The sequence below is a fragment of the Halomonas sp. ND22Bw genome (assembly GCF_003011945.1).
In the GTDB taxonomy this organism is placed as follows: Bacteria; Pseudomonadota; Gammaproteobacteria; order Pseudomonadales; family Halomonadaceae; genus Halomonas; species Halomonas halophila.
Genome location: NZ_PXWD01000003.1, coordinates 283,250 through 337,976, shown reverse-complemented (window position 1 = coordinate 337,976; position 54,727 = coordinate 283,250). Strand labels below are relative to the sequence as shown.

At 69.0% G+C, this 54,727-nt stretch carries 54 protein-coding genes and 1 tRNA gene (2 of these 55 cut by a window edge); 23 read left to right on the top strand and 32 right to left on the bottom strand.

All coding sequences use genetic code 11. From position 1 onward, the window contains the following. From flgE to flgB, 4 genes are all read right to left on the bottom strand, one after another. Nucleotides 1-980, bottom strand: partial view of a flagellar hook protein FlgE gene (gene flgE / locus CVH10_RS06630; RefSeq protein WP_106488164.1) — the 5' portion only. Its footprint begins 292 nt before the window's first position; the window shows 980 of its 1,272 coding nt (coding positions 1-980); it begins with the start codon at nt 978-980; the stop codon falls past the left edge of the window. Between the two features lie 73 nt (nt 981-1,053). Next, on the bottom strand, nt 1,054-1,767 hold the full coding sequence (flgD, locus tag CVH10_RS06625; RefSeq protein WP_035594314.1) for a flagellar hook assembly protein FlgD: 714 nt from the start codon (nt 1,765-1,767) through the stop codon (nt 1,054-1,056). A 4-nt stretch (nt 1,768-1,771) separates the two neighbouring features. After that, nucleotides 1,772-2,179 (bottom strand): flagellar basal body rod protein FlgC, encoded by a 408-nt coding sequence (gene flgC / locus CVH10_RS06620; RefSeq protein ID WP_035594316.1) that lies wholly within the window; start codon nt 2,177-2,179, stop codon nt 1,772-1,774. An 11-nt stretch (nt 2,180-2,190) separates the two neighbouring features. Continuing rightward, entirely contained in the window at nt 2,191-2,607 is a 417-nt protein-coding gene (gene flgB / locus CVH10_RS06615; protein WP_035594319.1) for a flagellar basal body rod protein FlgB, read from the bottom strand. Nucleotides 2,608-2,766: 159 nt separating this feature from the next. On the opposite strand from flgB, the gene flgA reads away from it, so the two are divergent. The 3 genes from flgA to CVH10_RS06600 all read left to right on the top strand — a co-directional run bounded on the left by flgA (nt 2,767) and on the right by CVH10_RS06600 (nt 4,276). After that, a complete protein-coding gene (flgA, locus tag CVH10_RS06610) occupies nt 2,767-3,447 on the top strand; it encodes a flagellar basal body P-ring formation chaperone FlgA (RefSeq protein WP_035594321.1) in 681 nt (226 codons plus the stop codon). Between the two features lie 92 nt (nt 3,448-3,539). Then, nucleotides 3,540-3,830 (top strand): flagellar biosynthesis anti-sigma factor FlgM, encoded by a 291-nt coding sequence (flgM, locus tag CVH10_RS06605; protein WP_106488163.1) that lies wholly within the window; start codon nt 3,540-3,542, stop codon nt 3,828-3,830. Next, nucleotides 3,827-4,276 carry a flagella synthesis protein FlgN gene (locus tag CVH10_RS06600; protein ID WP_106488162.1) on the top strand — a complete coding sequence of 150 codons (450 nt, stop codon included), beginning with the start codon at nt 3,827-3,829 and terminating at the stop codon, nt 4,274-4,276. The genes flgM and CVH10_RS06600 overlap by 4 nt, the downstream gene beginning before the upstream one ends. A 15-nt stretch (nt 4,277-4,291) precedes the next feature. On the opposite strand, the gene CVH10_RS06595 is transcribed toward CVH10_RS06600, so the two are convergent. Beyond that, a complete protein-coding gene (locus CVH10_RS06595) occupies nt 4,292-6,007 on the bottom strand; it encodes an EAL domain-containing protein (protein ID WP_181244362.1) in 1,716 nt (571 codons plus the stop codon). 363 nt (nt 6,008-6,370) lie between these two features. Between CVH10_RS06595 and CVH10_RS06590 the strand changes: the two genes are divergently transcribed. Next, entirely contained in the window at nt 6,371-8,464 is a 2,094-nt protein-coding gene (locus tag CVH10_RS06590; RefSeq protein ID WP_106488160.1) for a bifunctional diguanylate cyclase/phosphodiesterase, read from the top strand. A 9-nt stretch (nt 8,465-8,473) separates the two neighbouring features. On the opposite strand, the gene CVH10_RS06585 is transcribed toward CVH10_RS06590, so the two are convergent. Together CVH10_RS06585 and CVH10_RS06580 are read right to left on the bottom strand one after the other, a co-directional pair. Beyond that, complete coding sequence (locus CVH10_RS06585) at nt 8,474-9,220, bottom strand: sulfite exporter TauE/SafE family protein (protein ID WP_106488159.1); 747 nt, start codon at nt 9,218-9,220, stop codon at nt 8,474-8,476. Between the two features lie 203 nt (nt 9,221-9,423). Beyond that, nucleotides 9,424-9,500, bottom strand: a tRNA-Arg gene (locus CVH10_RS06580). A 209-nt stretch (nt 9,501-9,709) separates the two neighbouring features. Here CVH10_RS06580 and CVH10_RS06575 point away from each other — a divergent pair. Further along, on the top strand, nt 9,710-10,525 hold the full coding sequence (locus tag CVH10_RS06575) for a cytochrome c5 family protein (protein ID WP_106488158.1): 816 nt from the start codon (nt 9,710-9,712) through the stop codon (nt 10,523-10,525). A 95-nt stretch (nt 10,526-10,620) separates the two neighbouring features. On the opposite strand, the gene rep is transcribed toward CVH10_RS06575, so the two are convergent. From rep to pyrE, 4 genes are all read right to left on the bottom strand, one after another. Next, the gene (gene rep / locus CVH10_RS06570; RefSeq protein ID WP_035594333.1) at nt 10,621-12,678 is read right to left on the bottom strand and encodes a DNA helicase Rep; all 2,058 of its coding nucleotides are present in this window, start codon (nt 12,676-12,678) and stop codon (nt 10,621-10,623) included. After that, nucleotides 12,675-13,211 (bottom strand): tRNA (uridine(34)/cytosine(34)/5-carboxymethylaminomethyluridine(34)-2'-O)-methyltransferase TrmL, encoded by a 537-nt coding sequence (gene trmL, locus CVH10_RS06565; RefSeq protein ID WP_106488157.1) that lies wholly within the window; start codon nt 13,209-13,211, stop codon nt 12,675-12,677. Before trmL ends, rep begins: the two co-directional genes overlap by 4 nt. Nucleotides 13,212-13,311: 100 nt before the next feature. Continuing rightward, complete coding sequence (locus CVH10_RS06560) at nt 13,312-13,866, bottom strand: YfaZ family outer membrane protein (RefSeq protein WP_106488211.1); 555 nt, start codon at nt 13,864-13,866, stop codon at nt 13,312-13,314. A 17-nt stretch (nt 13,867-13,883) separates the two neighbouring features. After that, entirely contained in the window at nt 13,884-14,567 is a 684-nt protein-coding gene (gene pyrE / locus CVH10_RS06555; RefSeq protein WP_106488156.1) for an orotate phosphoribosyltransferase, read from the bottom strand. Nucleotides 14,568-14,658: 91 nt separating this feature from the next. On the opposite strand from pyrE, the gene CVH10_RS06550 reads away from it, so the two are divergent. Further along, a complete protein-coding gene (locus CVH10_RS06550; protein WP_106488155.1) occupies nt 14,659-15,426 on the top strand; it encodes an exodeoxyribonuclease III in 768 nt (255 codons plus the stop codon). A 118-nt stretch (nt 15,427-15,544) separates the two neighbouring features. Here CVH10_RS06550 and rph read toward each other — a convergent pair whose 3' ends face one another. Next, nucleotides 15,545-16,282 carry a ribonuclease PH gene (gene rph / locus CVH10_RS06545; RefSeq protein ID WP_035594347.1) on the bottom strand — a complete coding sequence of 246 codons (738 nt, stop codon included), beginning with the start codon at nt 16,280-16,282 and terminating at the stop codon, nt 15,545-15,547. A 111-nt stretch (nt 16,283-16,393) separates the two neighbouring features. Between rph and CVH10_RS06540 the strand changes: the two genes are divergently transcribed. The 7 genes from CVH10_RS06540 (at nt 16,394) to thpR (ending at nt 23,044) form a co-directional block, all read left to right on the top strand. After that, nucleotides 16,394-17,257 carry a YicC/YloC family endoribonuclease gene (locus tag CVH10_RS06540; RefSeq protein WP_106488154.1) on the top strand — a complete coding sequence of 288 codons (864 nt, stop codon included), beginning with the start codon at nt 16,394-16,396 and terminating at the stop codon, nt 17,255-17,257. A gap of 116 nt (nt 17,258-17,373) precedes the next feature. Next, nucleotides 17,374-18,570, top strand: coding sequence for an MFS transporter (locus tag CVH10_RS06535; RefSeq protein WP_106488153.1), 1,197 nt, complete (start codon nt 17,374-17,376; stop codon nt 18,568-18,570). Nucleotides 18,571-18,643: 73 nt separating this feature from the next. After that, the gene (gmk, locus tag CVH10_RS06530) at nt 18,644-19,258 is read left to right on the top strand and encodes a guanylate kinase (protein ID WP_035594417.1); all 615 of its coding nucleotides are present in this window, start codon (nt 18,644-18,646) and stop codon (nt 19,256-19,258) included. Nucleotides 19,259-19,384: 126 nt separating this feature from the next. Then, the gene (gene rpoZ, locus CVH10_RS06525; RefSeq protein ID WP_035594420.1) at nt 19,385-19,648 is read left to right on the top strand and encodes a DNA-directed RNA polymerase subunit omega; all 264 of its coding nucleotides are present in this window, start codon (nt 19,385-19,387) and stop codon (nt 19,646-19,648) included. A gap of 54 nt (nt 19,649-19,702) precedes the next feature. Next, a complete protein-coding gene (locus tag CVH10_RS06520) occupies nt 19,703-21,835 on the top strand; it encodes a bifunctional (p)ppGpp synthetase/guanosine-3',5'-bis(diphosphate) 3'-pyrophosphohydrolase (protein ID WP_106488152.1) in 2,133 nt (710 codons plus the stop codon). A gap of 92 nt (nt 21,836-21,927) precedes the next feature. Beyond that, nucleotides 21,928-22,317: a RidA family protein gene (locus tag CVH10_RS06515; RefSeq protein ID WP_016855923.1), complete on the top strand. Its 390-nt coding sequence runs from the start codon at nt 21,928-21,930 to the stop codon at nt 22,315-22,317. 169 nt (nt 22,318-22,486) lie between these two features. Continuing rightward, on the top strand, nt 22,487-23,044 hold the full coding sequence (gene thpR, locus CVH10_RS06510) for an RNA 2',3'-cyclic phosphodiesterase (RefSeq protein ID WP_106488151.1): 558 nt from the start codon (nt 22,487-22,489) through the stop codon (nt 23,042-23,044). On the opposite strand, the gene CVH10_RS06505 is transcribed toward thpR, so the two are convergent. Continuing rightward, a complete protein-coding gene (locus CVH10_RS06505; protein ID WP_106488150.1) occupies nt 23,041-23,916 on the bottom strand; it encodes an SDR family oxidoreductase in 876 nt (291 codons plus the stop codon). The genes thpR and CVH10_RS06505 overlap by 4 nt on opposite strands. 99 nt (nt 23,917-24,015) lie before the next feature. Here CVH10_RS06505 and CVH10_RS06500 point away from each other — a divergent pair, with 99 nt between their 5' ends. Together CVH10_RS06500 and recG are read left to right on the top strand one after the other, a co-directional pair. Further along, on the top strand, nt 24,016-24,936 hold the full coding sequence (locus CVH10_RS06500) for a hydrogen peroxide-inducible genes activator (RefSeq protein WP_106488149.1): 921 nt from the start codon (nt 24,016-24,018) through the stop codon (nt 24,934-24,936). Beyond that, complete coding sequence (gene recG / locus CVH10_RS06495; RefSeq protein ID WP_106488148.1) at nt 24,933-27,014, top strand: ATP-dependent DNA helicase RecG; 2,082 nt, start codon at nt 24,933-24,935, stop codon at nt 27,012-27,014. Before CVH10_RS06500 ends, recG begins: the two co-directional genes overlap by 4 nt. A gap of 156 nt (nt 27,015-27,170) precedes the next feature. Here the strand turns inward: recG and CVH10_RS06490 are convergent, their stop codons facing one another. The 3 genes from CVH10_RS06490 to CVH10_RS06480 all read right to left on the bottom strand — a co-directional run bounded on the left by CVH10_RS06490 (nt 27,171) and on the right by CVH10_RS06480 (nt 29,202). Continuing rightward, nucleotides 27,171-27,527, bottom strand: a complete 357-nt coding sequence (locus tag CVH10_RS06490; protein WP_035594659.1) for a hypothetical protein — start codon at nt 27,525-27,527, stop codon at nt 27,171-27,173. 72 nt (nt 27,528-27,599) lie between these two features. After that, nucleotides 27,600-27,875 (bottom strand): HU family DNA-binding protein, encoded by a 276-nt coding sequence (locus CVH10_RS06485; protein WP_016855929.1) that lies wholly within the window; start codon nt 27,873-27,875, stop codon nt 27,600-27,602. Nucleotides 27,876-28,041: 166 nt separating this feature from the next. Further along, on the bottom strand, nt 28,042-29,202 hold the full coding sequence (locus tag CVH10_RS06480) for an FAD-dependent oxidoreductase (protein ID WP_106488147.1): 1,161 nt from the start codon (nt 29,200-29,202) through the stop codon (nt 28,042-28,044). 137 nt (nt 29,203-29,339) lie between these two features. Between CVH10_RS06480 and CVH10_RS06475 the strand changes: the two genes are divergently transcribed. From CVH10_RS06475 to phoR, 4 genes are all read left to right on the top strand, one after another. Beyond that, nucleotides 29,340-29,816, top strand: coding sequence for a chorismate lyase (locus CVH10_RS06475; RefSeq protein WP_081945801.1), 477 nt, complete (start codon nt 29,340-29,342; stop codon nt 29,814-29,816). A 53-nt stretch (nt 29,817-29,869) separates the two neighbouring features. Then, nucleotides 29,870-30,763: a 4-hydroxybenzoate octaprenyltransferase gene (gene ubiA / locus CVH10_RS06470; RefSeq protein ID WP_106488146.1), complete on the top strand. Its 894-nt coding sequence runs from the start codon at nt 29,870-29,872 to the stop codon at nt 30,761-30,763. A 124-nt stretch (nt 30,764-30,887) separates the two neighbouring features. Beyond that, on the top strand, nt 30,888-31,577 hold the full coding sequence (gene phoB / locus CVH10_RS06465) for a phosphate regulon transcriptional regulator PhoB (protein WP_106488145.1): 690 nt from the start codon (nt 30,888-30,890) through the stop codon (nt 31,575-31,577). 1 nt (nt 31,578) lies between these two features. Further along, nucleotides 31,579-32,892 (top strand): phosphate regulon sensor histidine kinase PhoR, encoded by a 1,314-nt coding sequence (gene phoR, locus CVH10_RS06460; protein WP_106488144.1) that lies wholly within the window; start codon nt 31,579-31,581, stop codon nt 32,890-32,892. An 84-nt stretch (nt 32,893-32,976) separates the two neighbouring features. On the opposite strand, the gene cysZ is transcribed toward phoR, so the two are convergent. The 6 genes from cysZ to CVH10_RS06430 all read right to left on the bottom strand — a co-directional run bounded on the left by cysZ (nt 32,977) and on the right by CVH10_RS06430 (nt 39,190). Continuing rightward, a complete protein-coding gene (gene cysZ, locus CVH10_RS06455) occupies nt 32,977-33,717 on the bottom strand; it encodes a sulfate transporter CysZ (RefSeq protein WP_035594451.1) in 741 nt (246 codons plus the stop codon). 83 nt (nt 33,718-33,800) lie between these two features. After that, entirely contained in the window at nt 33,801-34,529 is a 729-nt protein-coding gene (gene phoU, locus CVH10_RS06450; RefSeq protein ID WP_035594454.1) for a phosphate signaling complex protein PhoU, read from the bottom strand. Between the two features lie 24 nt (nt 34,530-34,553). After that, nucleotides 34,554-35,366 (bottom strand): phosphate ABC transporter ATP-binding protein PstB, encoded by an 813-nt coding sequence (gene pstB / locus CVH10_RS06445; protein WP_106488143.1) that lies wholly within the window; start codon nt 35,364-35,366, stop codon nt 34,554-34,556. Between the two features lie 28 nt (nt 35,367-35,394). Beyond that, the gene (pstA, locus tag CVH10_RS06440; RefSeq protein WP_106488142.1) at nt 35,395-36,954 is read right to left on the bottom strand and encodes a phosphate ABC transporter permease PstA; all 1,560 of its coding nucleotides are present in this window, start codon (nt 36,952-36,954) and stop codon (nt 35,395-35,397) included. Continuing rightward, entirely contained in the window at nt 36,951-38,177 is a 1,227-nt protein-coding gene (locus CVH10_RS06435) for an ABC transporter permease subunit (RefSeq protein WP_035594457.1), read from the bottom strand. The genes pstA and CVH10_RS06435 overlap by 4 nt, the downstream gene beginning before the upstream one ends. 65 nt (nt 38,178-38,242) lie before the next feature. Then, nucleotides 38,243-39,190, bottom strand: coding sequence for a PstS family phosphate ABC transporter substrate-binding protein (locus tag CVH10_RS06430; RefSeq protein ID WP_035594459.1), 948 nt, complete (start codon nt 39,188-39,190; stop codon nt 38,243-38,245). Between the two features lie 167 nt (nt 39,191-39,357). On the opposite strand from CVH10_RS06430, the gene CVH10_RS06425 reads away from it, so the two are divergent. Then, the gene (locus tag CVH10_RS06425) at nt 39,358-39,765 is read left to right on the top strand and encodes an acyl-CoA thioesterase (RefSeq protein WP_106488141.1); all 408 of its coding nucleotides are present in this window, start codon (nt 39,358-39,360) and stop codon (nt 39,763-39,765) included. A 16-nt stretch (nt 39,766-39,781) separates the two neighbouring features. Here CVH10_RS06425 and CVH10_RS06420 read toward each other — a convergent pair whose 3' ends face one another. The 3 genes from CVH10_RS06420 to hexR all read right to left on the bottom strand — a co-directional run bounded on the left by CVH10_RS06420 (nt 39,782) and on the right by hexR (nt 44,199). Continuing rightward, nucleotides 39,782-40,882, bottom strand: coding sequence for a TRAP transporter substrate-binding protein (locus CVH10_RS06420; protein WP_046078859.1), 1,101 nt, complete (start codon nt 40,880-40,882; stop codon nt 39,782-39,784). A gap of 190 nt (nt 40,883-41,072) precedes the next feature. Next, nucleotides 41,073-43,271 carry a DNA helicase II gene (uvrD, locus tag CVH10_RS06415; protein ID WP_035594466.1) on the bottom strand — a complete coding sequence of 733 codons (2,199 nt, stop codon included), beginning with the start codon at nt 43,269-43,271 and terminating at the stop codon, nt 41,073-41,075. Between the two features lie 67 nt (nt 43,272-43,338). Then, the gene (hexR, locus tag CVH10_RS06410) at nt 43,339-44,199 is read right to left on the bottom strand and encodes a transcriptional regulator HexR (RefSeq protein WP_035594469.1); all 861 of its coding nucleotides are present in this window, start codon (nt 44,197-44,199) and stop codon (nt 43,339-43,341) included. A gap of 203 nt (nt 44,200-44,402) precedes the next feature. On the opposite strand from hexR, the gene CVH10_RS06405 reads away from it, so the two are divergent. After that, nucleotides 44,403-44,612, top strand: coding sequence for a PA3496 family putative envelope integrity protein (locus CVH10_RS06405; protein WP_016854228.1), 210 nt, complete (start codon nt 44,403-44,405; stop codon nt 44,610-44,612). Nucleotides 44,613-44,711: 99 nt separating this feature from the next. On the opposite strand, the gene CVH10_RS06400 is transcribed toward CVH10_RS06405, so the two are convergent. From CVH10_RS06400 to mgtE, 7 genes are all read right to left on the bottom strand, one after another. Further along, the gene (locus tag CVH10_RS06400) at nt 44,712-46,058 is read right to left on the bottom strand and encodes a sodium-dependent transporter (RefSeq protein WP_035594471.1); all 1,347 of its coding nucleotides are present in this window, start codon (nt 46,056-46,058) and stop codon (nt 44,712-44,714) included. Nucleotides 46,059-46,400: 342 nt separating this feature from the next. Continuing rightward, nucleotides 46,401-47,231 carry a DUF72 domain-containing protein gene (locus CVH10_RS06395; RefSeq protein WP_369335744.1) on the bottom strand — a complete coding sequence of 277 codons (831 nt, stop codon included), beginning with the start codon at nt 47,229-47,231 and terminating at the stop codon, nt 46,401-46,403. Between the two features lie 56 nt (nt 47,232-47,287). Further along, nucleotides 47,288-49,120 (bottom strand): glutamine--fructose-6-phosphate transaminase (isomerizing), encoded by a 1,833-nt coding sequence (gene glmS, locus CVH10_RS06390; protein WP_106488139.1) that lies wholly within the window; start codon nt 49,118-49,120, stop codon nt 47,288-47,290. Between the two features lie 10 nt (nt 49,121-49,130). Continuing rightward, nucleotides 49,131-50,498 carry a bifunctional UDP-N-acetylglucosamine diphosphorylase/glucosamine-1-phosphate N-acetyltransferase GlmU gene (gene glmU / locus CVH10_RS06385; RefSeq protein WP_106488138.1) on the bottom strand — a complete coding sequence of 456 codons (1,368 nt, stop codon included), beginning with the start codon at nt 50,496-50,498 and terminating at the stop codon, nt 49,131-49,133. A gap of 45 nt (nt 50,499-50,543) precedes the next feature. Next, nucleotides 50,544-51,650, bottom strand: coding sequence for an FAD:protein FMN transferase (locus tag CVH10_RS06380; RefSeq protein WP_035594482.1), 1,107 nt, complete (start codon nt 51,648-51,650; stop codon nt 50,544-50,546). A 30-nt stretch (nt 51,651-51,680) separates the two neighbouring features. Beyond that, on the bottom strand, nt 51,681-52,478 hold the full coding sequence (locus tag CVH10_RS06375; RefSeq protein ID WP_035594484.1) for an undecaprenyl-diphosphate phosphatase: 798 nt from the start codon (nt 52,476-52,478) through the stop codon (nt 51,681-51,683). 96 nt (nt 52,479-52,574) lie between these two features. Then, nucleotides 52,575-53,945 (bottom strand): magnesium transporter, encoded by a 1,371-nt coding sequence (mgtE, locus tag CVH10_RS06370; RefSeq protein WP_035594486.1) that lies wholly within the window; start codon nt 53,943-53,945, stop codon nt 52,575-52,577. Nucleotides 53,946-54,133: 188 nt separating this feature from the next. On the opposite strand from mgtE, the gene CVH10_RS06365 reads away from it, so the two are divergent. Further along, complete coding sequence (locus tag CVH10_RS06365) at nt 54,134-54,565, top strand: MarR family winged helix-turn-helix transcriptional regulator (RefSeq protein ID WP_052052412.1); 432 nt, start codon at nt 54,134-54,136, stop codon at nt 54,563-54,565. Between the two features lie 137 nt (nt 54,566-54,702). Next, a protein-coding gene (locus CVH10_RS06360; protein WP_106488137.1) for an MFS transporter crosses the window boundary here: on the top strand, nt 54,703-54,727 show its 5' end (the start). The gene runs 1,523 nt beyond the window's last position; 25 of the gene's 1,548 nt are visible here — the first part of the coding sequence; its start codon is at nt 54,703-54,705; the stop codon falls past the right edge of the window.

The window sequence follows — 54,727 nt, the reverse complement described above, 5'->3', positions numbered from 1 at the left end:
TGCTCGTTGGCGTAGTTGCGCATCACGGTGCCGTCGTCCTGGATGGAGATGCCCACCAGGGCCCCGGAGGTGTAGCCATCCTGGGTCAGGGAGTTGGTCGCGGAGGTATTGCCGAACTGGGTGGAGCCGGCGATGTTGAGCCCGAACGCCATCGCGCCAGGACCGGCACCGAGCGGTGTGGTGTCATCGTTGGCCACGTCGATGGTCGGCATGTTGTCCAGGGTCGCCGGATTGCCATCGATGGTCGCCAGCTGACCGTTGGTGTCGAAGGTCACCGTGAAGTCATTGGCGGCATTGTAATGCCCTTCCATCGCCACCTTGGCGTTCCAGGTATTGGCCGTCGCGGGGTCCTTCTCGTAGTACACGGTGACGTTGCGTGCATTGCCCAGCGAGTCGTAGACCGAAAAGTTGTTCGAGAAGTGGTAGTCGAGGGTCTGCTCGGTGCCCGCCGGGTCCGTCATGTCGGTCGAGACCGTGGCCTGGCTGAGCCCTTCACCGGCCACCTCTCGCGCATCCAGGTTGAAGGAGGTCGCGACATTGGCCGTCGCACTGGCCGGCATGTCGTCGGCAGGTACCTGCAGCACCTGTGGCTGGCCGCCGGCCTGGACCTCATTCGCGGCATTGAGCCCGTAGCCCATGATCCGTGCGCCCTGGGCATTTTCCAGGTAGCCGTCGGCGGTCATGGACAGCTGACCGTTGCGCGAGTACACCACTTCGCCTTCCTGCTGGAAGCGATAGAAGCCGTCGCCGCTGATCGCCAGATCCAGGTTGCGGCCGGTATTCTCGATATTGCCGTCGCTGAAGTCCTGCAGCACGGCCGAGACCTGGGTACCCAGGCCGGTGGAGCCGGCATAGATATCGGCGAACTGGGCGCCGGAGCTCTTGTAGCCCACGGTCTGGGAGTTGGCGATGTTGTTGCCCAGCACGTCGAGGCTGGAGGAGGCGGCGTTCAGGCCGCTGAGCGCTTGTGAGAAGCCCATGTCGTGTTATCCCTGCGTTATCGAATCATGAAAGGTGCTGAGCCGACCCGCCCCTCGAACCGGCCCCGACGCATCACAGAATCTGCTTGATGTCCCCAAGCCCCACCTGGCCGTAGACGGCGCCGAGGTCGAGCCGGACGTCACCGTCCGGGGACGGCGTGACGCTGTTGACCATGGCGTAGTTGAGCGACTCGACCGACACCGGGCTGTCGCCCTGGCTGGCTTCGACGCGGAACTGGTAGGCACCATCGGCGGCGACCTGGCCGTCGCTGGTCTTGCCGTCCCAGCTGAAGGACTGCACGCCGGCGTCCATGGCCCCCAGGTCATAGGCATTGACCACCTGACCGGCGCCGTTGGTGACGGTCACCTTGACCCGGTCGGCCGGGGCGGCCAGCTCGACGCCCATGGGCGTGGTGGTCACGTCACCCGCATCGTTCTGGTCGAGCAGCACCCGGTTGCCGGGCACCATCACGCCCTGCCCGATCAACGCCGTGGCCTGCAGCGTGCGCCCGGCGTCGATCTGGCTGGTGATCTCGGACAGCGAGTCGTTGAGCTTCTCGATGCCGCTGACGGTGTTGATCTGCGCCAGCTGGGAGGTCATCTCCTCGTTCTTCATCGGATCCATCGGATCCTGGTTCTGTAGCTGGGTCACCAGCATGGTCATGAAGTTGTTGCGCAGCTCGTCGGACTGGGCAGACGTCAGCCCCGAGCCGCCGCCGGCCCGGTTCGCCCCGGAGGCGCCGCCATTGAGGCCGTTGAGCACGCCGGAATCGATGGTGGATGCCATGGGATCAGCCCTCGCCCAGGGTCAGGGTCTTGAGCATCAACTGCTTGTTGGTGTTCATGACCTCGACGTTGGCCTGATAGGAACGGGAGGCGGAGATCATGTTGGCCATCTCCGCCACGGGATCGACGTTGGGCAGGCTCACGTAGCCCTGCTCGTCGGCCAGCGGGTGCTCGGGGCGATACTCCTGGCGCAGCGGCGCCGGATCCTCGACCACCTCGCGCACCCCGACGCCGCCCACGCCACGGCGTGAGGCGGCCTGGCTCTCGAACATCACCTGCTTGGCGCGGTAAGCCTCGCCGTCGGGGCCGGCCACGCTGTCGGCGTTCGCCAGGTTGCTGGCGGTGACGTTCATGCGCTGCGACTGGGCGCTCATCGCCGAGCCGGAGATATCGAACACGGAAAACATCGACATGCCACCGCTCCTTATTCGGGTTGCATGGCCTTCTTGAGGCCCTGGATACGACTGTTGAGGAGCGTCAGGGAGGCCTGATAGCGCACCGAGTTGTCCGCGAAGGCGGTGCGTTCGCGGTCCATGTCGACGGTGTTGCCGTCGAGGCTCGGCTGGTCCGGCACCCGATAGAGCAGCTCCCCGCGCGGCGACGGCATGCCCTGGCCGGCCAGATGGCCGCCGTCGGTGCGCGCGAGCGACAATCCGCCGCCCGCACCGGCACCGCCCTGGCGTGTCGCCCTGGCCAGTTCGGCACCGAAGTCCATGTCGCGGGCCTTGTAACCCGGGGTATCGGCGTTGGCGATGTTGCTGGCCAGCACCTTCTGTCGCTCATGGCGCAGGCTCAGCGCCTGCTGGGAGAAGTTGAGGGAGGCTTCGAGCTGATCGATCATCCGGCACGCTCCGGAAAAGGAAATTCGTCGACGATGGAGAATAGCCACGGTGCTGTCAGCCCAAAGGATCGAACAGCCCTCGATAGCCGGGCCATTTCACGGCATCCCCCATCGAGGCGAGCGCTAGACTGCCGTCAGGAACTTCCTCCGAGCGTGCCCATGTCCCGATTGATCCGCCGCTGCCTGCTACCGCTGTTGCTGCTGGCCGCCCTTCCGGCGTCGGCGGAGGACACGGCGATGCTCGATGCCGTGCGCGCCTTCCTGACCGCCGAGGCCGCCCCGCTGGGCGACGAAGTCAGCGTGACGCTCTACCCGCCCGCCGCGCACTTCCCGACCTGCCGCCAGCCGACGCCGTTTCTCTCCGACACCTCACGGCCGCCCTTGGGGCGCCTCTCGGTAGGAGTGCGCTGCGCCGGCGAGGATCGCCGGACGCGCTACCTGCAGGCCGAGGTCAGCGTGATCGGCCACTACCCGGTCACCGCCCGTGCCATCGAGGCCGGGACCCGGCTGACGCGGAACGATCTGGAGGAACGACGGGGAGAGCTCGAGCGGCTGCCACGCCGGGCGCTGCGCTCCATCGAGGCGATCGTCGGCCAGGAGGCTCGCCGTTCGCTGGCGGCGGGACGGGCGATCCAGTCCCACCAGGTGCGGGCACCGCGGCTGGTCGAGCGCGGCGCGAGCGTGATCCTGGAGGCCGGCGGCCAGGGCTTTCGCGTCACCCGCCAGGCCGAGGCGCTCGGTGCCGGCGGTCGCGGGGAGCGTATCCGAGTGCGGCTGGACGACCGCCGCATCCTCGAGGGGCGCATCATCGGTCGCAATCGCCTGGCCGTGGAGGGCTGACCCGGGCTGGCCGTTACCCCCGGCCGGGCATTAAAGTGTCGGCTTCGAGTGCCGATAGCTCGAATAACGCACCGCTCACGAGGCCTTTCACCGTGAAAGTCGACAATCACCATCCCCTGCGCCCCGGACAGGTCGAGTCACGCGACACGACGCGCCAGACCCGGGAAACACCCGCGGCGGGGCAGGACGCCCCGGAACCTGCCACCTCGACGCACCTGCGCCAGGGCGCCACCGACCCGAGCCGTGACATCGACGCCGCCCGGGTCAACGAGCTGCGCGAAGCCATTCGCGACGGCCAGCTGGAGATCAAGCCGGAACGCATCGCCGATGGTCTGCTCGCCAGCGTTCAGGATCTGCTGGCCGACGAGGGCGACGCTCAGTGAGCCTGCAGCGACTCCTCGACGGCCAGGCCGAGCGCCTGGCACGCCTGGGCCAGCTACTCGAGGAAGAGCAGGCGCTGCTGGTGGTCGGCGAGATCGACGGCCGGCGCCTCAATGCCCTGGCCGAGGAAAAGACCGCCGTCCAGCAGGACCTGGAGGACACCGAAGTCATCCGCGCCCGGGTTCAGCGCCAGCTGGGCTATGCCGAGGGCACCGAGGGCGCCCGCCAGGCCGCCGCCGACGCCGGCTGTCTCGACGGCTGGCAGGCCATGCTGAACCAGGCACGCCACATCGCCCGGCTCAACGAGCGCAACGGACGCCTGCTGGAACTGCGTATGCGCCACAACCAGCAGATGCTCGACTACATCCACCGCCTCGCCGACCCCGACACCTACTCCGCCGACGGCCGCACCGGCCTCCAGTCGCGCCGCCTCGACGCCCGGGCCTGAAACGAGCCGTTCGTCTCAGGCCGTCGTCGGGCGCGCCTCCCACCAACCCGCCAGGTCGGCCGGCGCCTGGGGCGTGCCCAGCAGGTTACCTTGCCCCAGCGATACCCCCAGCGCACGCGCGGCCTCCAGCTGGGCCGGTGTCTCGATGCCGATCAGCACGACCTCCACACCGAGTGCCTGAAAGCAGCGCAGCAAGGCCTCGAGCACGCCACCCCGCTCCAGCGAGTCGATCATCCTGGGATTCAGCTTGATCCGCGATATCGGCAGCGTCGACAGACGCGGTAGATCCAGCGGCGCGGCGCCGATATCGTTGGCCACCAGGCCGACGCCGAGACGTTCCAGACGCCGCAGCAGATGGGTCTGGCTGGCGGCATGCTCGATCAGCCCCTGCTGCCCCAACTCGAGGGACAGCCAGCCACGCTCCAGCCCCTGCTGCCTGAGGAAGAGATCCAGCGGACGACGATCGAACACCGCCTGATCGAGCAGGTCGTCGTCGACGTTCACCGCGACGTCGAGCTCGGCCAGCGGCGAGCCCTCGGCCTGCCAGGCGGCATGCTGGGCGATCACCGTGGCGATCACCCAACGATCCAGACGCACCTGTTCGCCCAGTTCGGCCACCACCGGCAGGAAGTCGGCAGGCAACAGCGGCCCCAGGGTCGGATGATGCCAGCGCAGCAGCGCCTCCAGCCCCAGGCAGCGACCGCTGTCCAGTGCGATCAGCGGCTGGTAGAGCAGTCGGAAATGCGCTTCCGGATTCAGCAGCGCGTCCTGCAGCCGCTGACGAAACGCCAGCTGCGCGTCCAGGTGGTGGCGCAGGGCTTCATCGAAGAAGGCGTGCCCCGAGGGCCCGGCACGTTCCAGTGCCGTCTCGGCACTGCTCAGCAGCTGCAAGGGCAGCTCCCCGTCCTCGGGATAGATGGCGACCCCGGCGGAGAGGGTCAGCAGGGTCGGGTGCGTCTCCTGACGGAAGGGCGGCTCCATGGCCTCGAGGCAGCGCATGACCGTGGCCTGGAGCCCGCCGGGCGTGAGCGGCGGCTCGATCAGCACACCCCAGCAGCCGGGCCGCAGCTTGACGAGGCTGTCCTCGCGGCGCAGGGTGCGGGCGAGACGCTGCTCGACACGACCGGCCAGCGCCTCGAACGCCGCAGCGCCCAGCGTCTCGCGCAGCGCCGCATGGCCGTCGAGCCGCAGCATGATCAGCCCGACACACCCTTCGGTGCGATCGGCACGCTCCAGGGCATGCTCCAGACGGTCCTCGAACAGCCAGACGTTCGGCAGGCGCACGGGCAGCCTCTGCCAGGCGCCGGGCTCCAGGGCGGCGGAGGATTCCCCGGGGTCGATGACGCTCAGCAGGCGCAGCCGATCGCCCTGCTCCCGCTCCACCGGGGTCGCGCTCACCAGCACCAGATGGCCATCGTCCTGGGGATCGGCGGCGAGGCGCGCCGGCTCCCAGCCCTCTTCCAGCGCAACCCATTCGTCATGACGGTCGTGCAGGAAACCGGAGTAGCGGATCAGGCCATCGACCGGACGCCCCATCAGCTCTTCTTCGTCGAGCTCGAGCAACGCCCGGAAACCGGCGTTGGCCCACCGGACCCGGCCCGCGTCATCCACCAGCACCAGCCCGAACGGCGCCTGCTCGACGACCAGACGCGACAGGGGAGCGGGCAGAGACTGCACCCGTGCCTGCTTGCCGTTGCCCTGTGTATTTTCCCCGCCACCGTCGCCCGCCATCGCGCCCGTCCCGTAAGTATCTATTTGCGTCACGCCATCGGATGTCGGCCGTGGCCGGGCGTTCTTGAGCATTTCATCGGCGCAGACCACCGTATCGCGGCACTCCTGGGCTCGCCCGAGAGCCCTCGACGCTTCCAGTCTCCAGTGTAACAACGGTTCGTGACCTGCTCGTCGCGAAAAGCACCGCGAAAAGCCGACATCTTGGCGATATCTCAAGAAATGAGACGCCTTCTCGCTGCGTGTCGAGCGACCGGCGCCACCCGGCACGCCAGCGTCGCGCCCTCCCCCGTGAGCGCGCGCCGCTTGCCTTCGACAGACCGCTTCCCCAGACTCGTTTCCCCTGCCATCACCGCGGTTCATGCCATGAGCGCCTCCTACAACCTCACCCTGGTCGCCCTCTCCTTCGGTGTCGCCGCCATCGCCTCACTGACCGCCCTCGATCTGGCCGGCCGTGTCCGCGCCAGCACCGGCGCCCTCGGCCATGCCTGGCTGGCCGGTGGCGCCTTCGCCATGGGCACCGGCATCTGGGCGATGCACTTCATCGGCATGCTGGCCATGGAGATGGCCGCGACGGTGGGCTACGACGTCCCCATGACCGTGCTCTCGCTGATGGCGGCGATTCTCTCCGCCGCACTCGCCCTGGGCGTCGTCCATACCGGCCGGCTGAGTCGCCGACGCCTGGGTCTCGGTGCCCTGGTCATGGGACTCGGCATCTGCCTGATGCACTACCTGGGCATGGAGGCCATGGAGATCCAGGGAGCGCTGCGCTATCGGCCGACCCTGTTCCTGCTCTCGCTGGCCATCGCCGTGTCGGCGGCGGGCCTGGCCCTGTGGCTCGCCTTCCACCTCAACCCGGCCGCCGACCGCCAACCGCCGCTCTGGCAGAAGGGCCTGGCCGCGCTGGTCATGGCCGTGGGCATTTCCGGCATGCACTACACCGGCATGGCGGCGGCCCTTTATCCCGAGGGCGGCATGCCGGCGGCGAGCGGCGGCCTGTCGCCCCACCAGCTCGCCGTCACCGTGGCCCTGGTCTCGACCTGCATCATGGTATCCGCGCTGCTGATCTCGCTGTTCGACGCTCACCTGTCATCGCGCAACGCCCGGCTCGCCGACTCGCTGCGCGAGGCCAACCGGGAGCTCAAGGGCATGGTCTATCGCGATGCGCTGACCCAGCTGCCCAACCGGCTGCTGCTCGAGGAGCGCCTGGACGCCCTGCTCGCCGCCCCGCCTTCGATGTTCGCGGTGTTCTTCGTCGACCTCGACCGCTTCAAGCAGATCAACGACTCGCTGGGCCACCATGTCGGCGACGCGCTGATCCAGCAGGCGGCCAGCCGACTGCAGGCCGCGGTGCGCGACATCGACACCGTGGCCCGGGTCGGCGGCGACGAGTTCATGGTGCTGCTGGAGAGCGAAGTGACGCCTGACGTGGCCGCCGCCCTGGCCCGACGCCTGGTCAGCACCCTGGACAAGCCCTTCCAGATCGAGCACAGCGTGGTGAAGGCCTCGACCAGCGTCGGCATCAGCCTCTATCCCGACCATGGCGGCGACAAGCACGCGCTGATGATCCACGCCGACGCGGCCATGTACGACGCCAAGCAGAGAGGCCGCAACACCTTCCAGTTCTTCGAGCCGGACATGACCTCGCACGCCGAGCGGCGCAGCCACCTGGAACGCCGGCTGCGCCGAGCGATCGAGGAAGGCGACCTGAGCCTGGCCTATCAGCCCAAGGTCGATGTCGACTCGGGCCGCATCACCGGCGTGGAGGCGCTGCTGCGCTGGCACGACGCGGAACTCGGCACGGTGACGCCCGACGAGATCATACCGCTGGCCGAGGATACCGGGCTGATCCAGCCGCTCGGCGAATGGGTGCTGCGCACCGCCTGTCGCTACGCCCGGAAATGGGCCGACGAGCACCGCCAGGCCCTCGACATGGCGGTCAATATCTCCGCCGTGCAGCTCAACGACCGCCACTTCGTCGACAGGGTCAAGCGCGTGCTGGCTGACACGGGCCTGCCCCCTTGCCACCTCGAGCTCGAACTGACCGAGAGCACGCTGATCCGGGATCCCGACCACGCCCTGGAGGTCCTCAACGCGCTGCGCGAGCTGGGCGTGATGCTGTCCATCGACGACTTCGGCACCGGCTATTCGAACATGGCCCAGCTGCGTCGCTTCCCCATCGATCGCCTGAAGATCGACCGCACCTTCCTGGCCGAGGCGGTCACCAACCCACAGGACATGGCGATCGTGACCGCCGTGATCGCCCTGGCCCGCAGCCTCGACCTGCGAGTGGTCGCCGAGGGCATCGAGAGCGAGGAGCAGCTGGCGCTCATCCGCCAGCTGCAGAGCCACGAGTACCAGGGGTTCCTGTGCAGCCAGGCCTTGCCGGGCGATGCGCTCGCGTCCTTCCTCGCCGACCGCCCGCAGTTCGACGAGCCTCGGCCGGCCACCTCGGCCTGAATCGCCGCTCTACCCCAGCGCCTTGACGATCAGCTGCACGCCGACGAGCGCCATGGCCAATACCACCAGCCGGTAGAAGAGCCGCTCGTCCACCCGATGCTGCAGCCACAGACCGCTGCGAACCCCGGCCCAGGCCACCGGCACCAGCAGCAGCGAGGCGCCGATGCTGGTCGGATTGATCTCGCCGAGCACCAGATAGGGCGGCAGCTTCATCAGGTTGACGGCGGCGAACGCCAGGGTGGTGGTGGCGATGAAGGTCATCTTGGGCAGATGGCGCGGCACCAGATAGAGGTTCATCGGCGGCGCCCCGGCATGGGCGATGAAGCTGGTGATGCCGGTGGCGATCGCCGCCGGCCAGGCCCAGAAGGCGCGGATCGGCCGCGACGCGGCGGGCCTGGCGATCATGTAGGCGACGAACAGCAGCGAGATCACGCCGAGCAGCAGGCGCACGTGATCCTCGTCCAGTCGCCCCGCCACCAGGGTCGCCGCCGCCACGCCGATGGCGAGTCCCGGCAGCAGCCGCCTGACCTCGGCCATGTCCCGGTGTCGCCACCAGGCCTTCACCGCCAGCGCATCCATCACCAGCAGCAGCGGCAGCAGCAATCCCGCCGCCTCGATGGGGCCGATGGCCAGCGCCATTAGCGGCACCGAGAGGGTGCCGAAGCCGCCGGCGAACCCGCCCTTGGACACGCCGGTGAGATAGGTGGAAAGCACGATCAGCGTCCAGGCGAGCCAGGAGTAGTCGGGCAGGGTCATGTGCGCATCCTTGTGCCCCGCCGTCTGCGGGTTACCGTTGCAGTGAGCCTGGCGGAGAGCATACCGGGGCGAACAGGCGTCTTTCACCTCGCGCGGCAGGCAAAGGGGGTGTGGATAACGAGGCGCTGTGGAAAACGGTGGGACGTCGGGTGACGCAAACGAGAAAGGGCCCACGGATGACCGTGGGCCCTTCTGAGATCCTGTGGCGCGCCCTAAAGGATTCGAACCTTTGACCTTCGCCTCCGGAGGGCGACGCTCTATCCAGCTGAGCTAAGGGCGCGCGAGGCCCGATGGCTATCGCTATCAGGCGAGCGACATCCTACCGTGCCGCCCAGGCACTGTCCAGCCGCGATGGCCGAGTGCGGCCGGCCCTGTTCGCCGTACAGTTGACCGGCGACATTTTCCGGGCGGGGGACTGTCGCTATACTGCGCCCATCACGCCGCCGTCCGTGATCCGCCAACAAGACCGTCAATGAAGAGGTGGTGAGAGTGAATGCCAGCAAGCTGATACCGATGGGCCTGCTTTTCCTCGGCCTCATGGCCGCCTCCACGGCCCACGCCCAGCAGGAGGCGGATCACGAGGCCATCGCCGAGCGCCTGGCCCCGGTCGGACAACTGTGCCTGGAAGGCGAGGACTGCGGCACCGCCATGGCCTCGGCCGACGCCGGAGGCGCGAGCACCGCCGGCGACGCGATCGACGGCGAGGGCATCTACGGCAGCATCTGCATGGCCTGCCACGAGACCGGCGCCGCCGGCTCGCCGGTCCGCGGCGACGAGGCCGCCTGGGCCGAACGCACCGAAAAGGGCTTCGCGACCCTGCTCGATCATGCCATCAACGGCTTCAACGCCATGCCGGCCCGCGGCGGCAACCCCAACCTCTCCGACGCGGAGGTCCGCGCCGCGGTCGCTCATCTGGTCGAGCCGGTGATGGACGTGCCGGCCACGGACGAATCCGCCGCCGATGCCGGCGACACCGCGGCCGCCGAGGGTGACGGCGAGGGCGAGGGCGAGAGCACCGCCACGGAAGCGACCACCGGCGACGACACCGCCGCGGCCGAGGACGGCCCGGACGGCGAGGCGCTCTATGCCAGCGCGCCTTGTGCGGCCTGCCATGCCAGCGGCGTCGCCGGCGCTCCGGTACTCGGCGATGCCGAGGCCTGGGGGCCGCGCATCGACAAGGGCATCGAGACCCTCTACGCCAACGCCATCAACGGCATCGGCACCATGCCGCCCAAGGGCGGGGCCGGCCTGCCCGACGCGGAGATCAAGGCCATCGTCGACTACATGGTCAGCGAGGCACAGTAACGCTCGCGCCAGTCCGGCGCCGCCGGAAACGCCGTCAACACAAAGCGGGGCGCCCAGTGGCGCCCCGCTTTGTGTTGCGCTGGTCTCGAACGAGGTCAGTTCAGCAGCGAGCGCAGCCCGGCGATGGCGTCCTTGCCGCGGGCCTGCTTCTTCTCCGGATCCTCGCGGTCGGCCCGGCCTTCCCACTCCAGGGCATCTTCCGGCAGCTCGTCGAGGAAGCGGCTCGGCGTGCAGTCCATCAGCTCGCCGTAGGCCTTGCGCTGGCGCGCCAGGGTCATGGTCAGGGTGCGCCGCGCCCGGGTGATGCCCACGTAGGCCAGTCGTCGCTCCTCCTCGACGGTGCCGACCTCGATGGCGTTGCGGTGCGGCAGCAGCTCCTCCTCCAGCCCCATCAGGTAGACGTGGGGAAACTCGAGGCCCTTGGAGGCGTGCATGGTCAAGAGCTGCACGCGGTCGGAGTCGTCCTCCTCGGCCTGCTGCTCGAGGATGTCGCGCAGCACCAGCCGCGAGATCGCCGCCTCCACGCCGTCGGTCTCGGTGGCCGTGCTGGCGGTATCCTCGTCGGGGTCGCGATCCATGGACTTCTCGAGCTGGTCGATCAGTGTCCAGACGTTGGCCATGCGCCGCTCGGCGATGGTCGGGGCGCTGGCATTCTGGTAGAGCCAGGCCTCGTAGTCCATTTCGCGCAGCATGTCGCGGATGGCGGCGATGGCGTCGCCGCCGTCCATGCGCCGACGTACGCCCTCGATGAAGTGCGTGAAGCGGCCCAGCCGCTCCACCGCGCGAGTGGGGAGCTGTTCGGCCAGCCCCAGCTCCTGGCAGGCGGCGAACAGCGAGCCACCGCGCTCAGTGGCATAGTTGGCGAGCTTCTCCAGGGTACTCGGGCCGATCTCGCGGCGCGGCACGTTGACGATGCGCAGGAAGGCGTTGTCGTCGGCCGGATTGATCAGCAGCCGCAGGTAGGCCATCGCGTCCTTGATCTCGTTGCGCGAGAAGAAGGAGGTGCCGCCGGAGAGCTTGTAGGGAATCTGGTAGTGCTGCAGCTTGAGCTCCAGCAGCCGGGCCTGGAAGTTGCCGCGGTAGAGCACCGCGAAGTCGCGCCACTCGGCGCGCTCCTTGATGCGCCGGGTGAGGATCTCGCTGGCCACCCGCTCGGCCTCGGCTTCCTCGTGGCGGTTGACCACCACCCGGATCGCCTCGCCCTGGCCCATGTCCGACCACAGGGTCTTCTCGTAGACGTGAGGATTGTTGGCGATCAGGGTGTTCGCCGCGCGCAGGATGGTGCCGGTGGAGCGGTAGTTCTGCTCGAGCTTGATCACGTTCAGGCGCGGGAAGTCCTCGCCCAGGGTCACCAGGTTCTCGGGCCGCGCGCCGCGCCAGGCGTAGATCGACTGGTCATCGTCGCCCACCACGGTGAAGGTCTGGCGCTCGGCCATCAGCAGCTGCACCAGCTGGTACTGGCTGACGTTGGTGTCCTGGTACTCGTCCACCAGCATGTAGTGGATGCGTTTGCGCCACCGGGAGAGCGCCTCCGGATCGTCACGCAGCAGCGTCACCGGCAGCAGGATCAGGTCGTCGAAATCCACCGCGTTGTAGGCCTTGAGGTGGCGCACATAGGCCTCGTAGACCCGAGCGGCGAACAGCTCGTCCTCGCTGTCGGCATGGGACAGCGCCTGGCCGGGCAGCACCAGGTCGTTCTTCCAGTTGGAGATGGCCGCCTGGACCTGGTTGATCTGGTCCGCGTCGACCTGGGCATCCTTGTTCATCAGGTCGCGCAGCAGCGCCTTGGCGTCCTCGGGGTCGAACAGCGAGAAGCCCGGCTTGTAGCCCAGCGCCTTGAGCTCGCCACGGATGATGTTGAGGCCCAGGGTGTGGAAGGTGGACACCGTCAGGCCGTGGCCCTGGCGACCCTGGAGCATGCTGCCCACCCGCTCCTTCATCTCGCGAGCGGCCTTGTTGGTGAAGGTCACCGCGGCGATGCGCCGGGCACTCATGCCGCACTCCTGCACCAGGTAGGCGATCTTGGTGGTGATCACGCTGGTCTTGCCCGAGCCGGCGCCGGCCAGCACCAGGCAAGGCCCGTCGATGGCGCGCACCGCCTCCTGCTGGCGCGGGTTGAGCTTGGCGATGCGGCTGGCGATGCTCTGGGTCATGGCTCGTTCCTCGGTGCGGCGATCGACTCGCTGTCGGGAAGACCGGCCCCCGGAAGCCCGGCGCCCGGGAGGCCGGCCCCCACGAACTCGAGCTGGCGCCAGGCCTCGAAGACCAGCACCGCGGCGGCATTGGACAGGTTAAGGCTGCGGCTCTCGGCCAGCATGGGGATGCGCAGGCGCTGGGTCTCGGGCAGGGCATCGAGCATCGGCTGGGGCAATCCGCGGGTCTCGGGCCCGAACACCAGGGCGTCGCCCTCACGGTAGGCGGGCTCGTGATAGCCGGTACGACCGCGGGTCGAGACCGCGAACACCCGACTCGGCGCCACCTCGGCGAGGAAGGCCGCCCAGTCGGCATGCACCCTGACGCGGGCCCACTCGTGGTAGTCGAGACCGGCGCGGCGCAGGCGCTTGTCATCCAGGACGAAGCCCAGCGGTTCGATCAGGTGGAGCCGGAAGCCGGTGTTGGCACACAGGCGGATCAGGTTGCCGGTATTGGGCGGTATCTCGGGCTGATAGAGCACCACGTCGAGCATCGATCACTCCGGAAGAAGGCTGGGCCGATGATGGACAGGGCCGACAACGGCCTCGGGCCCCGAAACGGGGCCCGAGGCACGACCGAACGCGACATCGCCCCTAGAAGACCAGCCGCACGCCGGCATGGGCTCCACTGTCCAGGGTCCGGGTACCGCCGGGCCGGTCGAGGTCGGCGCGCAGGCGACGATAGCCGACATAGGCATCCACGTTGCGCGTGACGCCATAGCGTGCCCGCAGGCCATATTCCAGGCTTCGTTCGAGGTCGCCGGCGCTCACCACGCCCGGGGTATAGAAGCCATAGCCGCCCAGCGAAAGCGCCGGCACCTGCGGCACATAGGCATAGCCGTAGCCCCCCAGGCCCAGGCCACCTCCGTCGCCGGCATCGGTATCCAGCTGGGTCCAGCGGGCGCCGACGCCGATGTCATAGCGACGAGTGCGCTCGACCCCCAGCACCTCGGCATGCACGGCCTGGGTATCCACGCGATCCTCGCTGTCGAGGAGACCGCCACCCACGGCGATGCCCGGAGCGACCTCGCCGCTGGCGGCGAACTGCACGGCCTCGTCGCTCAGGTTCAGATCCAGGCTGCCCGCCTGGCAGTTCAGGGTCGCCAGGGCCAGACCGAGGCCGCCCAGCCACGCCATCATCGCTTTCATGATCACATCTCGTCTCGTCAGGAGTGGTTCTGCACGCCGTAGCGATCGCGGTAGGCGCGGATTGCCTCGGCGTGGCCGCGCAGTTCGTCGCCGGCGTGGACCTCGAGGTACTCGAGCACCATGTCCAGGGTGACGATGCTCACCACCGGCATGCCGTAGGCGGCCTCGACCTGCTGGATGGCGCTGCGCGGATCGCTGTCATCGCCGCCGCGCTCCTGGCGGTCCAGGGCCACCACCACGCCGGCGGCTTCGGCGCCGGCGGCCTCGATCAGCCCCATCACCTCGCGGATCGCGGTGCCGGCGGTGATGACGTCGTCGATGATCAGGATGCGGCCGGCAAGCGCCGCACCGACGATGTTGCCGCCTTCACCGTGGGCCTTGGCCTCCTTGCGATTGAACGCATAGGGCAGGTCGCGGTCATGATGATCCGCCAGCGCCACCGCGGTGGTCGCGGCTAGGGGAATGCCCTTGTAGGCCGGACCGAACAGCACGTCGGTCTCGAGGCCGCTGTCGGCGATGGCCTGGGCGTAGAAGCGGCCCAGCTGCGCCAGGGCGCGACCGCTCTTGAACAGGCCGGCATTGAAGAAGTAGGGGCTGGTGCGCCCGGACTTGAGGGTGAACTCGCCGAAGCGCAGCACGCCCTGCTCGATGGCGAACTCGATGAAGGCCTGCTGATACGGTTGCAGGGTCGATGCGGCCACGGAGCCTCCTATCACGTCTATTGGCGGACGCCATTTACCCAAACGTCGAAACGTCGGGTATCATACACGCGCGACGCAAAAGGGACCATGTATGAAAATCGCCACCATCAATGTGAACGGCATCCGAGAGGCGGTGGGTCGGGGCTTTCTCGACTGGCTGGCCAACCAGGATGCCGATGTCATCTGCGTGCAGAATCTCAAGGCCAAGAGCTTCGAGCTCGACGACAGCATCCTCTATCCGGAGGGCTACGAGGGCTACTTCCTCGACGCCGAACAGGACGGCTTCTCGGGCGTCGGCCTGTACTGCCGCAAGATCCCCAAGGCGATCATGTATGGCCTCGGCTTCCCCCAGTGCGACCATGAGGCGCGCTTCCTGCAGGCCGACTACGACCGTTTCAGCATCGCCAGCTTCCTGATGCCCGACGGCAGCGATCCGGCCGCCAAGCAGGCCTTCATGGCCCAGTACCAGGAATACCTGTCGAAGATGGCCCGCAAACGCCGCGAGTACATCATCGCCGGCACCTGGCACATCGCCCACAAGACCATCGACCTGGAGAACTGGGCCGACAACCAGACGACCCCCGGCTTCAAGCCCGAGGAGCGCGCCTGGATGGATCAGGTGCTCGGCCCGACCGGCTTCATCGACACCTTCCGCGAGATCAACCGCGACGCCGGCGAGTACACCTGGTGGCCGGCGCTGGATCAGGACCAGCCTCGGGAACGCCAGGAAGGCTGGCGCGTCGACTATCAGCTGGTCGGCCCCAACTTCCGCCGCCACGTGGTGGACGCCTGGATCGACTACGACGCGACCTTCTCCGAGTACGCGCCGCTGATCGTCGAGTACGACCTGCCGCTGTAACGCGTCTCCCTTCGTCGCCGTCATGCCCAGGCATGACGCAGCACGCCGGCCCGAGGGCCGGCGTGCTGCGTTAGGGAAACACCGATTGCCTGCCGCGCTCCCCCGAAGAGGAACGCTATCAGCCGCGGATGCCCAGCGCCTCGCGCTGATGCGCGAACAGCGAGGCGCCGGCCTGCTCGGCCAGGTCGAGCATGGCATTGAGCTCGGCGCGACTGTAGGTGCCGGACTCGGCGGTGCCCTGCACCTCGATCAGCCCGCCGCCCTCGGCCATCACCACGTTCATGTCGGTGCCGGCGCGGGAGTCCTCGGGATAGTCCAGGTCGACCACCGGGACGCCGTTGTAGATGCCGACCGAGACCGAGCTGATCAGCTGATGGAAGGGATCGCCCTTGATCAGCTTCTCGCGCTGCAGGTAGCGCACGGCGTCGATCAGCGCCACGCAACCGCCGGTGATCGACGCCGTGCGGGTGCCGCCGTCGGCCTGGATGACGTCGCAGTCCACGGTGATGGTGTACTCGCCCAGCTTCTTCAGGTTCACCGCCGCGCGCAGCGAGCGGCCGATCAGCCGCTGGATCTCCAACGTGCGACCGCCCTGCTTGCCGCGGGTCGCCTCGCGACCGCCGCGAGTGTGGGTGGCGCGGGGCAGCATGCCGTACTCGGCGGTCACCCAGCCCTGCTTCTTGCCGCGCAGCCAGCGCGGCACGCCGGCCTCGACGCTGGCATTGCACAGCACCTTGGTATCGCCGAACTCGACCAGCACCGAGCCCTCGGCGTGACGGGTGTAGTCGCGGGTCAGGCGGATCTCGCGGGGCTCGTCGGGGGCGCGTCCGCTGGGACGCCGGAAGTCCTCGGCCATGGCAGCTCTCTCGCAATCGAAAATGGATGGCCCGCCATTCTACACGGCCTGACGGGGGAATCGGTTACACTGACTCGCCCCGACCTCGACCGACCCGCAAGGAGTTCCCCCATGGTGCACAGCATGACCGCCTTCTCACGGCAGGATCGCGATGCCGCCTGGGGCCGGCTGCAACTGGAGCTGCGGTCGGTCAACCAGCGCTATCTGGACCCGCACTTCCGCCTGCCCGAGGCCCTGCGCGACCTGGAGCCCGGCTTCCGCGACGCGCTGCGAAACCGCCTGGCCCGCGGCAAGGTCGAGTGCACGCTGCGCTTCGAGCCCGCCGAGCGCCGCGCCGAGGCCAGCGTCGATCACGCCAAGCTTCGTGTCCTGGGCGCGGCGCTGAGCGAGGTGCGCGAGGCCGTGCCCGAGGCGCCGATGCCCGACGCCCTGGCGCTGCTCGATCATCCCGGCGTGCTCGAGGCGCCCGGCCTCGACCTCGAGGCGATCAAGGCCGAGGCCAACGCCCTGTTCGAGGCGGCCCTGAACGACCTGATCGCCGGCCGCGCCCGGGAAGGCGAACAGCTCGCCGAGCTGATCCGCGAGCGGCTGGTCGGCATCCGCGCCCAGGTCGACGAGGTCCGCCGCCTGCTGCCGACGATCCTCGAGCGTCAGCGCACCCAGCTGCTCGAGCGGCTGGCCGAGATGCGCACCGAACTCGAGCCCCAGCGCCTGGAGGCCGAGCTGGTGTTGCTGGCCCAGAAGGCCGACGTGGCCGAGGAGCTCGACCGGCTCGAGACCCACGTCGGCGAGGTCGAACGCCAGCTCACCCAGCGGGGGCCGATCGGTCGCCGCCTGGACTTCCTGATGCAGGAGCTCAACCGCGAGGCCAACACCCTGTCGTCGAAGTCGGTGGTCGCCGAGACCACCCGCTGCGCGGTGGAGCTCAAGGTGCTGATCGAGCAGATGCGCGAGCAGATCCAGAACATCGAATGATGCCACGGCCGCGAACAGGCCCCTTCGCTTCCTAACGACGGCTGCGTTATACTTTTGTAGTAATTTTACGCGACCCTGACACCGTCAGGGTCTTTTTTATTTCCCCGAGGTTTCCCATGTCGACACCCTCTGCCGGCGCCACCGCGCGCCATCCCCGCCTGGCCGAGCTGGCGCTGGCCCTCGGCGGCTTCGGCATCGGCACCAGCGAGTTCGTGATCATGGGCCTGCTGGAGCGGGTCGCCGGCGCCCTCCAGGTCGCCTCCGCCGACGTCGGCTACGCCATCTCCAGCTACGCCCTGGGCGTGGTGGTCGGCGCACCGCTGATCTCGGCCCTGGCCGCCCGGGTGCCGCGCCGCACCCTGCTGATCGTGCTGATGCTGGTGTTTGCCGTCGGCAACGTCGCCAGCGCCCTGGCCACCTCGTTCTGGCCGTTCGTCGGGCTGCGCTTCCTGGCCGGCCTGCCCCACGGCGCCTACTTCGGCGTCGCCGCCCTGGTGGCGGCCAATGCGGTGCCCATCGAACAGCGCGCCCAGGCGGTGAGCCGGGTGATGCTGGGCCTGACCACTGCCATCCTGGTCGGCGCGCCATTGGCCACCTGGGCCGGCCAGTGGCTGGGCTGGCAGAGCGCCTTCCTCGGCGTCGGCGCCATCGCCCTGACCACCGCGGTGCTGATCCGCCTGTGGGTGCCGAGCCAGGCGGCCGATCCCCATGCCAGCCCCAAGCGCGAGCTTTCGGCGCTGGTCAAGCAGCGGGTGCTGTTCACCCTGGGCGTGGCCAGCATCGGCTTCGGCGGCATGTTCGCGGTATTCAGCTACGTGGTGCCGACCCTCTCGGCCCAGGCCGGCATGCGCGAAGCCATCGGCCCCTGGGTGCTGACGATCTTCGGCATCGGCACCATCGTCGGCAACCTGGTCGGCGCGCGGCTGGCCGACAAGAACCTGCTCAAGGCGATCCCCCGCATCCTGATCTGGTGCCTGGTGGTGCAGGCCGGCTTCTTCTTCGCCGCCAACCACCTGATCGCCGGGCTGCTGTTCGTCGGCCTGGTGGGCACCAGCATGGCCCTGGGCCCGGCGCTGCAGACCCGGCTGATGGACGTCGCCGGCGACGCCCAGACCATGGCCGCCTCGATGAACCACGCTGCCTTCAACTGCGCCAACGCCCTGGGCGCCTGGCTGGCGGCGGTGGTGATCAAGGGCGGGGCCCCCTGGTCGGCCAGCGGCCTGGTCGGCGCCGTGCTGGCGCTCGGCGGGCTGGCGATGTTCTTCACCGGGCGCTACCTGGAGCGCCGCGAGGCGAATGCCGCCGTGGCCTGAGGCTGGGGCGAGGGCGACAAGTATGCGATACTTCGCGCCCTCCTCCGCAGCCGTCGATATCGCAGGATCCACCATGCCCCAAGGTACGCTCTTCATCGTTTCCGCCCCCTCCGGCGCCGGCAAGACCAGCCTGGTGCGCGAACTGATCGAACGCCTCGACGGCATCCAGGTCTCGGTGTCCCACACCACCCGGCCCCGCCGCGAGGGCGAGGTGGACGGCGTGAACTATCACTTCGTCGAGCGGGCCGAGTTCGAGCGCATGATCGACGAAGGCGACTTCTTCGAGCATGCCCGGGTATTCGACAACTACTACGGCACCTCGCGGCGCGCCGTGGAGGAACTGCTGGCGGCCGGCCAGGACGTGATCCTGGAGATCGACTGGCAGGGCGCCCGCCAGGTCCGCGAGCAGCTGCCCGACGCGGTCTCGATCTTCATCCTGCCGCCGTCCCGGGAGGAGCTGGAACGCCGCCTGTCCGGCCGCGGCACCGACGAGCACGCCGTGATCGCCTCCCGCATGCGCGAGGCGGTCAGCGAGATGTCGCACTACGACGAGTACGACTACGTGGTGATCAACGACGACTTCACCACCGCCGAGCAGGAGCTGCAGTCGCTGGTCATCGCCCGGCGCCTGACCACCGAACGTACCCGCGAGCGCCACGCCCCGCTGCTGGCCTCGCTGCTCGCCTGAGCCCGGCCGCGGCGCTTGTCAGGCGCGCCGGGCGTCGAGTAATCTAACCCCTCTATTCATCGGTGAATCCCCGGGGCGCAGCCGCGCCGGCCGGGGCTTCGCCCGTCAGCATTCAGGAAGGCATCCATGGCGCGTGTTACCGTCGAAGACTGTCTGGAAAACGTCGAAAATCGCTTCAAGCTGGTGATGATCTCCACCCAGCGCGCTCGCCAGCTGGCCCGCGGCTCCCGCGATGCCCTGCTGCCCTGGGAAAACGACAAGCCCACGGTGATGGCGCTGCGCGAGATCGCCGATGGCCTGGTCGATTCCAGCGTGCTGGACGAACCGATCGAGGCCGCCCCCGTGCGTCCGCGCCCCGAAGGCGAGTCGGGCATCCCCGCCGAGGAGTGATGCCGGCGTCGCCGCCATCCGCACGGCCATCACGCAACCTTCAGGGCACGCCGCATGTTCACCATCGATGACCTGGCCGACCGCCTCGGCGGCTACCTTCCTCAGGACGAGATCCAGCAGGTCAAGCGTGCCTTCTACTACGCCGAGCAGGCTCACGACGGCCAGCGCCGTCGCTCCGGCGAGCCCTATGTGACCCACCCCCTGGCGGTGGCCAACATCCTGGCCAACATGCACATGGACCATCAGAGCCTGATGGCCGCCATGCTGCATGACGTCATCGAGGACACCGGCGTCTCCAAACAGGCCCTGGGCGAGCAGTTCGGCGAGGCCGTGGCGGAGCTGGTCGACGGCGTCTCGAAGCTCACCCAGATCACCTTCGAGGACAAGGCGGTCGCCCAGGCCGAGAACTTCCAGAAGATGGTGATGGCGATGTCCCGGGACATCCGGGTGATCATCGTCAAGCTGGCCGACCGACTGCACAACATGCGTACCCTGGGCGCGCTGCGCCCGGAGAAGAAGCGCCGCATCGCCCGCGAGACGCTGGAGATCTATGCCCGGGTCGCCAACCGGCTGGGCATCAACACCATCCGCGTCGAGCTCGAGGACCTCTCCTTCCAGGCGATCCATCCGATGCGCGCCGAGCGCATCAAGCGCGCCGTGGCCAGCGCCCGCGGCCATCGCCGCTCGGCGATCCGCCAGGTGCAGGACACCCTGCAGAACAGCCTCGACGAAGAGGGCATGACCGGCTCGGTCATGGGCCGCCAGAAGCACCTGCTGTCGATCTACCGCAAGATGCGCGACCAGAAGAAGTCGTTCGCCGAGATCATGGACGTGTTCGGCTTTCGCATCATCACCGACGACGTCGACAGCTGCTATCGCATCCTCGGCATGGTCCACAACCTCTACAAGCCGGTGCCCGGGCGCTTCAAGGACTACATCGCCATCCCCAAGGCCAACGGCTACCAGAGCCTGCATACCACCCTGTTCGGCAGCGGCGGCATGCCCATCGAGGTGCAGATCCGCACCCGCGAGATGGAGGCCATGGCCAACAACGGCATCGCCGCCCACTGGCTGTACAAGGCCGGCCAGACCGACCATCCGATCGCCGAGGGCAGCCATGCCCGGGCGCGCTCCTGGATCAAGGGCCTGCTCGAGATGCAGCGCCACGCCGGCGACTCGCTGGAGTTCATCGAACACGTCAAGAACGACCTGTTCCCGGACGACATCTACGTGTTCACGCCCAAGGGCGACATCATGGAGCTGCCCCAGGGCGCCACGGTGATCGACTTCGCCTACAGCGTGCACACCGATATCGGCAACAGCTGCATCGCCTGCCGTATCGACCGCCATCTGGCGCCGCTCTCCACCCGCCTCGAGAGCGGCCAGACGCTGGAGATCATCACCGCGCCCGGCGCCAGGCCCAGCCTGGCCTGGCTCAACGTGGTGGTCACCGCCAAGGCGCGCTCGGCCATTCGCCACGCGCTCAAGCACCAGCAGCACACCGAGGCCGTCCAGCTCGGCCGCCGGCTGCTCAACAAGGCACTGGCGGAGTTCGAGACCAGCCTCGAGGAACTGCCCGGCGGGCCGATAGCCACGCTGCTGGCCGAGCTGGAGCTGAAGAGCCAGGACGCTTTGCTGGAGTCGATCGGCCTGGGAGCGCGCGTCGCCCACGTGGCCGCCCGACGCCTGGTCGACTTGCACCACGGCGAGCAGCTGCCGACCGCGGAGACCCCGCACCGGCAGGGGCCGATCGTCATCAGCGGCGCCGAAGGCATGGTGATCAAGTTCGCCCGCTGCTGCCACCCGCTGCCCGGCGATCCCGTCATCGGTCATCTCTCGGTGGGCAAGGGCATCGTCGTCCACCGCACCGAGTGCCGTAACCTGGCCGAACTCAAGAGCGACCCGGACAAGCTGTTCGCCCTCGAGTGGTCCGACCAGGCCGATGAGGACTTCCCGGTGCCGCTGCGCCTGGAGATCGAGAGCCGCCGCGGGCTGGTGGCGGAACTGGCCGGCCTGGTCACCGACGCCGATGCCAACATCGAGCGCATCGGCATCGAGGAGCGCGACGCCCGGCTGTCGATCGTCAACCTCACCGTCTCGGTACGCAACCGCGTGCACCTGGCGCGCATCATCAAGCGCCTGCGCAACCTGTCCCACGTCGGCAAGATCACCCGGCTGGGCAACTGACCCCCGGCGCCCCCGCCCGTCGCGGTCGCGGCGGGCGGGGGCGCCGTCATTGGACACTTCCCCATCATCGCCAACAACACATGGAGCACACCATGAGCAACAAGGCCGTCATCAACACCGACCAGGCACCCGCCGCCATCGGCCCCTACTCCCAGGCCATCAAGGCCGGCAACACCGTCTACATGTCCGGCCAGATCCCGCTGGACCCGGCCACCATGGAGATCGTCTCCGACGACTTCGAGGCCCAGGCCCGTCAGGTCTTCGCCAACCTGAAGGCCGTCGCCGAGGAGGCCGCCGGCGGCCTCAAGGACGTGGTCAAGCTGAACCTCTACCTGGTGGACCTGGACAACTTCGCCATCGTCAACGGCATCATGGAAGAGTTCTTCGACGCGCCCTACCCGGCCCGTGCCGCCGTCGGCGTCAAGGCCCTGCCCAAGGGCAGCCAGGTCGAGGCGGAAGCCGTGCTGGTCATCGGCGACTAAGGAAAGGCTGATTCATTGCTGCGCTCGAGATTCTGGCCGCCGGCGGTGCTCGCTATCCTCATGTAGCAGGCTACACTCCGGTAGCTGCGCTCCGGCGGCGACCAGCCTCTCATCGCTCGCGACATGAATCCGCGCTTTCCGTTACCTCTCTGAAGAGAGCCTTCCTACCATGCGCCTGTTTCTGGCCCTGGTACCGCCGCCGGCCCTGCGCCGGCGGCTCGGCGTTCTGGCCGATACCGCCCGCTCCCGCTGCGGCGGCCGGCGCATGCCGGACGACGGCTTTCATCTCACGCTGGCCTTCCTCGGCGAGCAGCCCGACGCCCAAGCCACGGCCATCGCCGACTGGCTGAAGCGCTTCACCCTGCTTCCCGGCCGCTGGCGGCTCGACCGCTGGGGCCAGTTCCGCCGCCCGGGCATCGTCTGGGTCGGCGGCGACGCCCCCGATCCAGCGCTCGGCGCCCTCCAGCATCAGCTCTGGAACGGGCTCGAGCGGCTCGGCGTCGAAGGACGCCCCGAGCGCTTCGTGCCGCATGTCACCCTGCTGCGCCGAGCCGAGCGACCACCCGCCCCCGACCTGCCGGCCGTGGCGCTGGACTGGACGTATTCCCGTGTCGAATTGATCCGCTCGACCGTCACGCCCCGGGGCAGCCGCTATGCGTGCCTGGCGCGCACGCCCGGGCCGCTCCCGGACGTGTCGACCGACGGTCGGAAGGACGAGGAACGCTAGGTGGTGGCCTCGGGCAGGTAGCCGCCCTCGCGCAGCACCTGCAGATAGCCCTCGCGGAAGGTGGGGAAGCGGAAGCGATAGCCGCTCTCGAGCAGGCGGGCGTTGTCGCAGCGCTTGCTGGCCCGGCGGCGCAGCGGCGACTGGATGGTCTCGGTGGCCTCGACCTTGAGCTGCCTGGCCAGCCAGGTCATCACCTCGTGGAGCGGCGCCGGCTCGCAGTCGCTGGCCAGATAGAGCTCATGCAGCGACTCGCCGGCCAGCGCCCGCCCGATGAGATGGGCCAGCACGCCGGCGCAGTCGTCGCGATGGATGCGGTTGGAGTACATCGGCGGCGTGGCGGCGGCGATGCGTCCCTCGCCGACCTGGCGGATCAGGCGATCGCGCCCCGGCCCGTAGATGCCGGAGAAGCGCACTACCGACCCGGGCAACGCGTGATCGATCAGCGCCTGTTCGGCCTCGCGCATCAGCGCGCCGGAGAAGCCGGTGGGTTCGGTGGGGCTGGCCTCATCCACCGTCTCGCCGCCCTGCTGGGCGTAGACGCTGGTGGAAGAGACGAAAAACACGTGCTTCGGCGGGCGCTTGCGGCCACCGAACTCGGCGAGCACCGCCTTGAGTCCATCCGGGTAGGCCGCCCGATAGGCCTCTTCCTCGAAGCGGTCGGCGCTGACCACATAGACCAGAATATCCGCATCCGGCAGCTCGGCCAGCGCCGTCGCGTCGCCGAGATCCGCCGAGATGCCCTTGAGGCCGGTATCGGCCAGCCTGGCGGCATCGCGGCGCACCCCGATGACCTTGTGGCCGTCGGCCTTGAGCGCCTGCCCCAGTGTCGTACCGATGTCGCCGCAGCCCAGAATCAGCGTCGTTGTCTTCACCTTTCCCTCGCCCCCTGATAAAAAGTCCCTATGACCCTTGGGGTGCCCTATGGATGGGGCCCGCGACACACTGACAATCGAGGAAGCCCCGGCACCAAAATGACTCTAACAGAACTCCGTTACATCGTAACCCTGGCCCAGGAACGCCACTTCGGCCGCGCCGCCGAGCACTGCTTCGTGTCCCAGCCGACCCTCTCGGTGGCGGTCAAGAAGCTGGAGGAAGAGCTGGGCGTGGCACTGTTCGAGCGTTCCAAGTCCACCGTACAGGTCACGCCGCTGGGCGAGAAGATCGTCGAGCAGGCCCAGCGCGTGCTGGAACAGAGCAGCGTGATCAAGGAGCTCGCCAGCGCCGGCCGCGACCAGCTGGCCAGCCCGTTGCGCATCGGTGCCATCTATACCGTCGGCCCCTACCTGTTTCCGCACCTGATCCCGGAGCTGACCCGCCGCGCGCCGCAGATGCCGCTCTACATCGAGGAAGGCTTCACCGGCGAGCTGCGGCGCAAGCTGCGCAGCGGCGAGCTGGACGCCATCATCGTCGCGCTGCCCTTCACCGAGACCGACGTGGTGACCAAGCCTCTCTACGAGGAGTCCTTCGACGTGCTGATGCCGGCCGACCACGCCTGGGCCGAGCGCGAGAGCATCGACAAGGAGGACCTGCTGCAGGAGCGCCTGCTGCTGCTCGGCGAGGGCCACTGCTTCCGCGACCAGATCCTCGAGGCCTGCCCGGCGATCAGCCACAAGCTCAACAGCCCCAACAACACCCTGACCGCCGAGGGCGGCTCGCTGGAAACGATCCGCCACATGGTCGCCTCGCGACTCGGCATCACCGTGCTGCCGCGCTCGGCGATCGGCACCGGCCACTACGAGAGCGGCCTGCTCACCAGCCGCCCCTTCACGCCCCCCGGCCCCGGACGCACCGTGGCCATCGCCTGGCGGGCCAGCTTCCCGAGGCCCCAGGCCATCGACGCGGTGACCGAGGCCATCGCCCACTGCCGCGCGGCCACGACCGAGCCGGCATGAGCGGCCTCGACGCCCCCGTCACGGACCTCAAGGGCGTCGGCGAGGCGCTGGCCCAGAAGCTGGGCCGCCTGCGCATCGATGCCGTCGCCGACCTGCTGTTCCACCTGCCGCTGCGCTACCAGGATCGCACCCGCATCACCCCCGTCGCCGGCCTCCGCTCCGGCGACGAGGCCGTGGTCGAGGGCGAGGTGATGGCCGCCGACGTGGTGCGCGGCCGGCGCCGCAGCCTGCTGGTGCGGCTGCGCGACGGCTCCGGCATCCTCAGCCTGCGCTTCTTCCACTTCTCGCCGGCCCAGCAGCAGCAGTTCTGCCCCGGCGCCCGGGTGCGCGCCTTCGGCGAGGCCCGGGCCGGTGCCACCGGACTCGAGATCTACCACCCGGAGTACCGCCTGATCGGCGAGGGCGCACCGGCGGTGGAGGATCACCTCACGCCCATCTACCCGACCACCGAGGGGCTGCACCAGACGCGCCTGCGGGCGCTGATCGACCAGGCCCTGGCCCGGCTCGCGCAGGCCCCCGAGGCGCTGCCGGAATGGCTGCCGGAGTCGCTGCGCCACCAGTACGCCCTGCCCGAGCTGCACGACTGCCTGCGCGAGCTGCACCATCCGCCGCCGGATGCCGACCCGGACGCGCTGGCCGAGGGCCGCCACCCGGCCGCGCGCCGGCTGGCCCTGGAGGAACTGCTGGCCCACCGGCTGAGCCTGCGCGAGGTACGCCTGCGCATCCAGGAGGACGGCGCGCCGGCGCTGTCCGACGGCCGCGGCCTGCAGGCCCGCTTCCTGACCCAGCTGCCCTTCTCGCTGACCGGCGCCCAGCGCCGGGTGCTCGACGAGATCCGCGCCGACCTGGCCGAGGAGCGGCCCATGCTGCGCCTGGTGCAGGGCGATGTGGGCTCGGGCAAGACCGTGGTCGCCGCCATGGCGGCGCTGTCCGCCATCGCCGGCGGCTGCCAGGCGGCCATGATGGCGCCCACCGAGATCCTCGCCGAGCAGCACTACCGGGCCTTCAAGGCCTGGTTCGAGCCGCTCGGCATCGAGGTGGCCTGGCTGGCTGGCAAGCTCAAGGGCAAGAACCGGCTCGACGCCAAGGCGGCGATCCACGACGGCCGGGCGCAGATGGTGGTCGGCACCCACGCGCTGTTCCAGGGCGACGTCCACTTCCATCGCCTGGGCCTGGCGATCATCGACGAGCAGCACCGCTTCGGCGTCCACCAGCGCCTGGCGCTGCGCGAGAAGGGCGAGGCCGGCGGCCTGACGCCCCACCAGATGGTGATGACCGCCACGCCGATCCCGCGCACCCTGGCGATGAGCGCCTACGCCGACCTGGACGTCTCGGTGATCGACGAGCTGCCGCCCGGGCGCACCCCGGTGAAGACCGTGGTGGTACCCGACGAGCGCCGCCCCGAGGTGGTCGAGCGCATCCGCCACGCCTGCGCCGAGGGCCGCCAGGCCTACTGGGTCTGCACCCTGATCGAGGAGTCCGAGGCGCTGCAGTGCCAGGCCGCCGAGGCCAGCCGCGACGAGCTGGTGGCGGCGCTGCCTGAGCTCTCGATCGGCCTGGTCCACGGCCGCATGAAGGCCGCCGAGAAGGCCGAGGTGATGGCGGCCTTCAAGGCCGGCGAGCTGGACCTGCTGGTGGCCACCACGGTGATCGAGGTCGGCGTCGACGTGCCCAACGCCAGCCTGATGATCATCGAGAACCCGGAGCGACTGGGCCTCTCCCAGCTGCACCAGCTGCGCGGCCGGGTCGGCCGCGGCGCCACCGCGAGCTTCTGCGTGCTGCTCTATCATCCGCCGCTGTCGGACCACTCGCGCAAGCGACTGACGGTGATGCGCGAGACCACCGACGGCTTCCGCATCGCCGAGCAGGACCTGGAGATCCGCGGCCCCGGCGAGGTGCTGGGCACTCGCCAGACCGGCCTGGCGCAGATGAAGATCGCCGATCTGGAGCGCGACGCCGACCTGCTGCCGCGCATCTCGCCGCTGGCCGAGGCGCTGCTGGCCGAGCACCCCGAGGCCAGCCGGCCGCTGATCCGCCGCTGGCTGGGCGAGGAAGCCGGCCGCTACGGGCAGGTCTGAAAGCTGAAAGTCGGCAGCGTGAAACCGTTCGCCGCAAAAGAAAACCCCGAAGGTGGAAGCCTTCGGGGTTTTCTTGTAGCTCGGCGCTTGTAGCTCGGCGCTTGTAGCTCGGCGCTTGTAGCTCGGCGCTTGTAGCTCGGCGCTTGTAGCTCGGCGCTACAGGTGCTTCAGCAGTCCCTGCAGGCGGTCGAGGTCCCTGGCATCACCGACCAGCCGCACGCGGCCGGCCATCATGCCGTCGAGGAAGGCCTTCTGGGTGGGCTTGCGGAGCACCCGGATCGCACTGTCCGCGTCCTCGAAACGCAGCTCCAGGTCGAGATCCACCGGCAGGCCGCTCCCGGTCTCGATGCCGCGAGGCGACATCCGATAGTGGCGGGCGATGGCGAGATCCTCGGTGCCGATGCCCCAGTCGAGGCGTTTCAGTTCACCCAGGCGCTCGCGGAAGGCGGGCTTGCGACGCAGCGCACGCTTGAGCAGCACGCCGAGCACCCACAGCATCAGGCGGAGCTTCATCGGGATACCGTTGGTCGGAAAGCGGAATGAGGAAGGATCGCGCGGCCCGAGCATCGGGCCGCGCCTCGCGCCTTACTTGGCGACGGCGTCCTTGAGGCCCTTGCCCGGCTTGAAGGCCACGGTCTTGCTGGCCGGAATGGTCAGGGACTCGCCGGTCTGGGGGTTCTTGCCGGTGCGGGCGGCACGCTCGCGCACGGTGAAGGTGCCGAAACCGATCAGCGACACGTCCTTGCCGTCGGACACGCTGCCGGTGATCTCGTCGAGAATGACGTTCAGCACCTGGCTGGCCTTGTCCTTGGAAAGATCGGCACGTTCGGCGATCGCCGCGGCGAGTTCGGGTTTGCGCATACAGCCCTCCTGGTTTGACATCCTGCCGATGATCCCATCGGCCGCATTGTTGTTCGCGGTGATTCATGCACCACTCGCATGCCGCCGACGGGGCGGCATGCGGATGACGCCGTGTGGCAACGCCGCTGCCAGACCCGGAATCCCGGGGGCGCCGTCGTTGACGTCACTAGCCTAGCAACGGCGGCGCAGCGCGCGCCAGTTCGACTTTCCGACGCACGCAGGCGCCTGTCAACGCAAATCCGATCAAACGTCCGTCTTCATCCTCGGCCAGGGCGCTCAGATCATGCCCCTCGCCCTCGATGCGCCAGCGGGCGGGAGAGGCGGCGGGAGGCAGCGCCACCACCGGCAGCAGCGGCGTCTTCACCAGCACCGGCCAGGGCCCGTAGCGCACCTCGGTGGGCGTGCCGGAAAGCGTCGCCGCCAGCGCCTTGGCGCCGGCCTGCAGCGGCTGGACGTACATGGCATTGACGCCGTCGACGCAGGCCACGTCGCCCAGCGCATGGATGCCGGGCGCCGAGGTCGCCAGATGGCGGTCGACGAGAATCCCGGCCGGCCCCACGGCGAGCCCGGCCGCCTCGGCCAGCGCGGTGCGCGGCCGCAGGCCGGTGGCCACCAGCACCAGGTCGGCCTCGAGGGCGGTGCCGTCGTCCAGGCCCAGCGCCACCCGCTCGCCCTCGGGCGAAAGCAGGTCGACCATGCGCCCGGTGTGCAGGGCGATGCCGGCCTCGACGAAGGCCTCGCCCAGCGCCCGCCCCAGCGGCTCGGGCAGCAGCCGCGGCAGCGGCGCCGACTCCGGGGCGATCAGCTCGACCGCATGACCGCCGGCGGCCAGGTCATTGGCGAACTCGCAGCCCACCAGGCCGATGCCGACCACGGCGACCCGCGCCGGGCGATCGAGCGCCGCCAGGGCGGCGTGGAAGGCACGGTAGTCGTCGAGATCGTTGACGGTATGGACCCGGCCGGCCAGCGCCTCGGGAATGGCGAAGGGCGGCGCCGGAGCCGCGCCGGTGGCCAGCACCAGCTCGCCCCAGGGCAGCCGCTCGGCGCCGAGGGTCAGGGTGCGCGCGGCCGGGTCGATGGCCTCGACCCGGGTGTGCGTGCGCATCGTCACACCGAGCTGGTCGGCCGCCTCCAGGGCGCTGCGCGAGGCCAGGCGATCCGGCGGCAGGCGCTTGGCGAAGCCGGTGGAGAGCAGCGGCTTGGAGTAGTCCTCGCCGCCGTCGGCGGTGATCAGGGTGATGGGGCGCTCGGACTGCCGGGTCCGGACCTGGCGCGCCAGGCCCAGCCCGGCCATGCCGGAGCCGATGATGGTCAGGGGTGCGCTCATGGGGCTCCTCGCTGCAGGGGCGCGACGGCCCGACATGGTACACTAGCCGCCCTTTGCATTGGACGCGGAGTAGCGCAGTGAATCACGGTCCGGCCCTCGCTCCCCGATGGCGCCCCCTGGCGGCGGCCCGCCCCGCCATGAGCCCGGCCTGGTGGCGTTGGGTCGCCTCCCGGGACTCGCTGACCCGTCGGCTGATCGAGGCCGGCGCGCCGCGCCGCTTCCGGGTCAGGCTGCTCGACCAGCGCCTGGGCCGGCCGCGGCGCGACGAGGCCCTGGCACTGGGCATGGCGCCGGGCCGCCTGGCCTGGCGGCGCGAGGTCGCGCTGTGCCTCGACGACCGGCCCTGGGTGATGGCGCGCTCGGTGGCCCCGCTTCACGGCCTCCGTGGCCAGCGGCTGGCGGGCCTCGGCGAGCGCTCGCTGGGCCACTGGCTGTTCCGCCAGCCCGGCCTCGAGCGCGGCCCCATCGAGGTCAGCGCCGACCCGGCCCCCTTCCACGACGCCCCCGGCCCCTGGGGCCGACGCTCGGTGCTGCGCCACGGCCGCTTCGCGGTGCTGGTCCAGGAGTTCTTCCTCGACGACATGGCGGATGACCTGGCCCTGCCGGCGCGATAGGCTCCCAGACATCGCCCGAAACCCGTGTCGTCCGATTCAACCGAGAGACCCACATGGAACGTTCCCTGATGCGCCCCAAGGGGCTGGCCCGGCTGCCCGACTTCCTGCATCTGACCCGCCTCGACCGCCCCATCGGCACCTGGCTGCTGATGTGGCCAACGCTGTGGGCGCTGTGGGCCGCGGCCGAGGGCGTTCCCGAGCGCCGGCTGCTGCTGATCTTCGTCGCCGGGGTCTACCTGATGCGGGCCGCGGGCTGCGTGGTCAACGACTACGCCGACCGCCACTTCGACGGCCACGTGAAGCGGACGAAGTCGCGTCCGCTGGCCACCGGACGCATCGGCGAAGGCGAGGCCAAGGCGCTGTTCGCCGGCCTGGTGCTGGCGGCCTTCGTGCTGGTGTGCTTCACCAACGCCTTCACCGTGATGCTGTCGGTGGGCGGCGTGATCCTGGCCTTCGTCTACCCCTTCATGAAGCGCTACACCCACCTGCCCCAGGTGGTGCTGGGGGCGGCCTTCTCGTGGGCCATTCCCATGGCCTTCGGCGCGGTGCTCGGCCATGTGCCGCTGGAGGCCTGGCTGCTGTTCGCCGCCAACGTGCTGTGGACCGTGGCCTACGACACCGAGTACGCCATGGTCGACCGCGACGACGACCTGCGCATCGGCATCAAGTCCACCGCGGTGCTGTTCGGCCGCGCCGACAAGCTGATCATCGGCCTTTTGCAGCTGGCCACGCTGGCCCTGCTGGCCTGGGCCGGCGAACGCCTCGGCCTGGGCGGCTTCTTCTGGGTCGGCCTGGCCGCCATGGCGGCGACCTTCGTCCACCAGCAGCGGCTGATCCGCCACCGCGATCGCGAGCGCTGCTTCCAGGCCTTCCTCAACAACCACTGGTCGGGGCTGCTGGCGTTCGCCGGCATCGCGCTGTCGCTGTGGCCGGGCGCCGGCGGGTGATGCCGGACGGGGTCGAACGACGGGGCTGAACGGGGGCGACAGGCGGGGACTGTCACGGTATTGTCACAAGGACATGCTGTCATCGTCACCAATATGTCATTGATCTCGACCATGAGGCCCCGGGATGACCGCCAAGACCGTACTGATCGTCGATGATGAAGCGCCCATCCGCGAGATGATCGCCGTGGCGCTGGAGATGGCCGACTATCGCGTCCTCGAGGCGGACAATGCCCAGAGCGCCCACGCCATGGTCGTCGATCACCAGCCCGACCTGGTGCTGCTGGACTGGATGATGCCCGGCACCAGCGGCGTCGAGCTCTCCCGCCGCCTGAAGCGCGAGGAAGGCACCTCGGAACTGCCGATCATCATGCTCACCGCCAAGGGCGAAGAGGACAACAAGATCCAGGGCCTCGAATCCGGGGCCGACGACTACATCACCAAGCCCTTCTCGCCCCGCGAGCTGGTGGCGCGCCTCAAGGCGGTGCTGCGCCGCGCCACGCCGCGCGGCGTCGAGGAGCCGGTGCAGGTCGAGGGTCTGATGCTCGACCCGGTCAGCCACCGGGTCAGCATCGACGGCCAGTCGCTGGAAATCGGCCCCACCGAGTACCGCCTGCTGCAATTCTTCATGACCCACCAGGAGCGCGCCTATACCCGCGGCCAGCTGCTCGATCAGGTCTGGGGCGGCAACGTCTACGTCGAGGAGCGCACCGTGGACGTGCACATCCGCCGCCTGCGCAAGGCGCTGGGCGAGCCGCACCAGCAGCTGATCCAGACCGTGCGCGGGACCGGCTACCGCTTCTCCGCCAAGGGCTGACGTGGGCCGGCTGTGGCGACGCGAATGGTGGCGGCTGGGTGCCCTGGTGGGCGCCGGCGCCCTGGTCGGCTGGCCCTTCGGCTTCAGCGGCACCGGCATCGCCGTGGGGCTCGCCCTCTATCTCTTCTACCAGCTGCGCCAGCTGCACGCCCTGCAGGAATGGCTGACCCATCATCCCCATGACGAGCCGCCCTCGGCCTCCGGCCTGTGGGGCGAGCTGTTCGATCGCCTCTACCGCTACCAGAAGGGCCAGCGCCTCACCCAGCGCCGGCTGCGCGACACCCTGAGCCGTATCCAGGAGTCCTCGGAGGCGATGCGCGACAGCGTGGTGATGCTCGACCGCCACGGCGACATGGAGTGGTGGAACAGCGCCGCCGAACGCATGCTGGGCCTCAAGCCGGCCCTGGACCGCGGCCAGCACATCACCAACCTGATGCGCGACCCGAGCTTCGTCGACTACTTCCACGCCCGGGACTATCGCGAGCCGCTGACGCTGTGCTCGCCGATCGACGAGAACCTCATCCTGCAGTTCCAGATCACCCTCTACGGCGACGACGAGCGCCTGGTGATGGCCCGCGACATCACCCGCCTGCACCGCCTGGAGCAGATGCGTCGCGACTTCGTGGCCAACGTGTCCCACGAGCTGCGCACCCCGCTCACCGTGCTGGCGGGCTACCTCGAGACCTACGGCGACATGGCCGAGATGCTGCCCGAGCGCCTGGGCCGAGGCATCGGCCAGATGCAGAGCCAGACCAAGCGCATGCAGAACCTGGTCAACGACCTGCTGCTGCTGTCGCGGCTGGAGAACGACCAGGGCGGCCACGACGACATCCGCATCGACCCCACCAGCCTGCTCGAGGCCGTGCGGCGCGACGCCGAGGCGCTGTCCGAGGGCCACCACCAGCTGGAGGTGGCGGTCGAGGAGCCCCGCGGCCTGCTCGGCTCGGAGAAGGAGCTGCACAGCACCGTTTCCAACCTGGCCTTCAATGCCGTGCGCTATGCCGGCGAGGGCAGCCGCATCGTGCTGCGCTGGCGCCCCTGGGGCGACGGCGCCTGCCTGGAGGTGGAGGACGACGGCGAGGGCATCGATCCGCTGCACATCCCGCGCCTGACCGAGCGCTTCTACCGGGTCGACAAGGGCCGCAGCACCGCCACCGGCGGCACCGGCCTGGGGCTGGCCATCGTCAAGCACGTGCTGCTGCGCCACGACGCCCAGCTGGAGATCGACTCCCGGCTCGGCGAGGGCGCCACCTTCCGCTGCATCTTCCCCGCCGCCCGCCTCACCGACGCCGCGCCGGCTTCGCGGCGCGCTTGATCCCGTCCCCGTACGCCACTCCGCCCGGCGCAGGCCGGGCGGAGGGATGTCACGTGATCACGACGCCTGCCCGGGGCGCGGGCATCAGCGCCTCGCCGGGGCAGCGTCGGGGGTCAGCGCCCGGTAGTGGTCTTCCCACATCAGCACCGCGCCGGCCACGGCACCGGGCAGCAGGAACAGGTTGGCCAGCGGCAGCCAGGTGATCAGCATCACCCAGCCGCCGTAGGTGAGCGTCGGCCAGCGGCGCGCGGCCAGCCGGCGGCGCATGTCGGCGAAGGTCACCTTGTTGTTGTCCATGGGATAGTCGAGGTAGGTGACCGCCATCATCCAGGCCGAGAACAGCAGCCACAGCAGCGGGGCGACCAGGTTGATCACCGGGATCCAGCCGATCACGAACAGCAGCGCCATGCGCGGCAGGATGTAGCCCAGCTTGACCAGTTCACGGCCCAGGGCATCGATGGCGGTGCGTGCCAGGCCGCGGTCGTCCAGCGGCGGCCGGCCGGTCACCTCGCGCTCGACCTTCTCGGCCAGCAGGCCGTAGAAGGGCGCGGCGATCAGCTGGGTCACCAGGGTGAAGCTGAAGAACACGATCAGCCCCAGGCTGAGCACGAACAGCGGCCAGATCAGCCACGACAGCCAGTCGAGCCAGCCCGGCACCATGGCCATCCAGCCGTCGAGCCAGCCGCCGAAGTGGGTCAGCACGTAGCTCAGCATGGCGGCGTAGACCACCAGGTTGGCCAGTATCGGCAGGAACACGTAGCGGCGCAGGCCGGGGGTGTAGACCAGGCGGGTTCCCCGGGACAGCGCCGAGAAGGCATCCAGCATCGGTGTCATTTCCTCCATCACGACGACGGCGGCCGTCGCCAGGGGCGACGGCCGCTTCTTTGACGGTAGCGGTCGAGCGGGGTTCAGCCCTCGTCGCCGCGCACCTCGTCGTCGAGATCATCCGGGGCCGTGTGGCGGATGTCGAGCCCCTTGACCAGATAGACCACGTATTCGGCCAGGTTGTTGGAGTGATCGCCGATCCGCTCCAGGGCGCGCAGGATCCACATGATGCCCAGAACCGGGGAGATCGCCCGGGCGTCTTCCATCATGAAGGTCATCAGCGAGCGCATGGCGCTCTTGTACTCGTTGTCGACCTGCTCGTCCTCCTGGACCACCTTGAGCGCCATCTCGGTGTCGAAGCGGGCAAAGGCGGTCAGAGCGTCGCGCATCATCTTGCGCACGTGCTCGCTGATCACGCGTACCTCGACGAAGCCGCGGCTGCCGTTCTGGCTCTCGACCAGCTCCAGGGCATTGCGGGCGATCTTGCTGGCCTCGTCGCCGATGCGCTCCAGGTCGGAGGCGGCGCGGATCACCGCCAGCACCAGGCGCAGGTCGGAGGCCGCCGGCTGACGGCGGGCCAGGATCTGGGTGCACTCGTCGTCGATCTTGATCTGCATGTCGTTGACGGCGCGATCGTTGTCGACCACTCGCTCGGCCAGGGCGGAATCGCTGTCGAGCAGGGCACGGACGGCGTCCTGTACCTGCTTCTCGACCAGACCGCCCATGGCCATCAGGTGGGTCTTGAGCTCCTCGAGCTCATGATTGAACTGCCGCGAGATGTGCTGGCTGTGGATATCGCTGGTGATGTCCATGAGACTCTCCTGAGGGCGCCGGCGTCAGGCCATGCGTCCGGTAATGTAGTTCTCGGTGCGCGCGAGGCGCGGATTGGTGAACAGGGTATCGGTGGGGGCGTACTCCACCAGTTCGCCGCCCTGCAGGAAGGCGGTGTAATCCGAGACCCGTGCCGCCTGCTGCATGTTGTGGGTGACCAGCACCAGGGTCAGGCTCGACTTCAGGTTGCGGATCAGCTCCTCGACCTTGAGCGTCGAGATCGGGTCCAGGGCCGAGGCCGGCTCGTCGAGCAGCAGCACCTCGGGCTCCACCGCCAGGGTCCGGGCGATCACCAGGCGCTGCTGCTGGCCGCCGGACAGCGCCCAGGCCGAGGCCTGGAGGCGATCCTTGACCTCCTCCCACAGCGCCGCCGAGCGCAGTGACCACTCGACGATGTCGTCGATACGCCGCTTGCGCAGCCCGCCCTGCAGCCGCAGCCCGAACGCCACGTTGTCGTAGATCGACATCGGGAAGGGGTTCGGCGCCTGGAACACCATGCCGACCCGCCGGCGCAGCTCGGCCACCGCCACTTCGGGAGCATGGATATCCTGGCCCTCGAGGCGAATCTCGCCCTCCCGCCGCACGTCCTCGTTGAGATCGTGCAGGCGGTTGAGGGCGCGCAGCAGGGTCGACTTGCCGCAGCCCGAGGGCCCGATGAAGGCGGTGACCCGATGACGCGGCACCCGCAGGCTGAGGTCGCGCAGCGCCGGCTTGTCGCCGTAGCGCAGCCCGAAGCCCGATATCTCCAGGCAGGAGGCCTCGGGCGCGAAATCGATGAAGGCTCCGTGCCGCGGAGCCGGGTCCTGATTGACCGGCATTACATACCCCTTGGCACCACGGCCGGCCTCAGAGACGCGAGAGGCTACCGTGGCGTGATCTCAGATGATGGCGCAGAAATATTGCAGTCAGGTTAAGCACCAGGATCACCAGTACCAGCAGCAGCGCCGTGGCATAGACCAGCGGCATCGCCGCCTGGACATCGTTGCTGTGGAAGGCGGTATCGAAGATGTGATAGCCCAGATGCATGAACTTCCTTTCAAGGTGAAGGAAGGGGAAGTCGCCGTCCAGCGGCACCTGGGGCGCGAGCTTGGCCACGCCGACCAGCATCAAGGGGGCCACCTCGCCGGCCGCCCGGGCCACCGCCAGGATCATCCCGGTGAGCATCGCCGGGGTGGCCATCGGCAGCACCACCCGGCTGAGCATCTCCAGGCGGGTGGCGCCCAGCGCCAGGGCGCCTTCGCGCTGGCGGTCGGGGATCCGCGCCAGCCCCTCCTCGGTGGCCACGATCACCACCGGCAGGGTCAGCAGCGCCAGGGTCAGCGAGGCCCACAGCAGCCCCCCGGTGCCGAAGGTCGGCGATGGCAGCGACTCTTCGAAGAACCACTGGTCGAGCCGCCCGCCGAGGCCGTAGACGAACACGCCCAGACCGAACACGCCGTAGACGATGGAGGGGACGCCGGCCAGGTTGCGCACGCCGATGCGCACCAGCCGAGTCAGGCGCCCCTGGTGGGCCACCTCGTTGAGATAGACCGCCGCCAGCACACCGAAAGGCGTGACCAGCAGCGACATCAGCATCACCATCAGGATGGTGCCGAAGATCGCCGGCCAGACCCCGCCCTCGACGTTGCCCGCCCGCGGTCCCTCGGAGAGGAAGCGCCACAGGCCCTTGCCCCAGTCGGCGAACTTGGCCACGGGGCTCATGGCGTTGGGCCATCGAGCACGCAGGATCTCCTCGACGGGCAGGCGAATGCGACGACCGTCGGCGCTCTCCATCACCACCAGATCGCCCACCATGCGATCGCGCAGGGCACGGATCCGCGCCTCGACGTCGCCCAGCACGCGGGTTGTCTCCGGCGTCTCGTCCCACTCGACCCGGGCCGCCAGCGGCAGCAGGGCCCGGTCGCGCAGCCGGGCGATCTCCTCACGCCATCGCACCTGCTCCGCCAGCCGGGTGCGCAGTGCCTGCCGCGCCGCCTCGCCCTGCAGGCGCTCGCCCTCGTCGGGCATCCAGGCCACCAGGCGGCCGATGAAATCCCCCCAACGACGGCGTTCCAGCACCATCAGCTCGCGGGGATAGGTCTCGGTCTCGATGTCGGCCACCGGCACCCAGGTCCAGATATCGCCGTTCAGGTCGCGGTTGCCGGTGCGGTAGAGGCGCTCCTCGCCCTCGGCGTCGGGCAACGGCGTCTGCCTCACCTCACGGCCGGCCAGGACCCGGCCGTCGGCCAGGGTCAGCTGGGCCACGTCGCTCGGCCAGAAATGCCCCAGCCCCCGCGAGGCCAGCAGCACCAGCAGCAGGGCCAGCAGCAGCAACGACAGCGAGATGCTGCCGGCGGCCAGCCAGGCCCAGGGGCCTTCGCCCCGGGGCAGGCGGGCTCGTCCCGGGCGTCGCCAGGCACGGATCATGGCGTGCCCCCCAGCCGGCGGTAGCGACGACGCAGGCGGGTGCGAACCACCTCGGCCAGGGTGTTGACCAGGAAGGTGAACACGAACAGCAGCAGCGCGGCCAGCAGCAGCAGGCGATAGTGGGTTCCGCCGGGCGCCGCCTCGGGCAGTTCGGTGGCGATGCTGGCGGCCATGGAGCGCAGGCCGTCCAGCGGGCTGGCGGTCATCAGCGGCGTGTTGCCGCTGGCGATCAGCACGATCATGGTCTCGCCCACGGCACGCCCGGCGCCGATCATCACCGCCGAGAACACGCCCGGCCCAGCCGCCGGCAGCACCACGCGCCACAGGGTCTGCCAGCGCGTCGCGCCCAGCGCCTGGGCGCCCTCGGCCAGGCTCTTCGGCACCCCGGAGAGGGCATCCTCGGCCAGGGCGTAGACGGTCGGCATCACCGCGAAGCCCATGGCCATGCCGACGATGATGGCGTTGCGGCTGGCGTAGTCGAGCCCCAGGTGGGCGGCGAGCCAGGTGCGCAGGTCGCCGCCGAACCACCAGCCCTCCAGCCAGGGCGCCAGCCCGTTCGCCAGGCCCCACAGCAGCAGCAGCCAGGGCAGCAGCCATAGCGCCGACCAGCCCAGCGGCAGGCGCTGGCGTACCCGGCCGGGCAGCCGGCTCCACAGGGCACCGCCCAGCACCAGGCCCGGCGGCAGCAGCAACAGCAGGGTCAGCCCCAGCCCCAGGTGGCGTTCCAGCCAGGGGGCCAGCACCAGGCCGGCGAGGAAGCCGATCACCACGCCGGGCAGGGCCTCGAGCAGCTCCAGGGTGGGCTTGATATGAGCGCGCAGCCGCCGCGACATGAACAGCGCCGAGTGCGCGGCCGCGCCCAGCGCCAGCGGTACGGCGATCACCAGCGACCAGGCCGCGGCCTCCAGGGTGCCCCAGGCCAGCGGCGCCAGGCTGAAGCGCGGCCCCGGCTCCCCCTCGGGCAGCGCCGGCTGCCAGCGATAGACGGGCTCGTCCAGGCCGGGATAGGGCTGGGGCAGCCACAGCGACGCGAGGCTCACCTCGGGCTCGCCCGGCGACGGCGACCAGAACAGCGGCAGGACCTCGACCGCCAGGAACACGCCGATGGCCATCACGGCGGCGATCACGCCGATGCCGCCGGCGGTGATCAAGGCCGTGGCCAAGCGGTCGCGGCCCTGGCGCAGGCGGCGTCGCAGCAGCGGTGATGAGGAAGAGTCGTGCATGAAGGCCGGCGAGTCGGTGGGTTAGCGCAAGGTTACGACATTGTCATGACAGTCGGGTGACACTGTCACGTCTCGTCGCGCGTGGGCTGCAGGATGCGTCGCTGGCGGGCCAGGCTCGCGGCCGGCAGCGACACGAAGCCCATCTCCTCGACGATGGCCTGGCCCTCGACCGAGAGCACCAGTTCGAGGAAGGTCCGCTCGGCGACGGGCAGCGCCTCGCCCGGCGGCTGATTGACGTAGATCCTCAGGTCCCGGGCCAGCGGATAGTCGTCGCGACGCACCGCCAGAGGCGTGGGCTCGTGCAGGCGGCCCTCGGGGTCCCGCAGGGCCAGCGCGCGCACGCCGGGCGTGAGGTGATTGAGGCCGGCGTAGCCGATGGCCAGGGGATCGTCGGCCACCGCCTCGACCACCGCGGCCGACCCCGGATGTTCGTTGACCTCGGGGCGGAAGCTGCCGTCGCACAGGCCCTCGCGACGGAACAGTCCGTGGGTACCGGATACCGCATTGCGACCGTGCAGCACGATGGGCCCCGACGGGAAATCGAGCCCCAGCGCCTGCCACTGGTGAATGCCTCGCTCGGCCCCGCAGTAGTGAGTCTCGGAGAAGATGGCATCGAACTCGCGGCGCGCCAGGCTCGACAGCGGGTTATGACGATTCACCACGACCACCAGCGCATCCCGCGCCACCACGATCTCCCGCGGCGGATAGCCATGACGATCAACGAAGGCCTGGCGCTCTTCCTCGCTCATCGGGCGCGACATGGGCCCCAGCAGGGTGGTGCCGGCGGCCAGCGCCGGCGGGGCGCTGGCCGAGCCGGCCACCTGGAGCTGAACGCGCAGCCCCGGGTAGTGCTCGCTGAGCAGTTCGCCCCAGCGCAGGATCAGCCCCGCCATGGTGTCGGAGCCGACGGTATCGAGGGTGCCGACATGGTGTTCGGCCGAGGCCGGCGCGCTCCAGAGCCCGACGAGGACCAGCAGCCAGGCCGGCAGGCAGCGACGAAGGACCGCTATCATGAAGTTTCTCCCGCTCATACGGATCGGGCGCGACCCTCGTCCCCACAGGGTAGAGTGGCCACGCCCTCGACGTTTATCATGTTTCGCTGATCCCTAGCCGGTGACGATCGCTCCGTCGATCCCCCACCGTGACGCCCACACAACAACAAGCCAGGCGAACCGATGCCATGAGCGAACTCGACGACATTCCGGCCCCCCGCGGCCATCTGACTCTCAAGCTGGTCGCCCGCCGCCAGGACACCAACTTCCATGGCGACATCGCCGCCGGCTGGCTGGTCGGCCATATGGAGCAGGCCGCCGAAATCGCCGCCGGCCGCGAAGCCGGAGGGCGTACCGCCACCGTGGCCATCGAGGCCATGGATTTCCTGTGCCCGGTGCGAGTCGGCTCGATGGTCAACATTTTCACCGATGTGCGCGAGATCGGCCACAGCTCGATCGCGATCGACGTCGAAGTCTGGAGCCGCTCGCCCCACGAGCGCGACCCCGACGAGCTGCACAAGGTCACCGAGGCGCGCTTCGTGACGGTGGCGCTGGACGACAACGGCCGCATCCGCGCGGTGCGTCAGGGCGGCTGAGCCGCCCCGAGTCGCCTCAACCGACCAGCGCCTCCCGCGACTTCAGGTAGTCGAACTCGCCGATGCCGGTGAAGGCGCTGACCCGCTGCTGGAAGTCGCGATAGGCCTCGAAGATCCGCTTCGAGGCCTCGTCGTTCTCGACCTGCCGCTGGATGACCTGCCCGGACGACTCGTGCAGCGCCGCCATGACGTCGTCGGGGAAGCGGCGCAGCTTGACGCCGTGATCGTCGACCAGGGTCCGCAGCGCCTCGGCATTGCGGAAGGCGAACTCGCTGAGCATCGCCAGATTGGAGGCCCGGCAGGCCTCGGTGACCACCGCCTTGAGATCGTCCGGCAGGGCGTTCCAGGCCTCCAGGTTGACCGTGCCCTCGAGGATCGCGCTGGGCTCGTTCCAGGCCGAGGTATAGTAGTAGTCGGCCACCTGATGCAGGCCGAAGGCCAGGTCGTTGTAGGGGCCGACCCAGTCCGCGGCGTCGAGCACGCCGGTCTCCATGGAGGTGAAGATCTCGCTGCCCGGAATCGTCAGGGTGGTCACCCCGATGCCGTTCATGGCCTCGCCGGCCAGGCCCGGCAGGCGCAGCTTGAGGCCCTGCATGTCGTCCAGAGAGTGGATCTCCTTCTTGAACCAGCCGGCCATCTGGGTACCGGTGTTGCCCACCGCGAAGGGCTTGAGGTTGTGCTCGGCGTAGAGCTCGTCCCACAGCGCCTGACCGCCGCCGTAGTAGAGCCAGGCGTTGGTCTCGGTGGCGGTCATGCCGAACGGCACGGCGGTGAAGAACTGCGCCGCGGCGACCTTGCCGCGCCAGTAGTAGGAGGCGGAGTGGCCCATCTCGGCGGTGCCGGCCGAGACCGCGTCGAACACTTCCAGGGCCGGCACCAGCTCGCCGGCGCCGTGGACCTTCACCCGCATGCGTCCACCGGACATGCGCTCGATGCGCTCGGCCAGGTCGTTGGCACCAGTGCCCAGGGCCGGGAAGTTCTTGGGCCAGGAGGTCACCATGTTCCAGGTGATGGTCTCCTGGGCGCTGGCGGTGCTGACGAAGGGGGCGGCGACGGCACCGGCGGTGCCGGCCCCCAGGGTCTTGAGGCTGGTCTTGAGAAAGTTGCGACGCTCCATGGGGAGGGCGGCTCCTTGCTGTTCTTTTCGTATCGCATGCCGAGGCATGTCAGTGTCCGCCGGGCAGTATCGCGAAAGCGGCATTTATCAGCAAGCGAACGACCGCCGTGCCATGAACAGAATGGTTCGGGGCTGATCCGTCGGCGGCCGCGAGCCATGGCACGCCGACGTGGAGGACGCGCTGACAGATTCAAAGCGGCGTCAGTTTCGCGAACCCCAGCACCAGCCACTTGTCGCCCTCGCCCTCGAAGCTGACCTGCACCCGGGCGCGCTCGCCCTCGCCCTCGGCGTTGAGGATCACGCCCTCGCCGAAGATCGGGTGGCTGACCCGCTGGCCCAGCGCCAGCGAGGGCAGGTCAGCACCGCCGTCGACGCTCTCCTGGCGCGGGCCGGGGCGCGAGGCGGTGACCGGCCGCGAGACCTGGCCCCGCAGCCGCACCTCCTCGAGGCAGTCCTCGGGCAGTTCGCGCAGGAAGCGCGAGGGCCGCTGGAAGGTCTCCTTGCCGTGCAGCCGGCGCAGCTCGGCGTGGGTCAGGTAGAGCTTCTGCATCGCCCGGGTCAGGCCGACGTAGCACAGCCGGCGCTCCTCCTCGAGGCGACCGGGTTCCTCCATCGACATCTTGTGCGGGAACAGCCCTTCCTCGACGCCGGCCACGAACACCACCGGGAACTCCAGGCCCTTGGCCGAGTGCAGGGTCATCAGCTGCACGCAGTCCTCGAACTCGTCGGCCTCGTGCTCGCCGGCGTTGAGCGCGGCCTCGGCGAGGAACGCCTCCAGCGCGGCCATGCCCTCGCCGGCCTCCACGGTGTCCAGGGTCTCGCCCTGGCTGAAGGCCTTGGCGGCGGTGACCAGCTCTTCGAGGTTCTCGACCCGGGCCTGGCCCTTCTCGCCCTTCTCGTTGCGGTGGTGCTCGACCAGCCCGGTGCGCTCGTTGACGTGATCGATGATCTCGTGGAGCGCCATGCCGGAGGTCTCGTCGTCGAGCCGCTCGATCAGGTCGGCGAAGGCCTTCACCGAGGACACCGCGCGGCCCTTGAGCGAGCCGTCGAGCTGGGCGTCGTGCAGCGCCTGCCACAGCGAGATGCCGGTATGGCGGGCGCGTTCGCGCAGGATCTCGACGGTGCGGGTGCCGATACCGCGCGCCGGCACGTTGATCACCCGCTCCAGCGAGGCGTCGTCGTCGCGGTTGAGCAGCAGCCGCAGGTAGGCCAGGGCGTTCTTGATCTCCAGGCGCTCGTAGAAGCGCTGGCCGCCGTAGATGCGGTAGGGCACGCCCTGGCGGATCAGCGTCTCCTCGATCACCCGCGACTGGGCATTGGAGCGATAGAGGATGGCGATCTCGCGGCGCGTCATGCCCTCCTCGACCTTCTCGCGGATGGTGTCGACGATGAAGCGCGCCTCGTCCAGATCGTTGAAGCCGCCGTACAGCGAGATCGGCTCGCCGCGGTCGCCGGCGGTCCACAGCTCCTTGCCCATGCGCTCGGCGTTGTGGCGAATCAGGGCGTTGGCGGCGTCGAGGATGGCGCTGGTCGAGCGGTAGTTCTGCTCCAGGCGCACCGTCTTGGTGGCGGGGAACTCGTCCTCGAAGCGGCGGATGTTCTCGATCCGCGCGCCGCGCCAGCCGTAGATCGACTGGTCGTCGTCGCCGACCACGGTCATCGGCGTGGTCATGCCGGTGAGCAGCTTCAGCCAGGCGTACTGCAGGGTGTTGGTGTCCTGGAACTCGTCGACCAGCACGTGGGCGAAGCGCTCCTGGTAGTGGGCCAGCAGGGCGGGATTGTCGCGCAACAGCTCGAGGCTTCTGAGCAGCAGCTCGCCGAAGTCGACCAGGCCACCACGCTCGCAGGTCAGCTGGTAGCGCTCGTAGAGCTCGACCATCTGGGTCATGTAGGCGTCGCCGTGGGCGTCCACCTGATGAGGGCGCAGCCCCTCCTCCTTGCAGCCGGAGATGAACGACTGCACCTGGCGCGGCGGGAAGCGCTCGTCGTCGACGTTATGGTCCTTGAGCAGCCGCTTGATCAGGCGCAGCTGGTCGTCGCCGTCGATGATCTGGAAGTGCTGGGGCAGCCGCGCGTCCTGCCAATGGGTGCGCAGCAGGCGATGGGCGATGGAGTGGAAGGTGCCGACCCAGACGTGGCGCAGCGAGATGCCGAGCAGCGCCTCCAGGCGGGTACGCATCTCGCGGGCCGCCTTGTTGGTGAAGGTCACCGCCAGCACGGCGTAGGGCGAGAGCCCCTCGGCCTGCATCAGCCAGGCGATGCGATGTACCAGCACCCGGGTCTTGCCGGAGCCGGCGCCGGCCAGCACCAGCATGTTGCCCTGGGGCGCGCTGACGGCCTCACGCTGGGCCGGGTTCATGTGGTCGAGAATCGCCGTGACGTCGTCCATAGCGGGAAGGCATCGCTGCTCGGAAAATGGCCCGACAGCTTACCATATCGCGCCGGTCACGGCCGGTTCAGGACTCGTCGGGCTCCGGATAGCGCAGCGAGTTGAGGCTCTTTTTCACCGACTTGAGCTGCTCGGCGAGCCTGGGGCCGCGGGACTTGGCCACGCCGACCGCCAGCACGTCGATCATCACCAGGTGGGCGATCCGCGAGCTCATCGGGGTGTAGATCTCGGTGTCCTCGTGAACGTCGATGTACAGCGGCAGGGTCACCTCCTCCGCCAGCGGCGAGCCGCTGGGGCACAGTCCGATCACCGTGGCGCCGGCCTCGCGGGCCAGGCGCACGCTGGCCACCAGGGCCCGGGTGCGCCCGGTCTGGGAGATCGCCACCACCACGTCGCCCTCCTTGAGCGTCACCGCCGACATGTTCTGCATGTGCGGGTCGGTGTAGGCGGCGGTGGAGATCTGCAGGCGGAAGAACTTGTGCTGGGCGTCGAAGGCCACCGCGCCGGAGGCGCCGAAGCCGTAGAACTCGACCCGGTTGGCCATGCCCAGGGCATTGATCGCCTGGCTCAGCGAATCGTTGTCCAGGCGGTCGCGCACCGACAGCAGGGTACCCACCGTGGAGTCGAAGATGCTCTGGGAGAATTCCGCCACCGAGTCGCTGTCGTTCATCGAGAACTGGGCGAACTGGCTGCCGGTGGCCAGCATCTGGGCCAGCTTGAGCTTGAAGTCCTGGAAGCCGTTGCAGCCCAGGGCGCGACAGAAGCGCACCACCGTCGGCTCGCTGACCTTGGCCTCGGTGGCCAGGTCGACGATGCGCATGTGGATCACTTCATCGGGATTGCGCAGCACGAACCTCGCCACCTTCTGCTCGGAGCGGCGGAAGTGCGTCATGCGGCGTCTCATTTCATCGAACAGGCCAAGGCTCACGCGGCACTCCTGGATCGGCGGATTCGAGGGGGAATGCCCACAGTATGCCCCAACCGACGCCCACATGGGCAGCAAGGCGCCGAAAGGATCGTTGACACTCCTATCTTCATCATTCTGTCAAGAGGCGTATAGTAAGAATTGCAGTGTCGCGCAGCGTCCCTGATTCGATGCCGGCACCCTCACTGCAGACAGGAGAGTCGATCATGCGTAATGTCGAACGGTTATCCTCCGTCAAGAGCGAACTCCTCGACATCTTCATGAGCATGGAAGTCGTCGAGCACGAAGAACGCTCCCGTACCGCCGCCCAGCGCAACCTGCGCGCCCGCCGCGGCATCGAGCTCCACGAGGAGTTCAAGCGTCTCAGCCAGGACATCGCCGACCTGCCCGAGGACGACGCCGACGAGATGCACTGATCCCGACTCCCGCGACCGCAGGCCCCCAACGCAAAGAGCCCCGCACGGGGCGGGGCTCTCGCATCGGGGCCAGACCCCGGTATCGCCACGGCGTCGACGTCAGAGGCTGGTGAAGAACACCACGGCCACGCCGATCGGCGCGATGAAGCGGGTGATCAGGCTCCACAGGCTGAAGTCGTAGACGTCCATGCCCAGCTCGCGGCGCACGCTTTCCTTGTCGAGGCACCAGGCGGTGAAGACGATGGCGCCCAGGCCGGTGAGCGGCAGCATGAACTTGCTGGTCACCTTGTCCAGCAGGTCGAAGACGTTCAGGCCGAACAGCACCGGGTCGCTCCACAGGTTGAACGACAGCAGCGCGGCAATGCCCAGCGCCCAGGCCGCCACGCCGGCCACCAGGGCGGAGCCCACGCGCGGCAGCGGGGTGCGCTCCTCGACGAACTCCACTACCGGCTCGAGCAGCGAGATGGCCGAGGTCAGGGCGGCAAAGGTCAGCAGCAGGAAGAACAGCAGGCCGACCACGATGCCACCGCCCATCTGGCCGAACGCCAGCGGCAGGGTGACGAAGATCAGCCCGGGGCCGGAAGCCACGTCGAGGTCGTTGGCGAACACCAGCGGGAAGATCGCCAGGCCGGCGCCCAGCGCGATCACGGTGTCCATGATCACCACGGTACGCGCGGTCTTGAGCAGGTTGACCTCTTCGCCCAGGTAGGAGCCGTAGGCCATCATGATGCCCATGCCCAGCGACAGGGTGAAGAAGGCATGGCCCAGGGCCGCCAGCACGGTCTCGCCGGACAGCTTGCTCCAGTCCGGGTTGAACAGGTAGGCGAGCGCCTCGCCGAAGTGGCCGGTGGTCATGCCGTAGCCGACCAGTACCACCATCAGCACGCCCAGCGCCGGCATCAGGATGCGCGCGGCGCTCTCGATGCCCTGGGTGACGCCGCGGGCCACGATGCCGATGACCAGCAGCATGAATACCGAATGGCCGGCCAGCAGCAGCCCCGGGCTGCCCAGCATGTCATTGAACAGTTCGCCGATGCCGTCGGCGCCCTGACCGCTGAAGGCACCGGTGACGGAGTTCAGGGTGTAGTACAGCGACCAGCCGCCGATCACGCTGTAGAAGGACAGGATCAGGAAGGCACCGAGGATGCCGCTGATACCGACCACCATCCAGGCCCGTGTGCGGCCGGAGGCCTTGGCCAGGTCGGCCATGGCATTGGCGGGGTTGTTCTGACCGCGGCGGCCGATCATCCACTCGGTGACCAGGATCGGCAGGCCGATCAGCGCGATGCACAGCAGGTAGACCAGCACGAAGGCCGCGCCCCCGCTCTCGCCCACCATGTAGGGAAATTTCCAGATATTGCCCAGACCGACCGCCGAGCCGGTGGCGGCGAGGATGAAGCCCAGCCGGGACGACCAGTGCGCGTGTTGCTGTTGCTTGAGGGACATAATTCACCTTGAAGGGTCGTGTCGCCATCGATCGATCGGATGCGATGACGTTCTGATTGTTGTCGCCACGTCCACGCCGTGCCGGATCTCGGTTCAGCGCATTCAAGGGCATAACGCATGCCAAGCAGGATCACTACCAGGGCTGCGTTTCCACCGGGGATGGAGGGTGGAAACCGCAAGGAAACACCGCGACACCCCACAGGGGTTAGGCGTGAGGGTCGGCGATATTCGATGGCAAGTGACGAGCGAGTCGTAACATATCCGATCGTCTGCCCGGAGGCCACCCATGGCGGCAAAACCACGCAGCGCGCGGCCTGTCGTTCGGAACGTGGCGCTGGTGGCTCAGAACAGCGTGGCCTGACGCTCGCCGGGGAAGTCGCCCAGCGGCGGCAGTTCGGCCCGCGCCGCCACCGAGGCATAGAGCCGGCGCGCCAGCTGAGGCGCGCGGCGATTGTCGGCGGTATGCACAAACAGGAAAGGGGTTTTCCCCTGTTTTATCCACAACGAAAGACGTTCGATCCAGGGCGCGAAATAGTCGATATTGATCGCTTCGTCAACATGGCCAATGAAGCGCACCACGGGCGCCTCCCCTGTGGAAATCACATGTAGCGGGCGCTTCGGCTTCTCGTGCTGGGCCTGCTGCATGCCCGGGTGATGACCGGCGGCGGTGGAGAACAGCGGCCGCACGTCGAGCATCACGCGGTTGGCGCCGTGACTTATCAACAACCTGTTGAGCGCCGCCTCGGCCGTCCCCTTGTGGAAAAATTCACGGTGGCGCACCTCGACCGCGCAGGGCAGCCTGCTCGGCCAGCGTTCCAGCAGAGCCTCGAGACGCGGCAGCTCCTCGGCGCCGAAGTCTCGCGGCAGCTGAACCATCATCGGCCCCAGGCGATCGTGCAGCGGCGCGAGGGCCGCGAGGAAGTCGTCGAAGCCCGCCTCGACGTCGACCAGACGCCGCTCGTGGGTCAGCGACTGCGGGAGCTTGAAGCAGAAGCGGAAGCCGGGCGGCGCCTGGCGCGCCCAGGCCGCCACCGTCTCGCCGCGGGGAGCGCCGCTGTAGAAGGTCGTGTTGCCCTCCACCGCCGAGAACACCCGGGCATAGTCGGCCAGCAGGTCGTCATTCCCGCCGTGGGGCGGGTAGAGGCCGCCACGCCAGTCGGGGTTGGCCCACATCGGCAGGCCAATCGGCAGGCGCGTGGGTTCAGCGGCGCCCGTGGCAGCCCCGTTCCTCATTCCACGGTGACGGACTTGGCCAGGTTGCGCGGCTGATCGACATCGGTGCCCTTGAGCACGGCGACGTGATAGGAAAGCAGCTGCAGCGGCACGGTGTAGAGGATCGGCGCCAGGGCTTCCTCCACATGGGGCAGGCGCAGCACCCGAATGCCTTCGCCGTCCTCCAGCGCCACGCCCTCGTCGGCGAACACGAACAGCTCGCCGCCCCGGGCCCGCACCTCCTGGAGGTTGGACTTGAGCTTGTCGAGCAGGGCGTCGTTGGGCGCCACCGCGATCACCGGCATCTCGGCGTCGACCAGCGCCAGCGGCCCGTGCTTGAGCTCGCCGGCGGGATAGGCCTCGGCGTGGATGTAGGAGATCTCCTTGAGCTTCAGCGCGCCCTCCAGCGCCACCGGGAACTCGGGTCCACGGCCCAGGAACAGGGCATGATGCTTCTCGGCGAAGGCCGCGGACAGCGCCTCGACCGCCGGATCCAGCGCCAGCACTTCACCGACCTGGGCCGGTAGATGGCGCAACGCCTCGACCAGTGACGCCTGCTCGTCGGCGTCCTGGCCGCGGACGCGGCCCAGCGCCAGAGTCAGCAGCATCAGCGCGGTGAGCTGGGTGGTGAAGGCCTTGGTCGAGGCCACGCCGATCTCGGGGCCGGCCTGGGTCATCAGCGTCAGGTCCGACTCGCGCACCAGCGAGCTGCCCGGCACGTTGCAGATCGCCAGGCTACCCAGGTAGCCGAGTTCCTTGGCGAAGCGCAGCGCGGCCAGGGTATCGGCGGTCTCGCCGGACTGGGACAGCGTCACGAACAGCGTGCCCTCGGGCACCACCACCCGGCGATAGCGGAACTCCGAGGCCACCTCGACCTGCACCGGCACCCCCGCATAGCGCTCCAGCCAGTAGCGCGCCACCATGCCGGCGTGATAGCTGGTGCCGCAGGCCACCAGGTGAATCTGGCGCACCCGACCGAACAGCGCCTCGGCCTCGGGGCCGAAGCTCTCCACCAGCACGCTGCGATCGCCGAGCCGGCCCTCCAGGGCCGCGGCGATCACTGCCGGCTGCTCGTGGATCTCCTTGAGCATGAAGTGGCGATAGCCGCCCTTGCTGGCCGCGCCGTCGCCGTGCTCGAAGGTCTGCACCGGACGCTCCACCGCGGCGCCGCCGGCGTCGAAGACCTCGATCCTGCCGCCGTCGGAGAGGCGCACCACGTCGCCCTCCTCCAGGTAGATGAAGCGGTCGGTGACCTGCAGCAGTGCCAGCGGGTCAGAGGCCAGGAAGGCCTCCTCGATGCCGACGCCGACCACCAGCGGGCTGCCCTGGCGGGCACCGATCACCACGCCGGGCTCGTCGGCGTGCACCACGCCCAGTGCATAGGCGCCGTCGAGCCGGGCCAGCACGCGCTGCACGGCGCCGAGCAGGTCACCCTGCTCGGCCTCGCGGGCGATCAGGTGGGCCATGGCCTCGGTATCGGTCTCGGAGGAAAAGGCATAGCCCTCGCCCTCGAGCTCGGCCTTCAGCGCCTCGTGGTTCTCGATGATGCCGTTATGCACCAGCGCCACGCGCTCGCCCGACTGATGGGGGTGGGCGTTCGCCTCGCTGGGCTTGCCGTGGGTAGCCCAGCGGGTGTGGGCGATGCCGCTGTGGCCGGCCAGGGGCGCGGCGGCGAGCGTCTCCTCCAGCGCCGCCACCTTGCCCAGGGCGCGGCGACGATCGAGCCGGCCATCCCCGGCCTGCACGGCCATGCCCGCGGAATCGTAGCCGCGATACTCGAGTCGCTTTAGCCCTTCCAGCAGGATGCCCTGCACGTTGCGCTGGGCGACGGCGCCGACGATGCCACACATGGTTCGCTCCTTAGAGGTCGTCTTTCTTGACCGGCCGCTGCCAGTCTTCCTTGCTGATCAGGCGTCCGCGGCTCACCGCCAGGGTATCGTCCGCCACGTCGCGGCTCAGGGTCGAGCCGGCGCCCACGGTGGCGCCACGGCCGACGCGCATCGGCGCCACCAGGGCGGTGTTGGAGCCGATGAAGGCCCCGTCGTCGATCTCGGTACGGTGCTTGTTGGCGCCGTCGTAGTTGCAGGTGATGGTGCCCGCGCCGACGTTGACGTCGCGCCCCAGCCGGGCGTCGCCCACATAGCTCAGGTGATTGATCTTGCTGCCTTCGCCCACCTCGGCGTTCTTGGTCTCGACGAAGTTGCCGACCTTGGCGCCTACCGCCAGGCGCGAGCCGGGACGCAGCCGGGCGAAGGGCCCGATGCGGTTGTGACCGGCCACCACGGCGCCCTCGAGCACGCTGTGGGATTCGATCACCGTTTCGGCGCCGACGTGACTGTCGCGGATCACGCAGTAGGGGCCGATGCGCACGCCCTCGCCCAGCTCGACGTCGCCCTCGAACACGCAGCCCACGTCGATCTCGACATCGTGACCGCAGGTCAGGGTGCCGCGCACGTCGAGGCGCGCGGGATCGGCCAGGGCCACGCCGGCGGTCATCAGCGACTCGGCAATATCGCGCTGTTGGGCGCGCTCGAGCTGAGCCATCTGCAGACGGTTGTTGACGCCCTCGACCTCCAGCGCCCGGGCCGGCTGGGCGGTGGCGATCTTCACGCCCTCGGCGGCGGCCATGGCGATGATGTCGGTCAGATAGTATTCGCCCTGGGCGTTGTCGGCGGACAGCTGCGGCAGCCAGCGGCGCAGCTGGGCGGCGGTCATGGCCATGATGCCGGTGTTGCACTCGCGCACCGTGCGCTCGGCCTCCGAGGCATCCTTGTGCTCGACGATGGCGACCGCTTCGCCGGCCTCGTCGCGCAGGATACGGCCGTAGCCGGTGGGGTCGTCGAGGGTCACGGTGAGCAGGCCCATGTGCTGCTCGTCGACCCGCGCCAGCAGATCGCGCAGGGTCTCGCGGCGAGTCAGCGGCACGTCGCCATAGAGCACCAGCACCTTGCCGTCGCCGAGCTGTTCCAGGGCCTGGGCCACGGCGTGGCCGGTGCCCTTCTGCTCGGTCTGACGGGCGAAACGCACCGGGCAGTCGGCCAGCGCCTCGCGCACGCGGTCGGCGCCATGGCCCACCACCACGTGGGTGCGATCGGCCTCGAGGCCGGCGGCGGTGTCGATCACATGACGCACCAGGGGACGGCCGGCCAAGCGATGCAGCACCTTGGGCAGGGTCGAACGCATCCGGGTACCCTGCCCGGCCGCCAGTATCACCACGTCGAGGCTCATCGGGACTCCTTGTCGATCAATCGTTGAATCGGGCCATTCTAGTGCCTAGGGGGCCTCGCCTGCCATGCCGGCGGTGGTCTCGCCGACCACCCTGACGCCCATCTCCGCGAGCCTGTCGCGACCGAAGCGCTCGGCGAAGGCCGGGCTCGCCACGCTCAGCCAGTCGTCATCGGCGGCGTTGCGCACCAGCATCAGCACCGCCAGGTCATGGTCGACGGCCACCGCCATGCCTTCCTGCTCGCCGAGCACCGACATGGCGGTGGCCCAGGCGTCGGCGCGGGCATTCGAGTCATCCACCACGGTCACCGAGGCCATGCGATGGCGGATCGGCCGACCGGTACGCGGGTCGATGGTGTGCGAATAGCGTCGGCCGTCTTCCTCGAAGTAGTTGCGATAGTCGCCGGAGGTGGCCACCGAGGTATCCTCCAGCGGCAGTACATACTTGGCCTGGGGCCGGCCGTCGCGGGGCAGCTCCACGCCGATGCGCCAGGGCTCGGCCTCGGCGTCGCGATGGCCGGCCACCTCGAGTTCGCCACCGATGTTGACCAGGTAGTTGTCGAGGCCCTGGGAAGCCAGGTAGGCGGCCACCCGATCCGTGGCATAGCCCTTGGCCACGCCGGAGAGGTCGACGAAGACGTCCTTCAGGCGCCGCGCCCGCCGCTGCTCCGCATCGATCTCCAGGGTCTCCATGCCGATCTCGGCGAGGCGCTGCTCGATCAGGGCATCGTCCGGCACCTCGCGCGGCCGCGCCTCGGGGCCGAAGCTCCACAGGTTGACCAGGCCGCCCACGGTGACGTCGAAGGCGCCGTTGCTGGCCTCCCCTACCCGATGGGCGATCGACAGCACCTCGATCAGCGGCGCGGAGAGCGTCTGCCACTCGCCCAGCGGGGCGTGGTCGAAAGCCACCAGTTCGGCGTCGTCACGGTAGGTGGACATCGAGGCATCGACGGCCTCGAGCTCGTCGAGGATGCCTGACTCCAGCGCATCGCGGCGTTCGGCGGTGATCGGATCCGCCAGCGTCACCTGGTAGAAGGTGCCGAAGATATCGCCCTCGAGCGTGACCGGCGTCTCGAGCGTGCGCTCGGAACAGCCGGCCAGCAGGGCGACCAGCGCAAGCGTCAAAAAGGCGAAGCGAAGGCGTGGGAGTGGCATGAGTCCTCCAACAGGTAAATAAGTGCTTCTTTAACCGAACAGCCAGATCAGGGCCACACCCAATATCAGCCGATAGACCACGAAGGGCTGCATGCCGATGCGGCGGATGAAGACCAGGAAGAAATGAATGCACAGGTAGGCGCTGATGCCGGACAGCACCGTGCCCGCCGCCAGGTCGCCCCAGGCCACCGGGACCTCGTCCTGGGCCAGGCCCAGGGCCTCCAGGCCGCCGGCCAGCACGATCACCGGAATCGACAGCAGGAAGGAGAAGCGTGCCGCCGCCTCACGCGACAGGCCGAGCATCAGCGCCGCGGTCATGGTGATGCCCGAGCGCGAGGTGCCGGGGATCAGCGCCAGGGCCTGGGCCAGGCCAATCCACAGGGCATCGCGGCCGCTCATCCGGTACTCGCTGCGCGTGCCACGGTGGCGCCAGTCGGCGATTCCCAGTACCACGCCGAACACGATCAACCCGCCGGCCAGCACCAGCGGCGAGCGCATCACCTCCGAGATGACATCCTCGAACGCCAGGCCCACCACCGCCACCGGGATAGTCGCCAGGATCACCCACCAGGCCAGGCGGGCGTCGTCGTCGGTGCCGCGGCCGGCGACGCTGCGCCCCCAGCTGGCCGTCATGGTCACCAGCTCGTGGCGGAAGTAGAGCACCACCGCCGCCAGGCTGCCCAGGTGCAAGGCCACGTCGAAGGCCAGGCCCTGGTCGGGCCAGTCGGAGAAGACCGGTACCAGGATCAGGTGCGCGGAGCTGGAGACGGGCAGGAACTCGCTCAATCCTTGAACGAGGGAGAGCACGACGATCTGTAGCCATTCCATGGGCAGGGTCTCTATCAGCAAAAACGGTAAGTAGCTTGGTAAATCAAGGCCTAAGGACCCTGGCGACGCGTCGGCGTTCCCCGGCTTGGGCGTTTTTTATCCGACCGGCAATACCATGGTGGCGATGCCGAAGTAGATCAGCACCCCGGAGGCGTCGATCAGGGTCGTCACCAGCGGCGCCGAGGCGGTCGCCGGGTCCCAGCCCAAGCGATCGAGCACGAACGGCAGGCACATGCCGAGCAGGCTGCCGAACAGCACGATGGCGATCATGCTGACCGCCACCACCATGGCCACCGCCTCGCCGCCGCGAAACACGCCGATCGGCGCCACGGCGAGCGCCATGGTCAGCCCCAGCGAACCGGCCACCAGCAGCTCGCGACCGAACAGCTTGCCCCAGTCGCGCACCCCGACGTCGCCGGTCGCCAGGCCGCGCACCGTCAGGGTCGCGGCCTGGGCGCCGGCGTTACCGCCGCTGCCGATCAGCAGCGGCAGGAAGAACACCAGCGCCACCTGGGCCGAGATGGTCGCCTCGTAGTGGGCGATACCCGCGCCGGACAGCAGGTTGCCGAATACCAGCAGCACCAGCCAGGTCACCCGCTTGCGATACAGACTCCACAGCGGTACCCGGCTGACGCCATCCTCCAGGGCGCCGATCGACATCCCCTTGTGGAAGTCCTCGGTGGCCTCGGATTCCACCACGTCCAGGGCGTCGTCGTGGGTGACGATGCCGACCAGGCGACGCATCTCGTCGACCACCGGCAGGGCCAGCAGATCGTAGCGAGCCACGATCCGCGCCACTTCTTCCTGGGGCGTGTCCACCGAGGTGTGGATGACGTCGTGGATCATCATGTCGTCGACCCGGGCGCCGGGGCGCGCCACCATCAGCTGACGCAGCGACATGGTACCGGCCAGGCGCCCCTCGGGGTCGATCACGTAGAGCTGGTAGACCGTCTCGGCGTCCGGGGCGGTCTGGCGCACGCGCATCATCGCCCGGGAAACGGTCATGCCGGCGGGAATGGCCACGTAGTCGGAGGTCATCAGGGCGCCGGCGGTGCCTTCCTCGTAGCTCGCCAGGCGCTTGAGCTCCTCGCGCTCCTGGTGGGCCATGCGCCGCAGCAGCGCCTCGCGGCGATCGTCGTCGAGCGCCTTGAACAGGTCGGCGCGCTCGTCGCCGCCCATCTCCTCGAGCACCGCCTGGAGGCGGTCGTCGCCCATGCCCGCGGCGATCGCCAGCTGCTCCTCGCCGTGCAGATGGCCCATGACGCTGGCACGCCGTTCCAACGGCAGGCAGTCCAGCAGCGCGCGCGCGCGCAGTTCATGCTCGCTCTCGAGCAGGTCCTGGAGAATTTCGGCGATGTCCGCGGAGCGCAGCTCCGGCAGCAGGGTGCCCAGGCGCTCGCGGTCGTCGACCTCCAGGGCGGCGAGCAGGCCTTCCTTGTGGCGATTCAGGGCATCGCTGAGTGGCATGGTCTGATCCTCCCTGTGCCAGCGCGAACGAGAAGGGGCGTCATCATCGCACAGGGCGTGCAAGGCGTCAGCTTCGGCGGCTCCCCCGGAGGCGCCGCCGGGAAGGGATGAGGCCGGGACACGGATCGCTGTATCCTTGACCGACGCAGGCCGATCGGCCTGGCATCGATGCAGGGAGGACGACAGGAATGGAACGCAGGATTCTCGACACGCTGGCCGAACTCGGCTTCACCAGCCGCGCCCGCCTGAGCGAACTGGCGCGCCGCGAAGGCATCGAGCTGCCGCCATTCCTGCTGCGGGTGCTGTCCATCGTGGGCCGGTTCCCGGCGCACAACCAGCAGCAGCTGCTGCAGCGACGCGGACATGACAAGGGCCAGGTGGCACGCGCCTTCAAGCAGCTCGAGCAGCAGGCACTGATCCGCCGCAGCGGCAGCTCCACCCCGCGGCGCATCACCCAGGCGGCGCTGACCGAGGAAGGCCAGCGCCTCTTCTCGCGGCTGGAGGCGGCCCGTGGCGAACTGGCGAGCCAGGCGCTGTCGGGCTTCGCGCCCGAGGAAGTCACGCAGCTCAACGCCCTGCTGCAGCGCATGCTGGAGAACGTGGAGCGCACCGCCGACTGAGCGCGCCCGCCCCTGCATACGCGGGACTCTCGGATCCTTCTCCCGGCACAAGTTGACATAGTCAACTTGTGCCGGTAGCGTGTGCGCTCCTTCGCGGCCCCCTCACCGCGCCACTCCCCCCACCGCCAGAGCGTTCGATGTCCCTGCGACTTGTCCTCGGGC

What these genes read in the sequence shown, in the direction of transcription:
- flgD (WP_035594314.1), bottom strand. Translation starts at nt 1,767, where the DNA reads ATGGCATCCACCATCGATTCCGGCGTGCTCAACGGCCTCAATGGCGGC.
- flgC (WP_035594316.1), bottom strand. Translation starts at nt 2,179, where the DNA reads ATGTCGATGTTTTCCGTGTTCGATATCTCCGGCTCGGCGATGAGCGCC.
- flgB (WP_035594319.1), bottom strand. Translation starts at nt 2,607, where the DNA reads ATGATCGATCAGCTCGAAGCCTCCCTCAACTTCTCCCAGCAGGCGCTG.
- flgA (WP_035594321.1), top strand. Translation starts at nt 2,767, where the DNA reads ATGTCCCGATTGATCCGCCGCTGCCTGCTACCGCTGTTGCTGCTGGCC.
- CVH10_RS06595 (WP_181244362.1), bottom strand. Translation starts at nt 6,007, where the DNA reads ATGGCGGGCGACGGTGGCGGGGAAAATACACAGGGCAACGGCAAGCAG.
- CVH10_RS06590 (WP_106488160.1), top strand. Translation starts at nt 6,371, where the DNA reads ATGAGCGCCTCCTACAACCTCACCCTGGTCGCCCTCTCCTTCGGTGTC.
- CVH10_RS06585 (WP_106488159.1), bottom strand. Translation starts at nt 9,220, where the DNA reads ATGACCCTGCCCGACTACTCCTGGCTCGCCTGGACGCTGATCGTGCTT.
- rep (WP_035594333.1), bottom strand. Translation starts at nt 12,678, where the DNA reads ATGACCCAGAGCATCGCCAGCCGCATCGCCAAGCTCAACCCGCGCCAG.
- trmL (WP_106488157.1), bottom strand. Translation starts at nt 13,211, where the DNA reads ATGCTCGACGTGGTGCTCTATCAGCCCGAGATACCGCCCAATACCGGC.
- CVH10_RS06560 (WP_106488211.1), bottom strand. Translation starts at nt 13,866, where the DNA reads ATGAAAGCGATGATGGCGTGGCTGGGCGGCCTCGGTCTGGCCCTGGCG.
- CVH10_RS06550 (WP_106488155.1), top strand. Translation starts at nt 14,659, where the DNA reads ATGAAAATCGCCACCATCAATGTGAACGGCATCCGAGAGGCGGTGGGT.
- rph (WP_035594347.1), bottom strand. Translation starts at nt 16,282, where the DNA reads ATGGCCGAGGACTTCCGGCGTCCCAGCGGACGCGCCCCCGACGAGCCC.
- CVH10_RS06540 (WP_106488154.1), top strand. Translation starts at nt 16,394, where the DNA reads ATGGTGCACAGCATGACCGCCTTCTCACGGCAGGATCGCGATGCCGCC.
- CVH10_RS06535 (WP_106488153.1), top strand. Translation starts at nt 17,374, where the DNA reads ATGTCGACACCCTCTGCCGGCGCCACCGCGCGCCATCCCCGCCTGGCC.
- gmk (WP_035594417.1), top strand. Translation starts at nt 18,644, where the DNA reads ATGCCCCAAGGTACGCTCTTCATCGTTTCCGCCCCCTCCGGCGCCGGC.
- rpoZ (WP_035594420.1), top strand. Translation starts at nt 19,385, where the DNA reads ATGGCGCGTGTTACCGTCGAAGACTGTCTGGAAAACGTCGAAAATCGC.
- CVH10_RS06520 (WP_106488152.1), top strand. Translation starts at nt 19,703, where the DNA reads ATGTTCACCATCGATGACCTGGCCGACCGCCTCGGCGGCTACCTTCCT.
- CVH10_RS06515 (WP_016855923.1), top strand. Translation starts at nt 21,928, where the DNA reads ATGAGCAACAAGGCCGTCATCAACACCGACCAGGCACCCGCCGCCATC.
- thpR (WP_106488151.1), top strand. Translation starts at nt 22,487, where the DNA reads ATGCGCCTGTTTCTGGCCCTGGTACCGCCGCCGGCCCTGCGCCGGCGG.
- CVH10_RS06500 (WP_106488149.1), top strand. Translation starts at nt 24,016, where the DNA reads ATGACTCTAACAGAACTCCGTTACATCGTAACCCTGGCCCAGGAACGC.
- recG (WP_106488148.1), top strand. Translation starts at nt 24,933, where the DNA reads ATGAGCGGCCTCGACGCCCCCGTCACGGACCTCAAGGGCGTCGGCGAG.
- CVH10_RS06490 (WP_035594659.1), bottom strand. Translation starts at nt 27,527, where the DNA reads ATGAAGCTCCGCCTGATGCTGTGGGTGCTCGGCGTGCTGCTCAAGCGT.
- CVH10_RS06485 (WP_016855929.1), bottom strand. Translation starts at nt 27,875, where the DNA reads ATGCGCAAACCCGAACTCGCCGCGGCGATCGCCGAACGTGCCGATCTT.
- CVH10_RS06480 (WP_106488147.1), bottom strand. Translation starts at nt 29,202, where the DNA reads ATGAGCGCACCCCTGACCATCATCGGCTCCGGCATGGCCGGGCTGGGC.
- CVH10_RS06475 (WP_081945801.1), top strand. Translation starts at nt 29,340, where the DNA reads ATGAGCCCGGCCTGGTGGCGTTGGGTCGCCTCCCGGGACTCGCTGACC.
- ubiA (WP_106488146.1), top strand. Translation starts at nt 29,870, where the DNA reads ATGGAACGTTCCCTGATGCGCCCCAAGGGGCTGGCCCGGCTGCCCGAC.
- phoB (WP_106488145.1), top strand. Translation starts at nt 30,888, where the DNA reads ATGACCGCCAAGACCGTACTGATCGTCGATGATGAAGCGCCCATCCGC.
- cysZ (WP_035594451.1), bottom strand. Translation starts at nt 33,717, where the DNA reads ATGCTGGATGCCTTCTCGGCGCTGTCCCGGGGAACCCGCCTGGTCTAC.
- phoU (WP_035594454.1), bottom strand. Translation starts at nt 34,529, where the DNA reads ATGGACATCACCAGCGATATCCACAGCCAGCACATCTCGCGGCAGTTC.
- pstB (WP_106488143.1), bottom strand. Translation starts at nt 35,366, where the DNA reads ATGCCGGTCAATCAGGACCCGGCTCCGCGGCACGGAGCCTTCATCGAT.
- pstA (WP_106488142.1), bottom strand. Translation starts at nt 36,954, where the DNA reads ATGATCCGTGCCTGGCGACGCCCGGGACGAGCCCGCCTGCCCCGGGGC.
- CVH10_RS06435 (WP_035594457.1), bottom strand. Translation starts at nt 38,177, where the DNA reads ATGCACGACTCTTCCTCATCACCGCTGCTGCGACGCCGCCTGCGCCAG.
- CVH10_RS06430 (WP_035594459.1), bottom strand. Translation starts at nt 39,190, where the DNA reads ATGATAGCGGTCCTTCGTCGCTGCCTGCCGGCCTGGCTGCTGGTCCTC.
- CVH10_RS06425 (WP_106488141.1), top strand. Translation starts at nt 39,358, where the DNA reads ATGAGCGAACTCGACGACATTCCGGCCCCCCGCGGCCATCTGACTCTC.
- CVH10_RS06420 (WP_046078859.1), bottom strand. Translation starts at nt 40,882, where the DNA reads ATGGAGCGTCGCAACTTTCTCAAGACCAGCCTCAAGACCCTGGGGGCC.
- uvrD (WP_035594466.1), bottom strand. Translation starts at nt 43,271, where the DNA reads ATGGACGACGTCACGGCGATTCTCGACCACATGAACCCGGCCCAGCGT.
- CVH10_RS06405 (WP_016854228.1), top strand. Translation starts at nt 44,403, where the DNA reads ATGCGTAATGTCGAACGGTTATCCTCCGTCAAGAGCGAACTCCTCGAC.
- CVH10_RS06400 (WP_035594471.1), bottom strand. Translation starts at nt 46,058, where the DNA reads ATGTCCCTCAAGCAACAGCAACACGCGCACTGGTCGTCCCGGCTGGGC.
- CVH10_RS06395 (WP_369335744.1), bottom strand. Translation starts at nt 47,231, where the DNA reads ATGTGGGCCAACCCCGACTGGCGTGGCGGCCTCTACCCGCCCCACGGC.
- glmS (WP_106488139.1), bottom strand. Translation starts at nt 49,120, where the DNA reads ATGTGTGGCATCGTCGGCGCCGTCGCCCAGCGCAACGTGCAGGGCATC.
- glmU (WP_106488138.1), bottom strand. Translation starts at nt 50,498, where the DNA reads ATGAGCCTCGACGTGGTGATACTGGCGGCCGGGCAGGGTACCCGGATG.
- CVH10_RS06380 (WP_035594482.1), bottom strand. Translation starts at nt 51,650, where the DNA reads ATGCCACTCCCACGCCTTCGCTTCGCCTTTTTGACGCTTGCGCTGGTC.
- CVH10_RS06375 (WP_035594484.1), bottom strand. Translation starts at nt 52,478, where the DNA reads ATGGAATGGCTACAGATCGTCGTGCTCTCCCTCGTTCAAGGATTGAGC.
- mgtE (WP_035594486.1), bottom strand. Translation starts at nt 53,945, where the DNA reads ATGCCACTCAGCGATGCCCTGAATCGCCACAAGGAAGGCCTGCTCGCC.
- CVH10_RS06365 (WP_052052412.1), top strand. Translation starts at nt 54,134, where the DNA reads ATGGAACGCAGGATTCTCGACACGCTGGCCGAACTCGGCTTCACCAGC.